General features: G+C 60.7%; 54 protein-coding genes, 2 pseudogenes and 1 riboswitch. Of the genes and pseudogenes, 15 read left to right on the top strand and 41 right to left on the bottom strand.

Annotated features, from left to right (window positions below; translation table 11 throughout):
- Window positions 1-322: 322 nt before the first annotated feature.
- From HB376_RS35920 to HB376_RS35885, 8 genes are all read right to left on the bottom strand, one after another.
- On the bottom strand, window positions 323-529 hold the full coding sequence (locus HB376_RS35920; protein WP_255631760.1) for an SAM-dependent methyltransferase: 207 nt from the start codon (window positions 527-529) through the stop codon (window positions 323-325).
- A 34-nt stretch (window positions 530-563) separates the two neighbouring features.
- Complete coding sequence (locus HB376_RS35915) at window positions 564-2,495, bottom strand: TonB-dependent receptor (RefSeq protein WP_213768453.1); 1,932 nt, start codon at window positions 2,493-2,495, stop codon at window positions 564-566.
- A 401-nt stretch (window positions 2,496-2,896) separates the two neighbouring features.
- Window positions 2,897-3,049: riboswitch (adenosylcobalamin (AdoCbl) riboswitch) on the bottom strand.
- A 273-nt stretch (window positions 3,050-3,322) separates the two neighbouring features.
- A complete protein-coding gene (locus HB376_RS35910; RefSeq protein ID WP_213768452.1) occupies window positions 3,323-4,378 on the bottom strand; it encodes an ABC transporter ATP-binding protein in 1,056 nt (351 codons plus the stop codon).
- On the bottom strand, window positions 4,378-5,250 hold the full coding sequence (locus HB376_RS35905) for an ABC transporter permease (protein WP_213768451.1): 873 nt from the start codon (window positions 5,248-5,250) through the stop codon (window positions 4,378-4,380). Before HB376_RS35905 ends, HB376_RS35910 begins: the two co-directional genes overlap by 1 nt.
- Entirely contained in the window at window positions 5,247-6,119 is an 873-nt protein-coding gene (locus HB376_RS35900) for an ABC transporter permease (protein ID WP_213768450.1), read from the bottom strand. The genes HB376_RS35905 and HB376_RS35900 overlap by 4 nt, the downstream gene beginning before the upstream one ends.
- A 19-nt stretch (window positions 6,120-6,138) precedes the next feature.
- Window positions 6,139-7,206, bottom strand: a complete 1,068-nt coding sequence (locus tag HB376_RS35895) for an extracellular solute-binding protein (protein WP_213768449.1) — start codon at window positions 7,204-7,206, stop codon at window positions 6,139-6,141.
- A 197-nt stretch (window positions 7,207-7,403) separates the two neighbouring features.
- Window positions 7,404-8,123 (bottom strand): GntR family transcriptional regulator, encoded by a 720-nt coding sequence (locus tag HB376_RS35890; protein ID WP_213768448.1) that lies wholly within the window; start codon window positions 8,121-8,123, stop codon window positions 7,404-7,406.
- A 111-nt stretch (window positions 8,124-8,234) separates the two neighbouring features.
- Complete coding sequence (locus HB376_RS35885) at window positions 8,235-9,251, bottom strand: porin (protein WP_213768447.1); 1,017 nt, start codon at window positions 9,249-9,251, stop codon at window positions 8,235-8,237.
- Window positions 9,252-9,655: 404 nt separating this feature from the next.
- Here HB376_RS35885 and HB376_RS35880 point away from each other — a divergent pair, with 404 nt between their 5' ends.
- Window positions 9,656-10,870 carry a crosslink repair DNA glycosylase YcaQ family protein gene (locus HB376_RS35880; protein WP_213768446.1) on the top strand — a complete coding sequence of 405 codons (1,215 nt, stop codon included), beginning with the start codon at window positions 9,656-9,658 and terminating at the stop codon, window positions 10,868-10,870.
- 56 nt (window positions 10,871-10,926) lie between these two features.
- Here HB376_RS35880 and HB376_RS35875 read toward each other — a convergent pair whose 3' ends face one another.
- The 13 genes from HB376_RS35875 to phnG all read right to left on the bottom strand — a co-directional run bounded on the left by HB376_RS35875 (window position 10,927) and on the right by phnG (window position 23,811).
- Window positions 10,927-11,814, bottom strand: coding sequence for a LysR family transcriptional regulator (locus HB376_RS35875; RefSeq protein WP_213768445.1), 888 nt, complete (start codon window positions 11,812-11,814; stop codon window positions 10,927-10,929).
- A 172-nt stretch (window positions 11,815-11,986) separates the two neighbouring features.
- The gene (locus HB376_RS35870) at window positions 11,987-12,784 is read right to left on the bottom strand and encodes a CoA ester lyase (protein WP_213768444.1); all 798 of its coding nucleotides are present in this window, start codon (window positions 12,782-12,784) and stop codon (window positions 11,987-11,989) included.
- Complete coding sequence (locus tag HB376_RS35865) at window positions 12,781-14,157, bottom strand: MmgE/PrpD family protein (protein ID WP_213768457.1); 1,377 nt, start codon at window positions 14,155-14,157, stop codon at window positions 12,781-12,783. Before HB376_RS35865 ends, HB376_RS35870 begins: the two co-directional genes overlap by 4 nt.
- A 21-nt stretch (window positions 14,158-14,178) precedes the next feature.
- Window positions 14,179-15,357, bottom strand: a complete 1,179-nt coding sequence (locus tag HB376_RS35860) for a CaiB/BaiF CoA-transferase family protein (RefSeq protein ID WP_213768443.1) — start codon at window positions 15,355-15,357, stop codon at window positions 14,179-14,181.
- A 3-nt stretch (window positions 15,358-15,360) separates the two neighbouring features.
- Window positions 15,361-16,524 carry an acyl-CoA dehydrogenase family protein gene (locus HB376_RS35855; protein WP_213768442.1) on the bottom strand — a complete coding sequence of 388 codons (1,164 nt, stop codon included), beginning with the start codon at window positions 16,522-16,524 and terminating at the stop codon, window positions 15,361-15,363.
- Between the two features lie 16 nt (window positions 16,525-16,540).
- The gene (locus tag HB376_RS35850) at window positions 16,541-17,392 is read right to left on the bottom strand and encodes a MaoC family dehydratase N-terminal domain-containing protein (RefSeq protein WP_213768441.1); all 852 of its coding nucleotides are present in this window, start codon (window positions 17,390-17,392) and stop codon (window positions 16,541-16,543) included.
- Between the two features lie 481 nt (window positions 17,393-17,873).
- Window positions 17,874-19,007 (bottom strand): alpha-D-ribose 1-methylphosphonate 5-triphosphate diphosphatase, encoded by a 1,134-nt coding sequence (locus tag HB376_RS35845; protein ID WP_213768440.1) that lies wholly within the window; start codon window positions 19,005-19,007, stop codon window positions 17,874-17,876.
- Entirely contained in the window at window positions 19,001-19,795 is a 795-nt protein-coding gene (gene phnL / locus HB376_RS35840; RefSeq protein ID WP_213768439.1) for a phosphonate C-P lyase system protein PhnL, read from the bottom strand. The genes HB376_RS35845 and phnL overlap by 7 nt, the downstream gene beginning before the upstream one ends.
- A 9-nt stretch (window positions 19,796-19,804) precedes the next feature.
- Window positions 19,805-20,593 carry a phosphonate C-P lyase system protein PhnK gene (gene phnK / locus HB376_RS35835; protein WP_213768438.1) on the bottom strand — a complete coding sequence of 263 codons (789 nt, stop codon included), beginning with the start codon at window positions 20,591-20,593 and terminating at the stop codon, window positions 19,805-19,807.
- A complete protein-coding gene (locus tag HB376_RS35830) occupies window positions 20,590-21,465 on the bottom strand; it encodes an alpha-D-ribose 1-methylphosphonate 5-phosphate C-P-lyase PhnJ (RefSeq protein WP_255631759.1) in 876 nt (291 codons plus the stop codon). Before HB376_RS35830 ends, phnK begins: the two co-directional genes overlap by 4 nt.
- Window positions 21,462-22,619, bottom strand: coding sequence for a carbon-phosphorus lyase complex subunit PhnI (locus HB376_RS35825; RefSeq protein ID WP_213768437.1), 1,158 nt, complete (start codon window positions 22,617-22,619; stop codon window positions 21,462-21,464). The genes HB376_RS35830 and HB376_RS35825 overlap by 4 nt, the downstream gene beginning before the upstream one ends.
- Window positions 22,619-23,302: a phosphonate C-P lyase system protein PhnH gene (gene phnH, locus HB376_RS35820; protein ID WP_213768436.1), complete on the bottom strand. Its 684-nt coding sequence runs from the start codon at window positions 23,300-23,302 to the stop codon at window positions 22,619-22,621. The genes HB376_RS35825 and phnH overlap by 1 nt, the downstream gene beginning before the upstream one ends.
- Window positions 23,302-23,811: a phosphonate C-P lyase system protein PhnG gene (phnG, locus tag HB376_RS35815; RefSeq protein WP_213768435.1), complete on the bottom strand. Its 510-nt coding sequence runs from the start codon at window positions 23,809-23,811 to the stop codon at window positions 23,302-23,304. Before phnG ends, phnH begins: the two co-directional genes overlap by 1 nt.
- Before the next feature lie 221 nt (window positions 23,812-24,032).
- Here phnG and phnF point away from each other — a divergent pair, with 221 nt between their 5' ends.
- The 3 genes from phnF to phnN are packed head-to-tail and all read left to right on the top strand — an operon-like array spanning window position 24,033 to window position 26,100.
- Window positions 24,033-24,791 carry a phosphonate metabolism transcriptional regulator PhnF gene (phnF, locus tag HB376_RS35810; RefSeq protein WP_213768434.1) on the top strand — a complete coding sequence of 253 codons (759 nt, stop codon included), beginning with the start codon at window positions 24,033-24,035 and terminating at the stop codon, window positions 24,789-24,791.
- Complete coding sequence (locus tag HB376_RS35805) at window positions 24,788-25,549, top strand: DUF1045 domain-containing protein (protein ID WP_213768433.1); 762 nt, start codon at window positions 24,788-24,790, stop codon at window positions 25,547-25,549. The genes phnF and HB376_RS35805 overlap by 4 nt, the downstream gene beginning before the upstream one ends.
- Window positions 25,546-26,100, top strand: a complete 555-nt coding sequence (gene phnN / locus HB376_RS35800) for a phosphonate metabolism protein/1,5-bisphosphokinase (PRPP-forming) PhnN (RefSeq protein WP_213768432.1) — start codon at window positions 25,546-25,548, stop codon at window positions 26,098-26,100. Before HB376_RS35805 ends, phnN begins: the two co-directional genes overlap by 4 nt.
- A gap of 46 nt (window positions 26,101-26,146) precedes the next feature.
- On the opposite strand, the gene phnE is transcribed toward phnN, so the two are convergent.
- From phnE to phnC, 3 genes are all read right to left on the bottom strand, one after another.
- Complete coding sequence (phnE, locus tag HB376_RS35795) at window positions 26,147-26,911, bottom strand: phosphonate ABC transporter, permease protein PhnE (RefSeq protein WP_255631763.1); 765 nt, start codon at window positions 26,909-26,911, stop codon at window positions 26,147-26,149.
- Window positions 26,912-26,976: 65 nt separating this feature from the next.
- Window positions 26,977-27,948, bottom strand: a complete 972-nt coding sequence (phnD, locus tag HB376_RS35790) for a phosphonate ABC transporter substrate-binding protein (RefSeq protein ID WP_213768431.1) — start codon at window positions 27,946-27,948, stop codon at window positions 26,977-26,979.
- Between the two features lie 75 nt (window positions 27,949-28,023).
- The gene (gene phnC / locus HB376_RS35785) at window positions 28,024-28,917 is read right to left on the bottom strand and encodes a phosphonate ABC transporter ATP-binding protein (RefSeq protein WP_213768430.1); all 894 of its coding nucleotides are present in this window, start codon (window positions 28,915-28,917) and stop codon (window positions 28,024-28,026) included.
- 835 nt (window positions 28,918-29,752) lie between these two features.
- Here phnC and HB376_RS35780 point away from each other — a divergent pair.
- Window positions 29,753-32,098, top strand: a complete 2,346-nt coding sequence (locus HB376_RS35780; protein ID WP_213768429.1) for a bifunctional diguanylate cyclase/phosphodiesterase — start codon at window positions 29,753-29,755, stop codon at window positions 32,096-32,098.
- Window positions 32,098-32,526, top strand: coding sequence for a hypothetical protein (locus tag HB376_RS35775; protein ID WP_213768428.1), 429 nt, complete (start codon window positions 32,098-32,100; stop codon window positions 32,524-32,526). Before HB376_RS35780 ends, HB376_RS35775 begins: the two co-directional genes overlap by 1 nt.
- 118 nt (window positions 32,527-32,644) lie before the next feature.
- Here HB376_RS35775 and HB376_RS35770 read toward each other — a convergent pair.
- The 6 genes and pseudogenes from HB376_RS35770 to HB376_RS35745 all read right to left on the bottom strand — a co-directional run.
- A pseudogene (locus tag HB376_RS35770) lies at window positions 32,645-32,764 on the bottom strand (LrgB family protein); the annotation flags it as partial.
- Between the two features lie 51 nt (window positions 32,765-32,815).
- Window positions 32,816-33,286: a hypothetical protein gene (locus tag HB376_RS35765; RefSeq protein WP_213768426.1), complete on the bottom strand. Its 471-nt coding sequence runs from the start codon at window positions 33,284-33,286 to the stop codon at window positions 32,816-32,818.
- A 162-nt stretch (window positions 33,287-33,448) separates the two neighbouring features.
- Window positions 33,449-34,264: a cytochrome c gene (locus HB376_RS35760; RefSeq protein ID WP_213768425.1), complete on the bottom strand. Its 816-nt coding sequence runs from the start codon at window positions 34,262-34,264 to the stop codon at window positions 33,449-33,451.
- Window positions 34,265-34,299: 35 nt separating this feature from the next.
- Window positions 34,300-34,416 (bottom strand): annotated as a pseudogene (locus HB376_RS35755) (DUF2165 family protein); the annotation flags it as partial.
- Between the two features lie 9 nt (window positions 34,417-34,425).
- Window positions 34,426-35,115, bottom strand: a complete 690-nt coding sequence (locus tag HB376_RS35750) for a response regulator transcription factor (RefSeq protein ID WP_213768424.1) — start codon at window positions 35,113-35,115, stop codon at window positions 34,426-34,428.
- 299 nt (window positions 35,116-35,414) lie between these two features.
- Window positions 35,415-36,767 (bottom strand): ATP-binding protein, encoded by a 1,353-nt coding sequence (locus HB376_RS35745; RefSeq protein WP_255631758.1) that lies wholly within the window; start codon window positions 36,765-36,767, stop codon window positions 35,415-35,417.
- 150 nt (window positions 36,768-36,917) lie between these two features.
- Here HB376_RS35745 and HB376_RS35740 point away from each other — a divergent pair, with 150 nt between their 5' ends.
- A complete protein-coding gene (locus tag HB376_RS35740; protein ID WP_213768423.1) occupies window positions 36,918-37,085 on the top strand; it encodes a hypothetical protein in 168 nt (55 codons plus the stop codon).
- Between the two features lie 15 nt (window positions 37,086-37,100).
- Window positions 37,101-37,400: a hypothetical protein gene (locus tag HB376_RS35735; RefSeq protein WP_213768422.1), complete on the top strand. Its 300-nt coding sequence runs from the start codon at window positions 37,101-37,103 to the stop codon at window positions 37,398-37,400.
- On the opposite strand, the gene HB376_RS35730 is transcribed toward HB376_RS35735, so the two are convergent.
- Window positions 37,383-38,048: a MarC family protein gene (locus HB376_RS35730; RefSeq protein ID WP_213768421.1), complete on the bottom strand. Its 666-nt coding sequence runs from the start codon at window positions 38,046-38,048 to the stop codon at window positions 37,383-37,385. The two genes, HB376_RS35735 and HB376_RS35730, sit on opposite strands and share 18 nt — an antisense overlap.
- Before the next feature lie 178 nt (window positions 38,049-38,226).
- Here HB376_RS35730 and HB376_RS35725 point away from each other — a divergent pair, with 178 nt between their 5' ends.
- Entirely contained in the window at window positions 38,227-39,261 is a 1,035-nt protein-coding gene (locus HB376_RS35725; protein WP_213768420.1) for an alpha/beta hydrolase, read from the top strand.
- A 20-nt stretch (window positions 39,262-39,281) separates the two neighbouring features.
- Here HB376_RS35725 and HB376_RS35720 read toward each other — a convergent pair whose 3' ends face one another.
- Window positions 39,282-39,575: a hypothetical protein gene (locus tag HB376_RS35720; RefSeq protein ID WP_213768419.1), complete on the bottom strand. Its 294-nt coding sequence runs from the start codon at window positions 39,573-39,575 to the stop codon at window positions 39,282-39,284.
- 310 nt (window positions 39,576-39,885) lie between these two features.
- Between HB376_RS35720 and HB376_RS35715 the strand changes: the two genes are divergently transcribed.
- On the top strand, window positions 39,886-40,626 hold the full coding sequence (locus HB376_RS35715) for a hypothetical protein (protein WP_213768418.1): 741 nt from the start codon (window positions 39,886-39,888) through the stop codon (window positions 40,624-40,626).
- Between the two features lie 61 nt (window positions 40,627-40,687).
- Here the strand turns inward: HB376_RS35715 and HB376_RS35710 are convergent, their stop codons facing one another.
- Together HB376_RS35710 and HB376_RS35705 are read right to left on the bottom strand one after the other, a co-directional pair.
- The gene (locus HB376_RS35710; protein ID WP_213768417.1) at window positions 40,688-42,109 is read right to left on the bottom strand and encodes a cytosine permease; all 1,422 of its coding nucleotides are present in this window, start codon (window positions 42,107-42,109) and stop codon (window positions 40,688-40,690) included.
- Between the two features lie 425 nt (window positions 42,110-42,534).
- Window positions 42,535-44,094 carry a methyl-accepting chemotaxis protein gene (locus tag HB376_RS35705; protein ID WP_213768416.1) on the bottom strand — a complete coding sequence of 520 codons (1,560 nt, stop codon included), beginning with the start codon at window positions 44,092-44,094 and terminating at the stop codon, window positions 42,535-42,537.
- Window positions 44,095-45,141: 1,047 nt separating this feature from the next.
- Between HB376_RS35705 and HB376_RS35700 the strand changes: the two genes are divergently transcribed.
- Together HB376_RS35700 and bluB are read left to right on the top strand one after the other, a co-directional pair.
- Window positions 45,142-45,378, top strand: a complete 237-nt coding sequence (locus tag HB376_RS35700) for a hypothetical protein (protein WP_213768415.1) — start codon at window positions 45,142-45,144, stop codon at window positions 45,376-45,378.
- A gap of 125 nt (window positions 45,379-45,503) precedes the next feature.
- Window positions 45,504-46,178, top strand: a complete 675-nt coding sequence (gene bluB / locus HB376_RS35695; RefSeq protein ID WP_213768414.1) for a 5,6-dimethylbenzimidazole synthase — start codon at window positions 45,504-45,506, stop codon at window positions 46,176-46,178.
- Window positions 46,179-46,247: 69 nt separating this feature from the next.
- On the opposite strand, the gene HB376_RS41655 is transcribed toward bluB, so the two are convergent.
- A complete protein-coding gene (locus HB376_RS41655; RefSeq protein WP_213768413.1) occupies window positions 46,248-47,798 on the bottom strand; it encodes a methyl-accepting chemotaxis protein in 1,551 nt (516 codons plus the stop codon).
- Between the two features lie 464 nt (window positions 47,799-48,262).
- Between HB376_RS41655 and garL the strand changes: the two genes are divergently transcribed.
- Window positions 48,263-49,048: a 2-dehydro-3-deoxyglucarate aldolase gene (gene garL / locus HB376_RS35685; protein ID WP_213768412.1), complete on the top strand. Its 786-nt coding sequence runs from the start codon at window positions 48,263-48,265 to the stop codon at window positions 49,046-49,048.
- A gap of 44 nt (window positions 49,049-49,092) precedes the next feature.
- A complete protein-coding gene (locus HB376_RS35680; RefSeq protein WP_255631757.1) occupies window positions 49,093-49,989 on the top strand; it encodes a 2-hydroxy-3-oxopropionate reductase in 897 nt (298 codons plus the stop codon).
- Window positions 49,990-50,059: 70 nt separating this feature from the next.
- Here HB376_RS35680 and HB376_RS35675 read toward each other — a convergent pair whose 3' ends face one another.
- The 5 genes from HB376_RS35675 to HB376_RS35655 form a co-directional block, all read right to left on the bottom strand.
- A complete protein-coding gene (locus HB376_RS35675) occupies window positions 50,060-50,866 on the bottom strand; it encodes a transporter substrate-binding domain-containing protein (protein WP_213768410.1) in 807 nt (268 codons plus the stop codon).
- Window positions 50,867-50,918: 52 nt separating this feature from the next.
- On the bottom strand, window positions 50,919-51,647 hold the full coding sequence (locus tag HB376_RS35670; protein WP_213768409.1) for an amino acid ABC transporter ATP-binding protein: 729 nt from the start codon (window positions 51,645-51,647) through the stop codon (window positions 50,919-50,921).
- Window positions 51,631-52,284, bottom strand: a complete 654-nt coding sequence (locus tag HB376_RS35665; protein WP_213768408.1) for an amino acid ABC transporter permease — start codon at window positions 52,282-52,284, stop codon at window positions 51,631-51,633. Before HB376_RS35665 ends, HB376_RS35670 begins: the two co-directional genes overlap by 17 nt.
- On the bottom strand, window positions 52,281-53,030 hold the full coding sequence (locus HB376_RS35660; RefSeq protein ID WP_213768407.1) for an amino acid ABC transporter permease: 750 nt from the start codon (window positions 53,028-53,030) through the stop codon (window positions 52,281-52,283). The genes HB376_RS35665 and HB376_RS35660 overlap by 4 nt, the downstream gene beginning before the upstream one ends.
- A gap of 111 nt (window positions 53,031-53,141) precedes the next feature.
- Window positions 53,142-53,963: an NAD(P)-dependent oxidoreductase gene (locus tag HB376_RS35655; protein WP_213768406.1), complete on the bottom strand. Its 822-nt coding sequence runs from the start codon at window positions 53,961-53,963 to the stop codon at window positions 53,142-53,144.
- Window positions 53,964-54,135: 172 nt separating this feature from the next.
- Between HB376_RS35655 and HB376_RS35650 the strand changes: the two genes are divergently transcribed.
- A complete protein-coding gene (locus HB376_RS35650; RefSeq protein WP_213768405.1) occupies window positions 54,136-54,882 on the top strand; it encodes an FCD domain-containing protein in 747 nt (248 codons plus the stop codon).
- A 9-nt stretch (window positions 54,883-54,891) separates the two neighbouring features.
- Here the strand turns inward: HB376_RS35650 and HB376_RS35645 are convergent, their stop codons facing one another.
- Window positions 54,892-55,914 (bottom strand): substrate-binding domain-containing protein, encoded by a 1,023-nt coding sequence (locus HB376_RS35645; protein WP_213768404.1) that lies wholly within the window; start codon window positions 55,912-55,914, stop codon window positions 54,892-54,894.
- Window positions 55,915-56,070: the final 156 nt, after the last annotated feature.

The following is a 56,070-nucleotide window of genomic DNA, read 5'->3' as shown; positions in this document are numbered from 1 at the left end:
TACATCTGAATCTGGCCTCGACATTCTGTCAGATGTAGCAGCAATATCCTAATGTCGTGTTTGAGCAAGATAGGAATGTCGTGTTTTGGTGCTGGTGCGATGCTGGGAGCTTCCGATCCAACGATGGGAGCTCGCCATGCAGCCAACCGACCTGGTGACGTTGAATATGCGCGAACTCGACCGACTCAGCTAGATCAAGCTCGCCAATCTCTCGCATAAAGACGCAACATGCTCACCAAGCTCCGGTATGGGTTTGGTTGCCACCCGTGTGAAACCGAGCGCCTCATAGTAGGCACATAGCTTCGTATCCCGTTGGTCGCAATCAAGTCTGAGATAATTCAGCGAAGCGATAGTCATTGCCTTTGATGAAACGCCTGCAAATTTCCTTTCGCAACGCGATCAGCTTTTCCTTGACGATGCCCTTCTCCATCACGAAGAAGACATCGACTTCGTTGAGCGCGTTGACCGCCTGTATCGTCACATAGTCGGGGTTGCCGGCGCCAATGCCAATGATCAGAATTCGCTTCACAGATGTGACTCGCCAGGGTTCATGCGACAAGTAGTTAGAAAGTGTAGGCGAGCTTGCCGAATGCCGTCCGGCCCAACGTGTTGTAACCGTATGCGGTGACGTACTGCCGGTTAAAGAGGTTGGACAGATTGGCGGACACAGTGAGATGCGAATTGACCTTGTACGCGGCACGCAGCCCAACGGTTGTGTACGACGGCAGATACGTCGCGTTGAACTGGTCGTCGTAGGTCGATCCTCCATAAAGCAAGGAGATGCCCGTGCTCAGCGCGTGCAGGTGAAACTCGTCCCATGTGTGATCGATGTTCAGGCTGACGGTCTGACGCGGACGGCGGTTGAGCCACGTCTGGTCGGTCACATCCTGCGGATTCAAAATGCCGATCGCGAGACTGACCGGTGTCGATTTGCCAAGCGTGCCCTTATACGACAGGTCGATGCCCTGAATATGCGCGCGGCCTACATTCACGGGGAGAAATGTCACCGAGTCGTAAGTGATGAGGTCATGCACGCGGGTGTCATAAACAGCGGCCGTGAAGGTGCCGAACGACGTGGCCGCATCAAGCGCTGCCTCGACCGTATCGCTGCGCTCAGGCTGGAGGTTCGGGTTCGCGTAACCCGGGTAGTACAGGTCGTTAAAAGTCGGCAGGCGGAATGCGTTGCCATACGAAATGCGTGCCGTATAAACCGGGGTAATTGCGTAAGCGACGGCAACATTACCGGTATTGATCGACCGGCCCTGGATGATCTCGTGGCGTCCCGCCAGGAACACCGTCAACGCGCCGAGCGTGACTGATTGATGGAGCGAGACGGCTGAATCGTTGCGCGTCGGCACGCCCGTGGGGATGTCGACCGGCAGGAAGGCTTGCTCGCGGGTGAAGTCGTAGGCGAGCTTGGTTTCACCGGACAGCGGCAGACTGAAGAGCGTTTGACCACGCTCCTGATGGGTCAGCGAGGTCGACGTGTTTAAGCGCGTCGAGTCGATCTCATCGGTCGGGATGGCCGGGTTGTTCGCATAGAGGAACTGTCGATCCGTGGAATAGCCCAACGACTGATCAAACTGCGTGAACGGCGTGATGTCCAGATGAAACGCAACGCCGGTCGTCAGTTGATGATCAAGCTGCCGGTTATCGCCGCCGGCATTGTCGTAGAACAGATCGGACCGGTGATAAAGCGCGAATGTGGAGATCGACCAGTTGTCATGCGCATAGCCTAAACGCGCATCCACGTCCTGAGCATGGTACGGGTTGCGGCCATCCTCGTGCCCGTAAGCCCCGGGCTGGGTCGCATCGATTCCAGCGGTATTGTAGTCATGCAGGCCCAGCGCGTAGGTCAGTCCGGCCAGTGCCGCGAGCGGACCCGTGGACGAAATACTGCCTAAAGTGCGGATCTGTGTATCGAACGTTTTGTTCGAACCACCGCCTGTTGAAATCGTAGTCTGGTTAGGTTGATTGGCCGCGCGGTTCGTGAAGAGTTGCACGACGCCGCCCACCGCGTCCGCACCGAATGAAGCGGCCGCCGGTCCTGAGATCACTTCGACACGGTCAAAGGCGGAGGTCGGAAGGTCGGCCCACTCGGCCTGACCTGTAGTCGCAGAACCAACGCGGATACCATCTATGAACACCGCAACCTGACTTCCCGATGATCCACGAATGCTGACGGCAGCAGAAGATCCTGGGCCGCCGTTTTGTGAAATAGTGACGCCTGGCAACGTGGCGAGGGCTTGCGTGATGCTCGGGTCACTCAGCGACAAACGGTCGAGATCCGCGCGGGTCAGGACCTGCGTCGACGCATAGCGTTGATCGAACGATTGCGGCAGGTGCTGCGTGTCGCCGGTGACGAGAATATTCGGCAGCGTGGCTGCATCCGGAAGCTGCTCCGGTTGCGGAAACGACGAGTCGTCCGCGGCCTGTGCGACCTGCCATGCCGAAACCGTCAGCGCAGAGGTGAGGATGAAATGACGGAACTTCATACGGGGAAAACCTTTTTATTGGAAGATTGGACGACGTGCTGCGAGCGCAAACGCAGCATGTCGATTTCGGATGGCGGCAATGACGAAACGCGGGCCTCTCTGGAGACGTCACCGCCCTGCCGTCCATGCGATAGACGAGATCAACCCACGATGACACGCAGCGGCCAAGGCACTTTTAAGTGGCGGTGAGTTCTCTCGCGCGGCAGATGCGCCCATGTCTCGGGTGCTGGTCCTGGCGAACGGCTGATGCCCACCTCGCCTGCGCAATCGTCACGCCTCAAGCGGGCAGCCGAATTCACCTATGCCGGTCTATGTGGGTCTAAGCGGGCCAATCGAGGGGATGCCCCTCTGGCTGTAAGCCAGGATCGCGGGCAGTATCGGTCATCGGTCATCGGTCATGTGGATTGTCTCCCGGGGAGTGCGCGCCCCAAAGTCAGAAAAGAGGTATACGACGCCGAGGTCTGACTTCCGGTTTGTGTTGAAACCGGTCACAGTGGCGCGACCGTGCTGGATTTACACCAGCTTCCACGAGTCGTATGCGCGCATTTTACTTCCGAATCCCCGTCGACACTATCAAGTCGGGGTTATTGAATAACCGGCGGTGCGGGTGCCCTTGGCAGCACGAGATTCATGCATGCTGGTTATCGCCAGCGACCTTTCGGAATATTTGCGTATTGAGTGCAATCACGTTGAAGACGGTCGGGGGTGGCGCTCTGAGCACGCCACCTCCGATCCGACATGTGCCTGATCTCCCGGACTAGACCCAGGACGAACGGAATTACTATCCCCTGCCCCGCGCCAGAGGGTATGCGGATCTTGAAAGCTCCTTAGTGGACCAGGATCGTGCTGTCGGGCGACCAACTCAACGTCACTTGCGAGCCGACCGGGATCAGGTCCTCGCCCGAGTTTTGCACATGGACCTTGAGCCGCTGCCCGCACCAGTCGAGCATATAGGTTGTATTCACACCGGCAAAGACGTGATGGGCAACCTGTGCCGTCAGCCGGTTATGCGCGCTCGGCGCGGCCGCGCCCGTTGCACGTTGGAGCGCGATTTTCTCGGGACGTACTGCACACTTTGTCTGACCAGATACAGTGGAGCGCGATCCGAAACGAATCAAACTGCCATCGTTAATGCGCATGCCCCCGGTCTCCAGTCGACCGTTGAGAATGTTGGCATCGCCGAGAAAAGTGGCGGCGAACTCGCTGGCCGGTTGATCGTAGAGTTCGCGTGCGGTCCCTTCCTGGATCAATCGCCCATCGCGCAGGATACCTACACGATCACTCAACGTAAGCGCTTCTTCCTGGTCGTGCGTGACGAATACGGTCGTGATCGCGACATCGCGCTGGATGCGGCGCAATTCGACCTGCATGTCCACTCGCAAAGATTTGTCCAGCGCGCTCAGCGGTTCGTCGAGCAGCAACACGCGAGGACGCGTCACAATGGCGCGCGCCAGTGCGACGCGCTGGCGCTGCCCGCCCGACAATTGATTGATCCCGCGTGCGTGCAGGCTGCCGAGTTGCACGAGATCCAGCACCTCCCCCACCCGGCGCTTGATCTCCTTCTTGTCCACATGCCTCACGGACAACCCGAATGCGACGTTGTCGGCCACATTCATATTTGGGAACAACGCATAGTTCTGGAACACCATGCCGATCTCCCGCCGCTCCACGGGCAAGCGTTCGACCGGCTGATCGTCGATGCGAATCTGCCCGCTGTCCGGGAACACGAAGCCGGCAATCATGCGCAGGAGCGTTGTCTTGCCGCTGCCTGACGGTCCGAGCAGCCCATAGAGCCCGCCCTCCGCGAAACGGATGGATACGTCGTCCAGCGCGCGTGATTCGCCGTACTGCTTGGATACTCCGATTACATTGACTTCGGCCATTATTGCTCTCCACCAAATCGATACAGCCGTGACACGATCAACATCGTGCCCATCGACACGACAATGATGATGGTTGAAATTGCGTTGATCTCGGGCGTAAAGCCCTTGCGGATCGCGCTATATATTTCGACCGGCAGCGTGGTCTCGCCCGGGTCGGACAGAAAGTACGACACCACGAACTGATCGAACGACACGGCGAATGCAAACAAGGCCCCCGCCACCACGCCAGGTGCAATCGCGGGCAAGGTCACGCGCCACGTGATCTGCCAGCCGCTCGCGCCAAGCGAACGGGCGGCCAGTTCCAGTTCAGGTGAGAACGTGCGCAAGCGCGCGCCGACCACGATGATCACGTAGGGCAACGCGAGCGCCACGTGACCGAGCAGGATGGCGTGCAAGCCCCGCCCGATACCGATCGCGAAGAAGAAAATCAGCATCGCGGTACCCGTGATCAGCCAGGGGATCGCCATCGGCGGGAACAGCATGGCTTGCAGGAAGCGCTTGCCCGCGAAGTCGTATCGAAAGAATGCCAACGACGCCATCACGCCGAGAATGGTGGACAACAACGTGGTCCACAGCGCGATCTCGATGCTCCGGAACGCCGCCGCCTTCAGCACGCCGTCCTCGGCGAGCGCCTGATACCAGTGCGTGGTGAAATGAAACGGCAACTCATAAAGCGGCGACGCGTTAGCCGACATCAACGCCATGACCAGGATCGGCAAATATAGAAAGCCAATCATGACCACGACGTACCCGTAGCCGATCACGCCAAGCGATGCACCCACGGTCCACGTCCTGCGACGCGGTGTATGCGGCGCGTTGGAGGCAGCCGGCGTGTCCAGCTTGATTGACCCGATGGTGTTGTCCTGCTTCATTTGTCCTTCCTCCGCGAGAGCCGCATGCCGGCGAACAGGATTGCCAGCACGAGGGCCAGCAGCGTGAACGACAATGCAGCGCCCAGCGGCCAGTTGAATACGGCAACGAACTGGTCCTCGATGACCGTGCCGATGAACGTGCCCTTGCGCCCGCCGAGCAACCGCGGTTCCATGAACGCCCCCACTACGGGCACGAAGGTCAACACGGCGCCCGCCAGCATGCCGGGCATCGCGAGCGGCAGGATCAGCCTACGCAGGATAGTCATGCGTCCCGCGCCCATTGAACGAGCCGCTTCGATCAGGGAGTCGTCAATAGCCTGCAGGCTCAAATAGGCAGTCAGCACCGAATACGGCAAGTAGGAATGCACCAGTCCGATCACGATTGCCGGATAAGAGAACATCAGGTCGGTGCTGACTGTCCACGGCCAGAGATGATTAAGCACCCAGTCCACCAGTCCGCCACTGCGCAGTACCATGTTCCAGGAGAATATCCGCACCAGCCCGTTGCTCCAGAACGGCAGGATGATCAGCAGGAACAGCGCTTCACGCGTGCGTCCGCGTATTACCTTCGCGAGCATGAAGGCGCACGGAAAACCGAGCACCGTGCAGATCAGCGTGACCTGGGCGCTGAGTCCAAGCGAACGCACCATCAGCTTCCGATACAGCGGTTCATCGAAGAACGTCAGGTAGTTCTGGAACGTCAGCGACCAGTTGCCGCCGCTCGTCGGCACGTCGGACATGAAGCTGTAGAACAGCATGACCGACAAAGGCAGGAACACCGCTAGCAGGAGCCATACGTAGGCGGGTCCGGCCAGCGTCATGGCGCGAACCAGCGGTCGGCCTTGCGGCGAACTGAGGGCAAATTTCATGGCACTTCCTTGAACGTCGTCAGTCGGCCTGGGCCTTGATTTCCTGCCATAACTGCAGGTAAGCCTTGCGCTTGTCGTCGGTGATCGGCTCCTGGAACTGGATCCGCGACTGCACCGCCGGATTCGCCAGCACCGCACGGTTGAACGCGTCGGCCGGCAACGCTGCAACTGCCTTGACGTTGGCCGAGACCGGCGCGCCGACACGGGAATCCCACTGCGTGTAGAAACCAGGATCGATCATGTAGTTGATGAAGGCTTTCGCGCCGGCGACGTTATGCGCGCCCTTGGGAATCGACAGGGAATCCAGCCAGCCGATCGCCCCTTCCTTCGGGATCACGAAGGTGACCGGCAGGTTGAACTTGTTGCGCGCGCGTGCGGCTGATCCGCTCCAATACGTGGAGATGTAAAACACCCCCGACGCCACATACTGGTTCCAGTCGTTCTCTGAACTCCAGAACGTTTTCAGTTGCCCGGTCAGCGCCTTGAGCTTGTCCTTGACGGCATCGAGATTCTTGATGTCGTTGATATTCTGGCCCGTTGCGAGCGCTGCGAACTGGACCGCTTCGATTGCGTCGTCACGCATGCCGACATGGCCTTTGTACGCCGGGTCCCACAGCGCCTGGATGGTGTCCGGAACCGGATGGACCTTTGTGTCGTTGACAGCAAACGACGTCACGCCCCACACCCACGGAATGCCGTAGCTCTGGCCGCCAATCTCGAGCAAATGCGAATGGCGCATCTTGGGGTTCAGGTCGGCGACGTTCGACATCCCCGTTACATCGATAGGCTGAAGCAGGTTTTGTTCGCGTGCTTGCTGGTTGAACGCGCTGTTGACCATCACCACGTCGTACGCGCCCGGGTTGGTGCGCAGCTTGGTGAGCATTTCCTGCTCGGAGTTGAAGAAGTCGTTGACCACGTGATACCCGGTCTTCGCTTCGAACTCCTTGAGCGCCCAGGGTTCATCCGTGCCATACCCCTTCCAGTTCAGCACGTGGACATCTTCGGCATGAGCCGCGAACGAAGCCAGGGCGGCCGTTGCCATCACGCACGTCAACGCCCGTTTAAATATTTTATCGATCAATGCCATTTCATGGACTCCCGGCAATCAAGTTGAACTCAAGCAGCACAGGCTGCGGCAGTAACTAGTTAATACAACTTAGTGAATCATCAAGCGCGGTGATCTTTCCCAGGTGGGCGCCTCTTAGCGCATCAGCAACGGCCGCATGGAAGCGACACAATGGGCGGTCAATCCATCTGTCCTTGCTCGCCCGCCCCAAGGCACGTTCAAAACTCCAGGTGCAATCCAAAATAGGCGGGATCGAGCAGACTGACGACGTATTCGACCGGGTTGCCGTTCTTGTCACGCGTGAGACGACGGGTGCGCAGGAACGACTTGCCCGGCGGGTGCTTCAGGATGTCGGCGTCGGCTTGTTCGAGCCCGATCACCTCCGCCCATTCTTCGCCGTGATCCGCAGCCATGCCGTATTCGATCAAGGTCTGGTTCAAGGAGCCGCCGATCAACCCCTGCAACGGCAGGTCCGCCAGCCGGTCGGAGAACGGAATCCGGCTGAGTTCGAGCGAGATCGGTCGCTCCGAGTCCGCCAACACCCGCAACCGGTCCACTGCGATAAATGCAGGCTGTTGCAGCGCGAGTTGAACGGCGAGCTTTTCATCCTGGATCACCCGGATTTGCAGCAACCGGGTTTGAGCACCGCCGTCCGCCGTTTCGAGCGCCTTTGACCAGCCCAGCGCACTATCCAGCGTCTGACCGTTGTAAGTGACAAACGAACCCACGCCGACCTTGCGGGTAATCAGGCCCGTATTCATCAGTTCCTCAAGACCCTTGCGAACCGTGTTTCGGCTGACCGAGAACCGCTGCACCAACTCACTCTCGCTTTCCAGCAGGACGCCGTACGGCAAGCGCCCGGTCAAGATCTCGTCCTGGATCGTCGCGGCGACCATTTCCGCTTTTGAGGCGCCCACATTGTTCGAACGTTTTTTCATTGCAGCGCCCCCGATCGTGGTGACCTTTCTGTCCTGAGCGCCGAAAGAAAGGAAATAAGTTTATGCGGACATGTATGAACATGTTTTCATGCGTCTTGCCAAACATGAAATCTAGAACTTATGGAACATACCAATCGAGATGCCGTGCGGATTGGCGCCGGGATTAGCCAGCGGTAAACCTGAATTCGCTGATCCAGCCAACGTATACGACGCCTGATTGTGATTGGTCAGATAAGAAATCGTGCCGTATACGCTGGTACTTTTAGATAGATCATATTGAGCCAGTGCGGCAATCTGGTTCGCATTATTGGCGGCAGCGGTTTTATCATGCAACGCGGTATAGCCTAACGAAACAAATACGGACGGCGTGAATTGATATTTACCGGAAACACCATAAACGTCGACATTCAGATTAATGTCCGTCCATCTGCTGGCCGCATAACCGGCGTAAATCGTCGCCTTCTGGATGGTGTACGAAGCGCCGGCCTCAACAGCGGTATCGGTCGAGGAGTTGGTGGCGTTCTTCACGGCTTGCCATGCCACGGTAGCCGCGATCGGGCCGCTGTTGTACTGGAGGTCGGCCTGATAACTCGAACCCGCCGAGCGCAATCCGCCGGCATCGCCAAAACCAGCATATACGCCCGCCTGCAAGCCTCCTATGACCGGTGACTGATACGACACGGTATTACTTGTGCGCACGACGTAGGTCATCAAGTTACTGAATCCGGACGCCTGGGTCGCGGCGCCAAATGCATCCAGATAACCCTGGTCGTAAAAGACGGGCGAGTTTTGGCGGCCCAGTCTCACTTCACCCCAGTTACCCGATAAACCCACCCACGCCTGCCGGTTGAACATCTGTCCCGTGGAAGCGAACGTGCCGTCATTCGGATTAAAACCGTTCTCGAGCTGGAAGTTGACCTTATTGCCGTCACCAATATCCTCGGAGCCTTTTAATCCAAAACGACTGGCCCATTCGGAACTTGATCCGACGGCGGCGGTGTAGTGATTGCCAGTATTCACATACTGAAAGAATTCATCCACGATACCGTAAAGTGTCACGCCAGAATCCGCATGAGCGTAACTACACGACAACAACGCTGCACATGCAGCGTATCGACCCAGCTTCATATACCCCCCGGTAATAAAAATAGTGGACGTGCAACGGCAGTGAACAAGCTGACCTACCTATTCGTTCCAAAAAGTACATGTATGAACAGGATCAAAATGTAGGTTGCCATTTTTTCGTAGTCAAGCGATTTGCACGTAGGGGAAAATGCTTAGATGACGGCGAGGGCACGGGTGCGTATGCGGGACCAAAGGCGCCGTGCGGCGCTGAATGACTTCCTTTCACGTTCGAACCTTCGGCGTCCCTGGCGCTCGCGCGGTCCTTTCGAGATTGAAAGGTGAGCCCGGACTTCGGGATGTTTCCTGATCCTGACAACGGCAGTTCGTCATCCCGCCCCCGCCACACGATCAAGCAGGTCCTCTGGTAACGTATCCGGCCAAAGTGCCTCCGCTCATGAGCCCACCGCATGAAGACAATCCCCCTGTCGGCCGCCCGTACCCTGCATCTGATAGCCCAAGGCCTGCTTGCGCCGCCGCGCCGCAAGGCGACAAAAACAGACGTGCTTGACGCAATCCGCCGCATGGCACAGTTACAGATCGATACCATCCACGTGGTCGCTCGCAGTCCTTATCTTGTGTTATTCAGCCGCCTTGGCGACTATCAGCCGCAATGGCTCGACGAGCATCTGGCCGAGGGTTCCCTGTTCGAATACTGGTCGCACGAGGCCTGCCTTGTGCCGATAGAAGACTATGGTCTGTTGCGTCATCGAATGCTTGATCCTGTCGGGATGGGCTGGAAATACGCGGCAGACTGGCATGCAAAACATCGCGATGACATCGAGCGCCTGCTCGAGCGCATTCGGGCGACCGGCCCGATTCGCTCGGCGGACTTTGCTCGCGAAGGCGGCAATGGCAGCGGCTGGTGGGATTGGAAACCCGAGAAACGTCACCTGGAAGTGCTGTTCGCGACCGGCGAACTGATGGTCGCGGAACGGCGCAATTTCCATCGGATTTATGATGTGACCGAGCGCGTGCTGCCGGATTGGAATGACGCGCGCGATCTACCGCCCGCCGAAGCGGTTCCGCAGGAACTGCTCAAGCGCGCTTGCCGGGCGCTGGGTATTACTCGTGCCGACTGGGTAGCGGACTATTACCGCATGCCGCGCCGTCCATACACCTCAGCGCTTCATGAACTGGCCGATGCCGGTGAGTTGATACCCGTGCGAGTCGACGACTGGAAGGCAGATGCCTTCGTGCACCGCGACCTCGCGGACAAGCTGGACGATGTGGTCGCCGGCCGCCTGGCTTCCACGGTGACCACGGTACTGTCGCCGTTCGATCCCGTCGTATGGGACCGCAAGCGCGCGAGCACGTTGTTTGGGTTCGACTACGCGATCGAATGTTATACGCCAGCCGCAAAGCGCAAGTACGGTTACTTCGCACTCCCTATCTTGCATCGTGGGCGTCTGATTGGACGGGTCGACGCGAAGGCGCATCGTACACAAGGTATTTTCGAGCTCAAGTCGCTGCATATCGAACCGGGCGTGCGCGTGGGCACAGGCTTGACGGCCGACCTGCGCCGCGCGCTGCAGCGTTGTGCGGACTGGCATAAGACACCGCAGCTAGCGGCCGGCCCGGGCGTTCCCGCAACGCTCGCTGCTGCGTTGACCGGCGTGTCGTGAACGTCGGATCAACGTGTTCCCGGGTATCCATTGTATGAAAAGCGGCCCTCGCCGTCTCACACAGCGCTTGTCAGCCGGTCCACCAGCGCCCGTGCAAGCGGCGGCAGGTCTTTCATGCTGCGTACGCAGATCTTGAGCTTGCGTTCGGCCCACGGGTCGTTGAGGCGGATCATGCGAATATTCAAGGTCTTGCCGTGGCGTTTCGCCACCGATTCGGGAACGATGCCAATGCCAACACCCAGTTCGATCATCCGGCATGCAGCTTCAAAATTGCCTACCTGAATGCGCAGTTTCAGGCGCGCGCCCAGTGCGTTCGCGGCAGTGACAATGAACGCATGGATTGCGCTGGTCGTTGGCAGTCCGACGAAGTTGTCGTTCAGCGTACGGGTGAAGTCGACCGATTCCTCAGCCGCCAGCGGATGTTCCAGCGACGTCACCAGCACCAGCCGGTCATCGCGATACGGCAACATCTCCAGGTGATCGGCGCGCACATTGCCCGCCACGATACCTATGTCCGTCGCACTCTCCGCCACGCCCTTGACGATCTCGCCGCTCAGCACTTCGCGCAAGTCGATATTGATATCCGGATGATCGCGCAGGAAAGCGCTCAGTACTGAAGGCAGGAATTCGCTGATCGCGGTGGTGTTGGCCCAGATGCGTACATGCCCCTTGATGCCCTCGCCATACTCCTGCATGTCACCGGCCAGATGCTCCACGCGCTCTTGCACCAGGCGCGCGTGATGCACGAATGCCTCGCCCGCCGGTGTCAGCGTCATGCCCTGGCTGGTCCGGTACAGCAGCTTGAAACCCAGTTGCTCTTCAAGGTTCTTGATACGGTTGCTCGCCGCGGGAGGCGAGATATGGCAGCGCTCGGCGGCTCGTGCGAGGTTCCTGGTGTCGGCCAGATTGACAATGAGCGTCAGATCGACGAAATCGAAATGCATGTCGGTGGCGGCTTGAGGTGGCAGATAGCGGTGGCGGAAATGAACCGAAACCGCAATCTTAACGGACCATGAAGCGCATCTTCAACAATGCCGGATTCCACCGCGCCGCGCGCTCTGTCAGAGTTGAAGCCTTGAAACTGTCAAGGCGCCGTACGCCTTTTTTAAACGTTGTTCAGCGCGCGCCCACCATTCGCCGTGCTTTCAGGATCACCGGCATATCGACCATCTTCCCGTCCACAGCCACCGCCGCACCGCCGCTTGCTTCCACCGCCTCCAGCACACGCCCGGCCCAGGCCAGCTCCGCAGCCGTCCATGCATATGCGCGATGCACAGCGTCGATCTGCTTCGGATGAATGCAGAGCTTCGCGCCGAAGCCAAAACGACGGCCCCGCCGTGCTTCAGCCTCAATGGTGACAGGATCGTCCAGCAGGGTCGAGACACCATCGACCGGCATGGCCAAGCCGGCCAGCCGCGACGCGAGCACGATCTGCGAGCGGAACATATCGAGTTCCTCGCCGTCGCCCTCCACGTTCAAGTCGATCTGAAAATCCAGTGTGCCGAACACGATGCGTCGTACCCGCGGAGCCCCGCATAGCAGCGTAAGGTTTGCGAATCCCCGGGCGGTTTCCACGATTGGCAGAATCGTCAGCGATGGATGCGCATGCGCCAGCACTGTCTCTATCTGCTCGCACGTTTCAGCCTTCGGCAACACGATACCCGCCACGCCCGGATGATTCGCGATCGCCGCTGCATCGTTGGCAAACCACTCGGTATCCGCTGCATTGATCCGTACGAAAGCGGGACGGGCTGCGTCCATGTGCCCGAGCACTGCATCAAGAACGGATGACTTTTCTTGCGGCTGGACCGCATCTTCCAGATCGAAGATCACGGCGTCGGCGCCGCTCGCGCGGGCCTTTTCGAAACGTTCGGAACGATTGCCCGGGACGAACAGATAAGAACGCTCGCTCATGCCCGCACATCCGCTTCAAAGAGCGAACCGATGCGTGTCTCCGATGCAATGCCCCACGCGGCGTCGAGCAAACGCGATGCGTCTTCGTCCGACGCCGCGCCCGAAAAGGCGGCAAGCCGCCGAAACTTCATGGTGATCTCTTCGCGTGAGAGCGTGTTGCCGGGGTCGCCCTTCGGTTCATCGACCCGCCCCGTCAGTTCGCGGCCATCGCGCGTGTGGACCGTCACCTTGCCGATCCAGCGGGCGGGATAGGCAAGGTCAACTTCTTCGTCGAAGACCATTTCTACCTTGTCGCGAAAAGCGGCGACCTTTGTAGCGGCGTAGCCTTCCTCGAACTCCGTCACGCCCGCATAACCGTGATAAGCGACGAGCGCCAGCACCGTACCCATGTTGAACTTCGCCTGATGAACCGTCGTGGGCACGGTCACGGCGCCAAGCACATCGATTGCCCCCTGATGCACCCACGCCGTCACGCGCTCGATGTCTTGCGGCTTGAGACCATGCTCCGCCATCACTGCGAGCAACGCATCGGCGGCGGGATGAGTATGGCGGCAAGCAGCGTGGTACTTGAACGAGGTTTCGGTCAGCGCCCAGCGTTCGCCCAGGCGGTCGGTGAGGCGAGACGGGTCGGCGTCCGTGGACATGCCTGCCGCCATGCCCTTCTCGCCCTCCAGGATGCGCGTGGCGCCCTTGAAGCCGTCGGCGGCAAGAGCGGCTCCCATCAGGCCGTTGGCGGCCGCCATGGCCGTGTGAAGCTGTTTGGAATCGGCGGCATCGCGCAAGAACTCCCACAGCCCGCTGGCCTGCGTACCGGCCGAACCAAACGCGTCGAGCATCTGCACCGGCGTTAAACCCAGCATCCGTCCCGCGGTGGCAGCCGCCGCCACGGTTCCGGCCGTCCCGGTCGTATGAAAGACCTTGTAGTGCGAGCGCCCAAGAAATTCGCCGATGCGAATCCCCACCTCGTACCCGGCCACCACCGCCACGATAAAGTCCCGGCCCGACGCGTGCGCGGCCTGCGCCAACGCCAGCGCGACGGGAAATACGACCGTCGCCGGATGAAACACGGAGCCGTTATGCACGTCGTCCTGTTCCACGAAATGTGAGGCGGCCGCATTCACCATCGCGGCGAAATACGGCGTCGCGCGCGTGCGGTCGATCAGCACTTCCGACTGGCCGTTGCCGTTCGCCGCGCCCGCCATGCTCGCGAACAATGCGATGCTTTCGACCGGCCGCGCGCCCTTGCCGCCAAGCGCCGACCCAAGCCAGTCGACATACAGGTTCACCGTGCGCTCCACGACGTGCTGCGGAATATCGTCGAACTGAAGCGATGCCGCGAAGGTCGCGAGCGTGCGGCTGGGATGATCGGTCATCATGGTGATCGCCTGAAAGGTTTAGAGGGTGCCGGCTTCGCGCAACGCCTGGATCTGCGAGGCTTCGTAGCCGAGTTCACGCAGGATGGCGTCCGTGTGTTCGCCCAGCGCCGGAACCGGGTCCATGCGCGGCATGAACCCGTTAGGCATGCCCGGCGGCAGCAACGCGGGAATCGGTCCTGCCGATGTACCGACTTCGCGCCAGCGATCGCGCGACTTGAGTTGCGGATGCGCCCAGACATCGGCCAGCGTATTCATCTGCGCGTTGGCAATGCCCGCGGCGTCGAGTCGTTGCAGGACCTCGGCCGCGGTCAGTGTGCTGAACGCAGCGATAATCAGTTCGCGCAAGATACTGCGTGACACCGAGCGCTTGGAGTTCGCGTCGAAGCGCGGATCGGTGGCCAGCGACGGCTGTTCAAGCACGCGTTCGCAAAACACTTTCCATTCACGTTCGTTCTGCAAACCCAGCATGACCGTCTTGCCGTCGCCGGCCAGGAACGGGCCGTACGGGTAGATCGTCGCGTGCGACGCGCCGGATAACGCAGGCGGACTCTGGTCACCAATTGCGTAGTACAACGGATAACCCATCCATTCGACCATGCTTTCGAGCATCGACACGTCGATGCGGCAACCTTTGCCCGTGCGTCCGCGCAAGATCAGCGCGCTCAGGATGTTCGAATACGCATACATGCCGGCGGCAATATCAGCGATCGAGCAGCCCGCTTTCGCAGGTTCTCCGGGCGATCCGGTAATCGACAGGAATCCTGATTCGCTCTGGATCAGCAGGTCATACGCCTTCTTGTCACGATACGGACCGTCGGCCCCGTAGCCCGAGATGTCGCAGACAATCAGCTTCGGGTACTTCTTGCTCAGCGTGTCGTAGCTGAGGCCGAGCCGGTCCGCCGCACCCGGCGCAAGGTTTTGCACCAGCACGTCAGCATCCGCCACCAAAGTATCGAGAATCTTCGCGGCTTCCGGTTGCTTGACATCGAGCGACAGGCTTTCCTTCGAGCGGTTCGTCCACACGAAATGCGACGCGAGCCCATCCACGCGTTCATCATAACCGCGTGCGAAATCCCCCGTTCCTGGCCGCTCGATCTTGATCACGCGTGCGCCCAGATCGGCGAGTTGACGCGTACAGAACGGCGCAGCAATTGCGTGTTCGAGCGTAATGACCTTGATGCCGTCGAGTGGTCTCATGATTCAGAATGACCGTGGCAAACCGAGGATATGTTCGGCGACATACGAAAGGATCAGGTTCGTGGAGATGGGCGCGACCTGATACAAGCGCGTCTCGCGAAACTTGCGTTCAACGTCGTATTCACAGGCGAACCCGAAACCACCGTGAAATTGCAGGCACGCGTTGGCCGCTTCCCACGACGCGTCGGCCGCCAGCAGCTTTGCCATGTTCGCTTGCGCGCCGCAGGGTTCGTGAGCATCGAAGCGACGCGCCGCTTCAAAGCGCATCAAGCTTGCCGCTTCCACGTTAACGAACGAGCGCGCGATGGGAAACTGCACGCCCTGGTTCTGGCCAATAGGCCGTCCGAACACGATGCGTTCTTTCGCATAGGCCGTCACCTTGTCGACGAACCAGTAGCCGTCGCCAATACATTCCGCCGCAATCAACGTGCGCTCCGCGTTGAGGCCGTCGAGGATGTACTTGAACCCTTGCCCTTCCTCCCCGATCAGGTTTTCAGCGGGGATCTCCAGGTTGTCGAAGAAGAGTTCGTTGGTCTCGTGGTTGACCATGTTCAGGATCGGCTGCACGGTCATGCCATGGCCGATCGCCTCGCGCAGGTCCACGATGAAGATGGACATGCCTTCGGACTTGCGTTTTACATCGGCGAGCGGCGTCGTGCGGGCAAGCAGGATCATCAGGTCGGAATGCTGCACCCGCGAGATCCATACCTTCTGGCCGTTGATGACGTAACGGTCGCCGCGGCGTTCCGCGGTGGTCTTGATCTTGGTCGTGTCCGTGCCGGTGGTCGGTTCGGTGACGCCCATCGACTGGAGGCGCAAATCGCCGCTCGCGATCTGCGGCAGGTAGCGTTCTTTCTGTTGCGCCGAGCCATGCCGCAGCAACGTGCCCATGTTGTACATCTGACCATGGCATGCGCCGGAATTGCCGCCAGCCCGATTGATCTCCTCCATGATCACCGACGCTTCCGTCAGGCCCAGTCCCGAACCGCCGTATTCCTGCGGAATCAGCGCGGCGAGCCAACCGGCTTTCGTCAATGCATCAACGAAGGTTTCCGGATAACCGCGCGCTTCATCGATCTTCCGAAAATAGTCGCCGGAAAATTGCTGGCACAGGTCGCGAACCGCTTCGCGAATGTCCTGGAACTGATCGGAGTGAGTGGTCTGCATAGGGACTTTTTCAGATTCAGGCGAGCGTCGCGGTGGCGCGCATCGTCAGGTAACCGTCGTGATCTTTCGCCCATAACTCGACGGTTCGGCCGTCATCCGATCGTTTGCCGCACACGGTAAATGGATTGGGCGCAAAGGTCGGGCGCAGCGCGCGGAAAGCGAAGCTTGCGATATTCGCATCGGGCAACTCGCGGCGCACGAGATCCACGAGCATGGTGGCGATCAACGGGCCGTGCACGATCAACCCCGGATACCCCTCTTCCTGCGTAACATAAGGATGATCGTAATGAATCCGGTGACTGTTGAAAGTCAGCGCCGAGTAACGGAACAGCAGCACGGGCTCGGTCGGTATCTCGCGGCTGAAGGTCTCGTCGGCGGGTGCTTTGGCCGGCTCTTTCTTCGGCGCGTTGATGGCGTCGGGTGCGGGCTCGTCGCGATACACAATGTCGTGCTCTTCCTCGATCTTGAGCGTACCGTCCACTTCAATCTCATGCTGCACCGTCACGAACACGAGCCGCCCGGTGTGGCCCGTCTTGTCCTCGATACTCACAATGGTCGACGTGCGCGTTGCCTCTTCGCCAACCACTAGCGGCGCGTGAAATGTCAGGCGTCCGCCCGCCCACATCCGGCGCGGCAACGGCACGGGTGGCAGGAAACCGCCGCGTTTCGGGTGGCCGTCTGGACCGGTTTCAGATAAGGGCGCAATCGGTAAAAAGTAGAGCCAGTGCCATAGCGGCGGCACGTTTTTCGTCTCGGGTTCCCGGTTCAGCGTAGCGGCCATGGCCGCCAGCGGGAAAGCGGTAATCACGTCATGAACAACTTGCGTCTTGTCCAGCCAATCGTCGAATTTTTCAGTCGCTTCGGGCACGATGGCGTCTCTCGTTGTACGTGGCAGTGGGGTAGATAGGCGGCGTCAGCAATGACTTCGACTATGAACCCGTCTACCCGTTTCGCGAAGTCGTGATTTCTGAATCGGGGGTTTTGTTTTAGTTAACGCTCAGTTCAAGGCGCCTCCGGCGCGTGCACGGAGTGATGCCCGCTCGCGCCGGTATAGAGGCTATTTGACGTGGTGCTGTACCGCTATGCTTGGCAGAAAACGCCGGGCTGGAAGGGCTGCGAGTGTGGTTTGGGCGTGCCGGTCGACAATTGCTTTTCGATGAAGCTTGGGTTCGGCGTGTCTTGGCGCCTTGTGCTTCGAGCACGCGTCGGCGTTCAGGGACAACGACGCGAATCGGGCCGCGGCGCCAAGATCGCGCCTTCATGCTGCCCGAACGAGCCGCTCCCAGATGGTCAAAGGCACGAGCGCATAGTCAGAGTCAGTAATCAACGCGTCTACCCTCTTCCGGCAATCACGCTACACGCAGGCCTTCGAGGTACGTCGCGCGCGGCACGGGCAAGCGACCTGCCATTGCGACCCGCACAAAATCGGCCCTGAGGCCAAGGCCAATCGAGCCACGATCCGACAAACCCGCCGCCTTGGCCGGCGCCGACGATATCGTGCGAATAGCCTGTGGCAGCGACCACCCGGCTTTATCGACGAGTTCAAAGGTGGCGGTGAGCAAACTCGACGGCACATAGTCCGACGACAAGATGTCGAGCAGCCCCGCACGCGCCATCTCAAGCGCGGATACGTTGCCCGAATGCGAGCCGCCCCGTACGACGTTCGGCGCACCCATGATCGTCGCAATGCCATGATCCCTCGCCGCCTGCGCCGCGGCCAGCGTCGTCGGAAATTCGGCGAGGACAATACCGTCATTCACAGCTTCCAGCACGTGCTCGATGGACGTGTCGTCGTGACTCGCGAGCGGCAGACCCAGCGTTTTGCAACGCGCGACGATCTCGCTGCGATGAACCCGCGCGTACCGATGCTGGTCCTCAGTCAGTTCACTGAGCACCGTGCTTGCGTGTTCGTCGGTCCATTTTCCATGACGCTCCTGATACCGGCGCCACTGGACCGGATCGTGCCATTGCCGCTGGCCCGGCGTATGGTCCATCACGGAGACAAGGCGCAAAAGCGGATGCGAAACCAGTCCCTCGAATACGTCGAGCACGTCCGCTGCCGCCACTTCGCATCGCAGATGCAGGAAGTGATCAACGCGCAGCATGCCGCTCTCCGCCAGCCGCTCGATCGAGCGCGCGCAGTTGGTCTGTATTTCCTTGCCGCGTACACCCACGCCACCACGCGAGCCAATCGCGAGTGAATCGAAGACCGTCGTGATGCCGGCAGTTGCCACTTGAGCATCGTGCACGAGAATGGCTGCGTCGTGATTCCACAACACGCCCGGACGCGGCGCGATATGCTTTTCGATGTTGTCGGTATGCAGCTCGACAAGTCCAGGCAACAGATAATCGCCGCCCCAGTCCTCGGCTTCAGCAACCGAGGTCATGCCGGGCGCTACCTCGGTTATGCAGCCCCCGGCTACTTGTAATACGCCTGTGAACTCTTCATCGCGAGTGACGATGCGCGCGTTTTTGATCAGCATGTCTGCAAGGTTTCCGTAGTCGTTGAAGCCGTTGCCGCCTGTGCGGCGGGCGCGTTGAGTTGGATCACGCGAGTGGCAACACGTTCACGCGTGTCCTCGTCATGAAAAATGCCGACGATTGCCGCGCCACGAACGCGCGCTTCCACGATGAGATCCGCCACCACCTGCCGGTTCTCGGCATCGAGCGATGCAGTGGGTTCGTCGAGCAGCAGCAACGGCTGTTCAGCAATCAGCCCCCGCGCGATATTGATGCGTTGTTGTTCACCGCCTGAGAACGTGGCCGGTGCAAGCGTCCACAGACGCCGCGCCACGTTGAGCCGTTCAAGCAGCGTGCCGGCACGTGCCCGCGCGTCTTCTTCGTGCACGCCACGCGAGATCAACGGTTCGCTGACAAGATCAAGCGACGACACGCGCGGGATAGCGCGCAAAAACTGGCTCACATAACCCATGGTAGTACGGCGCAGGCGAATTACATCGTGCGGCAACGCATCCGAAAGCGACAGGTATTGCGATGATCGGCTGTCGTCGCGGATGGCAACCGTGCCACGCGTGAGCAGATAGTTGCCGTACATGCAACGCAGCAACGTACTCTTGCCGGCACCTGAAGGCCCCGACAACACCACACACTCGCCTCGTTCTACATCGAGCGACACACCGCCCAGTGCAGCGATGCGCACGCCACCCTGCTGATGCAGCGTAAAGGTCTTCTCGACCCCGCGCGCGCGCAGCATCAGCGACGCGCGTTCAGCAAACGCAAGCTCATTGGAAAGATCGGCATTGGCATTCATTCTCGTACCTCAAACTGGCAGCACGGACGCAACCAACGTCTGTGTATAGGGATGTTGCGGATCATCGAGCACCTGGTCGGTCAGTCCGCTCTCCACCACTCGCCCGTCCTTCATCACCATCAGGCGATGCGCGAGCAAACGCGCCACACCAATATCATGCGTGACAATCAGGGCGGCGAGATGAAGCTTGGCGGTCAGCGTACGCAGCAGGTCCAGCAGCCGCGCCTGCACAGAAACATCCAGCCCCGCTGTGGGCTCGTCCATGAACACGAGACGTGGCTTCGTGACAAGATTGCGCGCAATTTGAAGCCGCTGCTGCATGCCGCCTGAAAATGCAGAAGGCAGCTCGTCAATACGCGCGGCATCGAGCTCGACCTGATTCATCCAGTCAGAGGCTGTTTCGCGAAGGCGTCCATAGTGGCGCGCCCCGTTCGCCATCAACGGCTCGCCGATATTCGCCCCGGCCGACACGCCATGACGCAGTCCGTCGCGCGCATTCTGATGCACAAAACCCCAATCGGTACGCGCGAGCATCCTGCGGCGCGGCATGGGCAGCGCGAACAGATCGAGCAGTTCATGCTCCACGGTTCTATAGTGCAACGCTCCATCGTTCACGGGCGTTCGCAGAGCCAGCGCGTTCAGCAATGTCGATTTCCCTGAACCGGATTCGCCGACGATGCAAAGCACTTCGCCCGGATAGATATCGATGTCCACATCGATGCAGCCGCCCCGGCCGTCATAACGCTTCGTGAGTCCACGGCCAGTGAGCAGAGGGAGTGTGGGTGTCGAAAGATTCATTCGTCCTCCTGTTCTTGAGCCGCGCGACGTTCCTGGCAGTAGTCGCTGTCCGAACACACGAACATGCGCGCGCCCGCGTCGTCCACAATCATTTCGTCGAGGAAACTCTCACGCGAACCGCACAAAGCGCACTCATGATCCCAGTGCTGAATGGTGAACGGGTGATCTTCGAAGTCGAGGCTTCGTACCTTCGTATAAGGCGGAATCGCGTAGATGCGGCGTTCGCGGCCCGCGCCGAATAGTTGCAGCGCGGGGTTCATGTGCATCTTCGGGTTATCGAACTTGGGGATAGGCGACGGTGAAGTGAGATAGCGATCGTTCACGAGCACCGGGTAATCGTAGGTCGTCGCAATGCTGCCGTGCTGCACGATGTCCTCGTAGTACTTCACGTTGATCAGCCCATAGTCCGCCAGCGCATGGAGCTTGCGGGACTCGGTGACGCGAGGTTCGAGCCGGAACAGCGGCTCGGGCATCGGCACCTGGTACACAAGGATCTGCGCTTCGGTCAGCGGCGTTTCGGGAATCCGGTGGCGGGTCTGGATAATGGACGCTTCCACCGTGCGCGTGGTGGTCGCTACACCGGCCGTGCGCGCAAAGAAGCGGCGGATATTCACGGCGTTGGTGGTTTCATCGGAGCCCTGGTCGATCACTTTCAGCGTGTCGCTGCGTCCGATGATCGCGGACGTAACCTGCAAGCCGCCCGTTCCCCAGCCATAAGGCAGCGGCATTTCTCGCGATGCAAACGGCACTTGATGACCCGGTATGGCCACCGCTTTCAAGAGCGCGCGGCGGATCATGCGCTTCGTTTGTTCATCGAGGTAGGCGAAGTTATAGCCTTCAGCCATCGCACTTTCTTCTATACGCGCGTTCATGCGGCGTTCTCCTCGCTGGGCTCGGGTTGCGCTTGATGCGCTTGATGCTCTTCTTGAGCTTCGCGTTGCGCTTCTTTCTCGATGCCTGCACGCAAACGCCGCAGTAATTCGAGTTCAGACTGGAAGTCGACGTAATGCGGCAATTTCAGATGCTGAACGAAGCCCGATGCTTCCACGTTGTCGCTGTGATAGAGCACGAATTCCGGGTCTTGCGTCGGCGACGAAACGGTCTCGCCCAGTTCTTGCGCGCGCAGTGCGCGGTCGACCAGCGCCATCGCCATGGCCTTGCGTTCCGAGTGGCCAAATGCGAGGCCGTACCCTTGTGTGAATGTGGGCGGCACATCGCCGCTGCCCGCGAACTGATTGATCATCTGGCACTCGGTGATGTCGATATCGCCTATCTCCACCGCGAATCCCAACTCTTCAAGCTCCAGTTCGACGGCAACTTCGCCATAACGAATCTCGCCGGCAAACGGATGCGAGTTCGCATAACCGCGCTGCGTGGCGTAGCCGACGGCCAGCAGGAAACCCTCATCGGCACGGGCGAGATTCTGCAAACGCACCGGGCGCGCAACGGGGAACATCAGGGGCTCACGCGAGAGATCGCCGGGTTCGGGCGCGTCCGCATGCATCTTCTCCTGCTCGATCAAACCTTCCTTGTCGAGCAGCTCGAGCACGCGCGGCATGGCTTCCTGCTTTGCTGCGGACGTGCTCGCGACGCTGGCATTCGCCGTGCGGGGGCCGCCTTCGGCGAGCAAGCTGAAATCGAGCAAACGCTGGGTGTAATCGTACGTTCCGCCGAGCATCTGTCCGCCCGGAATGTCCTTGAACGCAGCCGAAATACGCCGCTCCGCGAGCATGGCTTGCGTGTCGAGCGGCACGGTATAACCGAAGCGCGGCAGCGTCGTGCGATACGCCCGCAGCAGGAAAATGGCTTCCACCAGATCCCCCGCAGCCTGCTTGATCGCGAGCGCGGCCAGCTCTTCATCGTAGACCGAGCCCTCGGTCATCACCCGCGCGACCGCCAACCCAAGCTGCTCGCGAATCTGGTCAACGCTGAGTTCCTTGAATGCTTCATCGCCGCGCCGGTTGGCCGCGAGCAAGTCCCACGAACGCTCGATCGCGCGTTCTCCGCCTTTGACTGCGACGTACATCAGGCCACCCCCACGCGAGTTGTACGCGGCAGGCCGATCACCGATCCGCCGTGTACGAAATAACAGTCGATACCGCAAGGAAACTGACTTGCCAGCAGCGCGCGTTCATGCCAGAACGCATCAGGGATGCCGCTGATATGGACGACCTGTGTATCGCGGATACCGGGGCCGCGCCAGGTCATCGGTGTGCCGTCCGTGAGGGAGTCCACGCGGATGAACAACATGGCGGCGTTCTCCGGTGTCTCAGGATCACCGAGCGAAAATGCATCCAGCGGCGGCATCGATCCCGCATCGTGCAGGTAGGCGAAAACCGCTTGCGCGTGATCGTGCGTCAGCGGTGCGCCGGTGTGAAAACGCAGCGCGTCGCTCAGGCCGCGATGCTCATGTTGCAGCAGCACGGGCGTCGAATAGTCGGCCAGCGCCAGCAGCGCAGCGAACGCGGCCATGGGCACGTGGGTCGCGGCCGTGCTGCCATCCTGATCGAGCCCGGGCAATACAGCGTCGATCGAGACCATCTTGCCGGGCCGGGACAGCGCGTCGAGCAATGCACGGAATACACCCTGCGAATCATGGACCGTATCGTTGAAACCGGGGGTCAGGGTCACGAGGTCGATACCAACGATACCCACGGTATCCACAGCGTTCTCACCCCGAAAGTTTTTTGAAAGCTTGTCAGGTAACATCAGTCGCCCCTCACCATCGTAAAGAATTCCACCTTGGTACCCGCGGCGCGGGCCTGTTTTTGCGCCCGGTTTTCCGCGATGCGCGCAGCGAGCGGCGCCAACACGTGCTCATGCATCCGGGCTTCGAAAGCGGGCGTCTGCAGGAGCGCGTCAGCGAGCGCGGCGAGTGTCGCCCGCTCCTTGTCCCGCCCCATGTGCACGGCGATACCCACTGCCGCACGTCCCTCGCGAACCCGCAACCGAAGCGTCGCGCGTGTCACGGTCACTTCACCCAGATTGAACGCGTCTCCGCTGCCACCAACCCGTCCGCGCACCATCGCAAGGCCGATATCGGGTGCGCGCAGCCAGTCGAATTCAGGCGGCGACGCGCCATCCAGTGCCGTATCAAGCGCGTCTTTCATGCAGGCTCGCGGCGTGCGCGCCAGGATGGCCAACCACTCCCGCCGTGTCACGGGACCGGGTGGCGCGGGTGGTGCGGGATGCGCGGGCGTCTGCGCAGATGTACTCATGGTCATACCTCGTCAATAAAGGGCGCGATGGTGCCCCAAGCCGCGTCCGTGATTTCATCGTTCTGTCCAGTCTGAACGCTACTAGAATAGTCATCCGGTCGTCTAGACGTTTGTGCAACCGGATGAAAATTATTCGCTAGCGCCCTGCTTTCACATTTTCGCCATCGGCGGCGCACTACAATGCCGAAAACGATATTCAAACCGACAGGAATGACAGCGACATGACATCTAACGAAACTGGCACGCCGGGCCTGGCCGTGGAACGCGGCGCGGGCGTCGCGGTATGGCGTCAGATCGAACAGATTCTTTCGGCGGAGATCACGGCGAACAGCTTCGGCGAAGATGGCCGCCTGCCCAGCGAGGCTGAACTCGCCAGACGTTTCGACGTCAACCGGCACACGGTGCGCCGGGCAATGCTGCGGCTGGCCGCCACGGGGCTGGTGAGCGTCGAGCAGGGCCGAGGCACGTTCGTGCAACCGGGTGCGATTGACTACCAGATCGGGCGGCGCACGCGCTTCACTGAAAACCTGCGGCGTAATAACCAGGCATCGGTGGGCGTGGTCCTTTCCAGCGAAAAGGTGAAGGCTGATCCGGTCACCGCGAAAGCGCTCTCCATCCGCGCAGGGACGTTCGTGTACCAGATCGAGACACGCCACGATTCCGACGACGTGCCGCTGACCTATGCGCGCAGCTGGTTCCCTGCCATGCGCTTCGCCGACCTGCCCGGCGTGCTTGCCGGCGTACAAGGGGTCAGCGCGGCGCTGGCTGAATTCGGCGTGGTGGATTACACGCGTAAATGGAGCCGTATCGGCTGTATTCTGCCCAGCTCGGACGTCGCGCGGCGCTTGCAGATCAATCGGGCGCAACCGGTGATGTGGGTTGAAAGCGTCGACGTCGACGAAGCCGGTGTGCCCATCAAATACGGTATTACCCACTTCGCCGCCGACCGGGTGCAATTGCTGGTCGAGGACGGCGTATGAACGGCGAAGCGAACGACACCGTCTTGGATGCCTGGACACCCGACGCGCGCATCGCGCTTTACTACGCACCGCCGGCGTCTTCCACATGGTGGCGCGCGGGCTGCGAATGGCTTGGCCGCAATGCCGAAACTGGACGCTCGACCGAAACACCCGAGGAACCCGCCATTACCGCACTCGGGCAGACCGTTGCCGCGCTGACCGGCTCACCGCGACGTTATGGCTGGCACGGAACGCTTGTCGCGCCTTTTCACACCGCCGAAGGTGTGACGCCGCAGCAGGTTTTATCGGAGACTCGCGAGTGGGCCAGTCACATCACCCGGTTCGATGCCCCCCTGTCCGCCGTCGAGATGGGCCGCTTCGTCGCGTTGCGAGCCGCGCGGCCGGATGACGACGAATCCATCCGCCGGGTGGCTGCCAGCGCGTTGTACGCCCTCGCCTCGCTGCGTGCGCGTCCCTCGGCGGAAGATGCCGAACGGCGCCTGGCGTCAGGCTTGAGCGAGCGGCAGCGAACCCTGTTGCATGAATGGGGCTACCCGTACGTGCTCGATGAATTCCGCTTCCACATGACGCTCTCCGATGCACTCGATTCGGCTTCGGTGCGTGCGGCCATTGTCTCGCTGTGGCAAACCCGCGCTGAAGCGCTCGGACCGCTGCCCTTCCACGAGGCAGCGCTTTTTGTTCAACCGGATCCGGGTGCGCCGTTCACGCTATGGCAGCGCCTGCCCTTCGCGAATGCCCACTCCGAGGCCCTTGAATGAGCATGGAAACCGGTCGACTGATCTACGTAATGGGGCCATCGGGCGCCGGCAAGGACTCGTTGCTCGGCTTCGTTCGTGAACGCATTGGCGCGCAGGTGATGTTCGCGCATCGCTACATCACGCGCCCCGTTTCCGATGGTGAAAATCATGTCGCCCTGAGCCGCGAGGAATTCGCCGCGCGTCTGGCCAGCGGCGTTTTCTCGATGCATTGGGAAAGTCTCGGACTGCACTATGGCATTGGCGTCGAGATCGATGCATGGCTCACGCGCGGCTTGCCGGTCGTAGTCAACGGGTCGCGCCAACATGCACCGGCTGCGCTGGAACGTTATCCGTTCACACAGTTCGTCCAGATTCATGCAAGCCCCACGATCCTGGCCGCCCGGCTCGAGCGGCGCGGCCGCGAAGATTCGCGGCAGATGGAAGCGCGGCTTGCGCGTCGCCCCGTCTTGTCGCTTCCCGAACAGGCGCGGCTCATCACCATCGACAATTCAGGTCTGCTTTCCGAAGCAGGCCAGCAGCTACTGGCCGCAATCAGTCAGCAGCAACTTTGAACTGCTGGCCGGCGGACCATTACCATTGGACCGGCGGCCAGCACGTTCAGATCACACGTTCACGAAGCCACGCGGACGCCAGATCGATCAGCGTCACGATCACGATGACCATCAGCAGTACGGCCGCGGTCTGCGCATAGTTGAACGAGCGGATCGCTTCATACAACACCACGCCAATTCCGCCCGCGCCGACCATGCCGACCACCATCGCCGAACGTACGTTCGACTCGAACCGGTACAACGCATACGAGATCCACAATGGCAGGACCTGCGGCAGCACGCCGTAAAGGACTTCATCGAGACTGCTTGCGCCGGTTGCTCGCACGCCTTCTGCCGGCCGTGCATCGATCGCTTCCACCGCTTCGGCGAACAGCTTCGCCAGCACGCCGGTGGTATGCACCCAAAGCGCAAGCACGCCCGCGAACGGCCCGAGTCCCACCGCAACGATAAACAGCATCGCGAAGACCATCTCGTTGATTGCGCGGCATGCGTCCATCGCGCGGCGCACTGGCTGTACGATCCACATCGGCGCGATGTTGGAGGCCGACAGCAGCCCGCACGGCACGGCGCATACCAGCGCGAGCGCCGTGCCCCACACCGCTACGGCCAGTGTGACGATCATCTCGTGCACATAGGTGCGCCAGTCAGAGAAATCCGGCGGAAAAAAGTCCTTGCCGAATTGCAGCATGTTGCCGGAATCGCTGAAGAGATCGAGCGGGCGCATGTCGGCGCTATGCCAGGACAGCCCGAGCATGGCCACCACCACCAACCATCCGAACATGGACAACCAGCTTCGTTTCGGTTGCCGCAATTCGAGCTTCAGTGGCAGCGAACCACCTTGCGCGCTGTCGAGGGAATAGGCGTCGGCGTTGTGCTTCACTTCGCCGCCACGCTATCCAGTTGCGAGAGCTTCTGGTCGAGCGCCGCGATCTGCGATTTCTTGTCCGCGTCGGACATGTGCTCGTCGTTCTGGACCTGCTGCTTCTTCTGGAACAAGGCCATTTGACGTATCGGGATAAGCTGCGCATCGGTGGAATCCGCGAAGCCCGACAGGCCCGTGATCCCCGCCATGATCGCCTGCTCGCGCGGATCGCTCTGCGCGTAGTGATCGAAGAAATTGCGCAGCTTGTCTTTCGTCGCCTGCGGCAGGTCACGGCGCCATACCAGCGGGTCCGACGGAATCAGCGGCGACTTCCACAATACGCGCACCTGCTTGAGCAAATCGGGATGATTTTGCCTCAGGGTCTCCACCATGTCGGTATTGTTCGTTGCGATGTCGACACGGTTGTTCACCACAGCCAGCATGTTCGCCTCATGGCTGGAAGGAAGCACGCTCTTGAAGTCATTGCGCACCGAGATGCCGTTCTTCGCGAACAGGTAATACGACGGCACGAGCGTGCCCGAGGTCGAGTTCGGATCGCCGAAACCGAGGTTGATGTCGTGCGTGTTCTTCAGCACCTGATCGACAGTCTTCCACTTGCTGTTCACGTTCGTGATCAGCAGCGAGTAGTAGCCCGCTTCGCCGCTTTTGTACTTCACCTTCGCGAACACTTCACCATTGCCGCGGTCCACGGCTTCGATAGCGGAGGCGTTACCGAAGTAGCCGATCTGCACCTTGTTAAACCGCATCGCTTCGATAATGCCGGCATAGTCAGTCGCGAAGAACGGCTTGACGTCGAGGCCTGTCTGCTTGTTGAGGTCGTCGATCAGCGGCTGCCAGCGCTGCCTGAGCGCGGACGAGTTGTCGGTCGAGATAATGCCGAAGTTGAGCGTTTCGGCGCGCACCACCTGCGTGACAAAACAGGCAGCGAGGGCCACACCGGCCAGAAGAAGACGGGCTGATTTCATCGAATAGGTCCAGGGTTAAAGGTGTTCAAAGCGGGTGTTCAAAGCGGGGCTCAAAAGCACAATGAGGGCACGCGTTCAGGAACTGGCAGCCGACGCAAACGCGGCGGAGCGTGCCGACGCGCCTTCGGGGCGCGACGCGGCACGGTCAACGGCACGTTCGACCTGCTTCGCCACGTCGCGCTGCGCGCTCTCCGTGTCGGTCAGCAGTTCTTCCGCTGCGGCACCATACAGGTCGCGCAGAAGGGATGGCGTGAGGCTGGCGGACGGGCCGTCGTAGACCACGCGGCCGTCGCGCAGCGCGACGGTACGCGCGCAATATTTCATCGCTACGTCGATCTGATGCAAGGACACCACCACGGTCAAGCCGTGATCCTCGTTCAGCGACTGAAGCAGTTCCATGACACGCCGCGACGACTCGGGGTCCAGCGATGCAATGGGTTCGTCGGCGAGAACAATACGAGCCCGCTGCACCAGCGCGCGCGCCAGCGCCGCGCGCTGTTGCTGACCGCCGGACAAGGTGCTGGCGCGCTCGTTGATGTGGTCGCCAATACCCATTGCGCTGAGCGACGCCATCGCAAGCTCATGCTCCACCCGCGGAAACCGGCCAATAAGACGCCGCCACAACGAGACTCGCGACAACGCGCCGAGCAGCACATTGGTGCGCACGGTGAGACGCCCCACGAGATTGAACTGCTGAAAGACAAACGCGACATCCCGGCGAATTCGACGAACCTCGCGCGCGACCTTGCCGTTTTGCTGGATGGGCCGGCCGAGCAGCGTGACATGCGAGGGCGCGGGGTCGGATGCTGTAAAGCCGGCAATGTGCCGCAAAAGCGTGGACTTCCCTGAACCCGATGCACCGATCAGCGCGATCATTTCTCCCTCGCCAACTTTCAGGTCGATGGAGTCGAGTGCCTTGCGGCCGTTATTGAACGTCTTGCAGAGACGTTCAATGTGAATTGCATCCATGGTGTCCTCACAATCGCGTGTCAAAGCTTTTCAGCGTCGAGACGGATTCTAGGAACGCAACATGACGTTGCGGTGACGCTTGCAAGACGTCTAGATGAATACACGAATTGGAACCATGCAAAGCGGTCGCAACGCTGCGGCGAATTGCATGATCGTGCGGATACTGACGATTCTGAACACACCCGCCGGGACCGACGAGAATTAAGGGTACGAACTTCTCTCATGATGGCGCGCATGCATGTGAAGAAATGCAGGTTCGGGTTGGCTGCATCGCGCCTGAGCCCGTTGGCAACTCGCTGAAATGAGTCGCAATTCCCGTTCGCGGCTGACTGGTGGGTGACTGGTCGGTGACCGGCGGTTGAATTACAACGGGTTTATTGAAGGCGCCGCGAGCTCTGCGGACAATGGCATGTTGTGCGACGCACAACTCAACAACGAATCAACGCGATCCCCGTGCACCGATTGAAGACACTAATTGAAGACACTTAAGCTGCTGTTGCGCTGCCTCTTTATACGATTTCGAACTGTCTCCAATACCGGATAGTTGCGGTAAATCGTTTGCGAGCCGTAACTGCATTGTGCGCAAATCGTCCTTTCTCCCTCCCGCACAACGCCGGCACTCAAAAGCGCCATAGCTGCGCATGGCCTTATTCCCCAAAACAATATGGTCGATTAAACATTCTCTTGAGCCCAATCGCGCCTAGTAAGACAATCCATTTCATCCGACGATAATCGGATCATGTGATTTCAGTACCTGCGGTAGTTCAAACAACTCGGCCCGACACAGCCGACAGCCATCATCAATTAATGAGGCTGCTAAAACTTACGCGAGAACATGCTCACCTCCCTGCTTCCGCCAACGATCACACCTGCGCTTCGACTCTGTTTCCACCGCCGCTCGATGGATCAGCAACGGCCGCTATCAACGGTCACCATGGCCTTTACCGTGGTGGCGCTCCTGATTTTCATCATCGCCCGGTCCCACGTAACGGGGGTCGACTTACCGCTCTGGCCGCGCCTGACCTGTGCGTTCGTCATGTTGTTGCTCGTCGCGGCAATCCCCAAGGCCCCGTCTACTTTTATATTTGGCCTGATCGGCGTGCTTTATATCGTCGTTCTCCAGATCGGGGTGGTGATCAACGTCCAAGGCGTCGAAAAACCGCTCTTCTGGATGTTACCGGCCGGCATGGTCATCCCGATCTGCGCGGCGCCGCTGTGGCTGACGCCGCGGCATTTCATCCTGGGAACGATTGCGTTCTACCTGGCCGGGCTGCCCTTTGTGATGGCCGTGCCCTTCACGCACGACGACTACGTCTTATGCGCGATGTGGGTGGCTATCGGCATCCCGACAGCCACCACGTTTCATTTCGGCTTCTATTGGTTCCGGCTCAACCACTTCCTGCTCGAAGAGAAACTGCGGGCGCTCGCCGCAACCGATCCCTTGACCCAGCTCCTGAACCGGCGCGCCTTTCTCGAGCAGGCGGAACAGATACTGAGCGAGACGACAGGTCACGATGAAGTCGTCAGCGCGATCTTCCTGGACATCGATCGCTTCAAGTCGCTGAACGACCAGTACGGCCACGCGCGAGGCGACGAAGCGCTGATGGACGTCACCAAGGTCCTGAACGACGCAGTGCCCGCGGACGCGGTGGTCGGACGGCTGGGAGGCGAGGAGTTCGCGGTCCTTATCAAGGCGCCCGGCCCCGACCAGGCGACCGGGCTTGCCGACACGCTGCGCACCCTCGTTGCATCGATACTTCGACCCGACGGTTTTCTCACCGCCAGCTTTGGCGTAGCGCATCGCCGGCCGAACGAGAATGTCGTCGAACTGCTCGACCGTGCCGACGAAGCGCTGTTGCGCGCGAAACACGCGGGCCATAACCGGGTGTTCGTCGAGCAGGCAAGGCGGGTCGAGCGCGTGCGCGCCACCGCTCTCGATGAAGACAATGACACCCGGGTCGATGAAGAACCGGTCGTTGTCACCCGCTGGGGCGCGTTCGATCTATTCACCCACTACCAGCCGGTTTACAGTTTGTCGCATCAGAAGCAGGTCGGTTTCGAAGCCCTGCTGCGCGGCTTTGACCAGCATGGCACGCCACTGCAGCCCGACAAGCTGTTCGCCCCGCAGTCGAATCCCGGCATCAGCGACCTGGATTCACTGACCCACCACCTCCATCTCGCGAACGCCCGCAAGCGCCTGCCGCTCGACTGCTGGCTCTTCCTGAACGTCGCGCCGTCCACCTTCATCCAGCCGGGTTATGAGCAGACGCTCGCGGCCATCGTCTTCGAGGCGGGACTCGATCCTCGCGGGGTGGTGCTGGAAATTCTGGAGTCCGAAGGGGTGGACGTTGAGGAGCTTGCGCTGGCCGCGTGGCGGTATCGCGGCTGCGGTTTCCTGATTGCAGTCGATGACTTCGGCACGGGCCACTCCAATCTCGACCGCCTGCTGCGCATCCAGCCCGACTTCGTCAAGCTCGATGGCGCGTTGATCCGCGCGAAGAGCCGCGCCTCGGATCAGCCTCTCCTCCCCACCATTGTTTCGCTGTTGCATCGGGCGGATATGCTGGTGGTGGTGGAAGGGATCGAGACGACCGAGGAGCTTATCCTGGCGGTGGAATCGAACGTCGATTTCGCGCAAGGGTTCTTGCTGGGCAGGCCGAGCGCCACGCTGCCCTCGGCGGCAGCGGTCACGCGGCGCATCGATCATGCATTCGATGTCATTGCCGAAGGCCGTGCCGTGCGCACCGCGCGCTTCGAAGCGCAGTTGGCGCCGTATCTCGCCATGCTCAACACCGCGGCGGCGGCGTTGACGAACGGCGCGAGTATCGACGACGCCATCGCGCCCATGGCGAAGCTGGAATTGTGCAAACGCTGCTTTGTTCTCGACGATACCGGGCGCATGTTGGGCCAGGATATTGCCGGCCGCGCGGGGTCGAGCACGGACTTCCGGCTCGGGCCGTTATTCGCCTCGCAGTTGGGGCGATGGGATCATCGGCCGTATTACTGGAAGGCGGTCGCGAACATGGGAACGGCCGTGTTCTGCCAACCGTATTTATCGCTGACCAGCGGGCGCGCGTCGGTCGGCGTGACCATGGCGTTCATGCGCGACGAGCGGGTGATGGTGGTCGGTAGTGAACTGGACTGGACGTCGCCGCATCTGGCGTGGCCCACGGTGGAGTGATGGCAAACAGTGACACATGGCTATTCCAGATCAGGATAACCGTCTCACCCGAGGCAGCCGCGATCTTGCGCGGAGATCCGCAGTGCATGCACCCTGCGCTACGCGATGTACTGCGCCGGCATGACGCCTCGTTGACATGCCAGTTCGACGCGTTTTCTGACTACGTCAATGAAGCAGAAAGACTCGGGCCGGAAAAGTATCCGCTTTATCAATGGACCAGGGAAACGATCGAGAACCCTGAGAAAAAAGCCAGGTATCTGCGGTCTTTCACGGTTTATGTAGACGGTGACGAGGTCTACCCCAGAGAAATCGCTGATCTGCTGCAAACTGAATTGTCAGCGCTGGCGGGTGCCGCCGGAATCGAGCGGGTAGTCAAGTTTGACAGTAACCCGGCGAACAACCCGCAACCGCCTAAGCGCGAGGCATAACGCACCCCTGGTGGTTGCCTCGGATGCCGATGCGCAGTCGATGTGGCCGCCGGGCAAAGACAATGCGCAGGCTCGGCGAACATATATGCCGGCATGCACTGCGACGTCACGGCGACATCTATTCCAAGAGCACGCGAAGGCCGATCGGCAGAACGAATGCACTCGGGATTCCGTTCATGGCCATATTGAGTCCTGCGAATGCTCCGGCTTCCTCGCTGATCTGAAACGCATGCGCTGTGTCAGTACGCAGATCTGGCGCAGCGCGTCTTCGCGCATGGGCAGCCATTGATCACAGGCCGGTCCTCGGTTCATAAGGTTTGCCGGGATGGTTCTGAATCTCAGCGAACTGCTGCTTGAGCAGCGAACTGACGGCCGTCTTTTGGCTGTTGTTCAATCCGTCATAGAAGGTGATCCACGCATTGGCTGACTGCTCGCGTGCCTGGGCATCTTCCTTTTCCACCTTCAAGTTCGCTGCATGAATAGCGCGCAGATCAAAAATCTGCGTTTGCTGGACCGCCTGAAGTTGTTGCTGAAGTTGATCTTCATTCATCCGTGCGCTGACATGGCTTTGACGCATGGTGTCCATTGCAACGTCATAAGCGGTCTGTTGCGTCGTACTGAGATTCAGTTGTGGCGCCAAGGTTTTCATTTCTTCAATAAATTGATTTCCGGCTGGCGCGGCAAGCGTGCCGGCCTGCGCCGATCCAAATGTCACTGCGAGCGCCGCAGCAGCGGCAATCAGAATGCGCGTTGTTTTCACCAACATGATGCTTCTCCTAAATGTTTGGTCGTTGAGCTGGACCGGCAATGGTTGCTGCCAAATCCATGAGGCAGATGGTGACGACCAACAATTAGAAGAGAATGAGCGGCGCCATCGGGGCGTCAGTTAGCGCATCGGACGCCTTCGCGTACGCCGTCCGCTCTACTTGCGCCTATGCGCCATGTAGCCTAGATAATCGATGATCGCATCGAGGTCAGGATCGCTCAGGGTGGCCTTGTCGAAGCCTGGCATCTTCATGCCGGACCATGCCCGGATTGATTTTGGATCGCGGATATAAGCCCTTAGCGCCCACGGCTGGAAGTACTCGGTCGGATTACGCGGCAGATTCAGGTCCGGGCCGACCGATGCGTCGCCCGCGCCGTTCATGCGATGGCAAACCATGCACTGCGTGGCGAAGAGTGTCTGTCCGCGGCGAACAGGCGAGTTCGCCGGCACGCTGTTATCAACGGCGAATTGCGGCCACTTCGCCGCGCGCGACGCCACCGCCCGAATGGCATTGATCTGGTACGGCCACTGTTCGCTCATCACCCCCGATGCGCCCGGGTTGATCCACACGAGATAGAACGGACCGATGTCCGTTCCCTTCGACGTCCGCGGCCATGGCCTGTCATGCGGTTCGATCGCGAGCCACGGCGTCGCGCCGTGGCCACTGTCGTCGTGCATGAGCGCTGCAGGCAGGTTGGTGACGAAGCCATCGGTTGCGGTGATCTGCAGCTCGCCATCGGCGGGCAATGCTCGCACTCCGGGTAGCGAGCGCAATGGCACCGCACGGTAGGTCATCGTGCGATGGTAGGTGACGTCGTCCGGGACCTGGATCGTCGCTGCACCCGGCATCGCGAGCAAGGTTTCGGTCGTGAGCGTGGCCGGCTTGCCCGTGTCGATCAGCAGGGCTGCAGCCATGGCGGGGAAAGAGATGAAGAACAGCAACATGGCCTGCACTAATGCGAGTCTACTCATCGATATCGTCATTGCGAAGACTCACGAGAATCAACACTCGTGTCCATGAGGAACACATGCTGCACGAACGCGAGATTGGTGCCGTAGCCGGTGAGGTTGCCGAAGCTCACGAGCGACGCGAGCAGCAGTTTCGAAATGCGGACGATTCCCATTGGCCTCGCTCAGTCGCCGGAGGGTTTGCGCTCGGGCGGCGCGCCGAGCATGACCGTCCAGCCGAGTCCGCGCACGTTGCGGATCACGCCCTGGCCGAATTTCTTGCGTACTGAATGGATCAGCACATCGACGGCATTGCTCTCCACTTCCTTGCCCCAGCCGTACAGCTTGTCCTCGATCTGCGCACGCGAGAAGATCGTTCCCGGATGTTCGAGCAGCGCGTGCATCAGCGCGAATTCACGCGCGGACAACGCGCCGGCCTTATCGCCGAACTTGAGCGTGCGCTGGTCGAGATTCAGGCTCAGGATGTCATCGCCGAGGCGGGACACGGCGTAGCCCGCCTTGCGCCGCAGCACCGCGCGCATCCGGGCCAGCAGCTCGCCGACTTCGAAGGGCTTGAGCAGATAATCGTCCGCGCCAATATCCAGGCCCTCGATGCGCGTATCGAGATCGTCACGCGCAGTCAGGATCAGCACCGGTACCGGATTGCCACCGGCACGCGCGGCGCGCAGCATGTCGATGCCCGACATGCCCGGCAAGCCGATGTCGAGCAGGACGACGGTGTAGTCGACGGCGCTCATGGCCTCGCGTCCGGCGACGCCGTCACGCACCCAGTCCACGGCGTAGTCCGCGTCCTTCAGTGCACGCATCAGGCTTTGCCCGATCTGGAGATCGTCTTCGACCAGCAGGACTCTCATAACCCCTCCCCTTTGTCGACCAGAGTTGGCGCTTCAGCGCCTTACTCTGGTCCCATGCCGTCTCGGCGCGTCGACCAGAGTTGGCGTGTCGAGCGGAGTTGGCGCTTTAGCGCTTACTCCGGTCCCATAGCGCCTTACTCTGGTCCCATGCCGTCTCGGCGTGTCGAGCGGAGTTGGCGCTTTAGCGCTTACTCCGGTCCCATAGCGCCTTACTCTGGTCCCATGCCGTCTCGGCGTGTCGACCACAGCGCCACAACATCCACCCAGCCCACGCCCCACAACCGCTTTTACCAATATCCTCACACGCTCGCCAGCGGAAAACTGACCGCCGCGACAATGCCCGAGCGGCCATCGCACCGGTTCTGAATAATCGCCTGGCCGCCATATTTTGCCGTGATCGCTTTCACGATCGACAGGCCGAGGCCAGTGCCTTCCACATCCGCGTGCATGTCTGATTTCGCGCGAAAGAACCGGTCGAAGACGCGCGGCAGCGACTCCTCCGCGATGCCCGGACCGGTATCCGTGACCTCGATCCATAGGGCGCTCGCCTCGCGGTGCATGCGCAGGTCGATCGTGCCGCCATCCGGCGTATACCGCACCGCGTTGCTCACGAGATTCTTGACGGCAATGGCGACATCCGCGGGCGAAGCGGCGACCTTGTCGGCGAGCATGGCTTCCGCCCCAATGTCGATACGCCGCGCCGCCGCGATCGGCAGCACGCCCGAGACGGCATCGACGACGATCGGTGAAACATCTGCAGGCTCGACCGCGACGTCGAGCGGCGCGTCCGCGCGCGCGAGCCGCAGCAACTGCCCGATCAGCATGCCGCTGCGCGCAATCCCGCTGCGTAATTCCTGAAACCGCTCCTGGTTGCCCGCCACAATATGCGGCTGCAGGTTGTCCGCCTGCAACTGGAGCGCGGTGAGTGGCGTGCGCAGTTCGTGGGCGGCGTCGGCAATGAACTTGCGCTCGGATTCGATCAGCTGCGCAAGCCGCACGATCATGCGGTTGATCGAATCGACGAACGGCAGCACTTCGCGCGGCACGCCCGTGACGGGCAGGGGTTTCAGATGCGCGGCATCGACGGATTGCGCCGCCAGCCCGAGCGGCGTCAGCCGCCGCAGCGTGCGATGCACGATCACGACTACAGCGAAGAGCACAAGTGGCAACAGGACCAGCGTGGGCCAGAGCGTGGTGAGCGCCGTTTCGCGCACGAGCTCGTCGCGCACCGACGAACGCTGCGCTACCTGGATCACGCGCTCGTCCTGGCGCAGCGTGTAGATGCGCCAACGTTCGCCATTCACGCTCTCCGAAGAAAATCCCGCCGGCGCATTTGCGGGCAGCGCCAGTGACGGATCGGTGGAACGCAGCGGGACATCGGCGCCGGGCCTGGCGATGGTGATCACGATATCGCGCGCCGGTTGCGAGCCGCGCGCGGGCGCGCTCGGGATCGCATCGGCCAGATCTCCTCGCATTCGCATGGCGACCTGCTCCAGGCGCAGGTCGAGCAGCGCGCTCATGCCGGTGCGGCAGAGCTGATAAGTACTGAGACCCTGCGCAATCGCAACGACGCTGACCAGCGCGGCCAGCGCAATGATGAGATTGTTGCGAAGCGAAGGTCTCATGGAATGGCGCGCGAAAACGGATGACATCGATGGGTTCATCAGTCGAATACCGGTTCTGACTCAAAGACCAGGCGCGGCGCGGAATTCTGTGCGCGCTCATTTTCTGCTCATTCTTGCCTGTGAACATGCAGTCACGCGAACCACCGGTTCGCTCCACGACCCAACGGGAGATGACTCATGTTCCAGCTCTTCAGTAACCATTCCAGCGCCAGCAACAGCGATCAGGCTGCGTTGCGCAAGGACGAGCGCGTATTGGAGGAAAGCGACGCGCCGTCCGGTGAACGCTCTGCCACGTATGAAGAAATGCTGCCCTGGCTTCTGCTCGGCGCTGTGGTCGGCTTCTGATCCACACGAGCCACCTTGCCCGCCCTATTCGCCCTATTCGGCCCGCTCATTCTCCCCTCATTCTGCATCACCAGAATCCTGTTCATCGACATGACACGCATGACGCGCATGACACGCACGGCGCGTCTCCAGTACAAGGTAAAGGAAACCAACATGATCACCGCGCTGCAAGCCCTGTTCGACATCTCGCTCGCCGTTGCCGGCGCCGCGCTCACCGTCGCGGTCTTCACGACCCTGGTTCGGCTCGCCGCGGTGGTGCGCCAGCGCGCGGCGGTCCTGTTGCAGCGTCCGCAAGGTTCAGTGCGGATGCAGTGAGTTAAGCAGTTCTGACAGCCCAAGCCACAGGATCTGCACGCCAATGCAGAAGATCGCAAATGCGAAGAGCCGCATGGCGACCTGCGTGCCGGACGGCCCGAGCAGTTGCTGGACGTTCGCCACGAAGCGCACGCACAAGTAAATGGCGATGCACAGCAGCGCGAGCGCCACGCCCACGCCAATGAAATGAACCGACTGCAGGCCGCTGCGCGGCGTACCGGTACCCAGCGCAATAGCCACCGAGATCGCCCCGGGACCGACCGTCACCGGCAGCGTCAGCGGATAGAACACCTTCGATTTCAGCGAAACACGCCGATGAGACGCCGGGGCCGGTTGCGCTTCTTCGCCGGGGTCATCGTCGGAGGATTGGAGCAGGTTCCAGCCCGCCATGGCGATGATCAATCCGCCCGCCACGCGCAGCACCGGAATCGAGATCCCGAGAAACGACAGCAGGTAAGCACCCACCGAAAGCGACGCAAGCAGGATCACGAAGCTGTTCACCGCGATGCGCCGCGCCAGAATGGCGCGCTCGGCCTGCGTCGCGTGCGGCGTGAGACCCAGGATGATGAACGCCGCCGCAGGCGGGTTGATGATCGGGAACAACGCCGCGACAATCAGCAGAACCGTCTTGGTCAATTCGTGGATCACGTGTCCATCCGTTTCTAGGTGGGCAGCAACGCCGGGGCAGCCAGATCGGGCGAACGACCGGGCGAACAAGCGAGCGAACGTCTTGCATGCAAGATTACCGAATACTGCGGCGGTTCGACTACGCTTGTTGGCAGGATTTGCGCGCTTTGCTGGATTCACACACTATCAGGAGCGTTAAATGAGGCATCTGCAGGCATTCATCGTTGCGATTGCGTGCGCGTTGGCGCTGCTCCCGGCATCCGCCCTCGCCCGCGATATCCACGATATCCAGCTCCCCGCCGAAAGCCCCTGCCCCGATGTGGCGCACCGGCCGGACCGCGATCCCGCCTTGCACCAGCAGATCGCACACACGCCGAGCGGCGACATTGCGTATTACCGCTTCGGGCATGGGAGCCCGGTTGTGCTGCAGACGGGCTATCGCGCGACAGTCGCCGAATGGGATGCAGCGTTTCTTGCCGCGCTTGGCGAAAAACACGACGTGATCGTCTTCGATAACCGCGGCGTCGGCCGCTCGCAACCGGGCGCTGTGTCATTCACCGTGGAGGACATGGCGGGAGACGCCGCCGCGCTGATCGACGCGCTGCATCTGAGCGATGTAACGGTCATCGGCTGGTCGATGGGCGGCGCCATCGTGCAGCAGCTCGCGATCGACAGGCCGGCCGGCCTGCGCCGGATCGTATTGATGAACGCGCCCGCGCCGGGGCGGCTCGGCGTGCCGGTACCGCCCAGCATAGCCGCCGTACTTTCCGGTGCGCCTGGCGCCACCTTCGCGAGCGTCATGCGCGTGCTGTTTCCGCCCGCCGCGCTCGACGCCGCGCAGCAGTGCTTCCGGGCGAACATGTTCAGTCCCGCCGATTACGGTTCGCCCGATATCACTGCCACGGTGACCCAGGGCCAGGCCGCGCTGCTGCGCGACTGGGCCGGCGACGACGCCACCGCCGTCGCACTCAAGGCCGTGCAGGCCGGCACACTGATCGTGACCGGCGCTGACGACGTGGTCCTGCCCAGGCAGAACTCGGACGCGCTCGCAGGGTTGGTCTCAGGGGCGCGGCTGTGGGTGGTGGCATCGGCGGGACACGCGATGATGTACCAATATCCCGATGCGCTCGCCGCATTGATAGAAGGTTTCATCCGGCAAACGGGCCGCAGCCACGGCCATATGCCCGGCGCCGACGCCGGCTCCGCACAGATGAAAACGCGCACGACGCCCTGAGCCGTCGACCCGCGCGGGCATCAACGCGCCCAGTAGGCGTATCCGCAATTCCAGCAACCGTAGTGCCGCGCATAGCCGTATCCATATGGATGGCCGTAGTAGTAGCCGGTCACGACTGGAGGCGGGGCGTAGTAAGCGGGTGGCGGCGCGGCGTACACGGGCGCTGTTGCGTACACAGGTGCTGGGGCGATCACGGGCATGACCGGATACACCGGCGCCGCAAAACCGACGCCTACGAACACATGCGCCTGTGCGCAGCTAACCAAGCCGCAGCCGAGTGCGGCGGCGACTATCAAGTGACGAATGGTTTTCATTTTTGCTCTCCTGTCATGCGATGCAGGCGGTTCGCTGTATCGGATGAATGCAGTGTGAGCCGCAAGAATGAGCAGACAATGAGGACGGCGATGCCAGCCCGATATGGCATGATCCGACGGTTCAATTTCTTCGAACGCCACGCTCGGCATGCGTTTTTCACACGCGCTTGGTTACCCGGGTGCGCCGGGATGCTGCCCGGATCGAAGAACCTGGATTGCCTCTGCTTTACACAATCGACACCCACGTTCACGCCAATCACGTGAGCGCTGCATGAATGCTGAATCGCCGGAATCGCCGCACAGGTAGCAGATGAATTACCCTCCCCAACCGCATCGAGTGCGAGAACGCCTCACTTCCTATTTCTGGAGTGGCGACGCCATCCGCAGTCGATGCGTGAGCGACATCGTGCTAACAGGCACGCTCGACGTACCCGTTCCCCCCGCACGTCTGCTTGCAGATTGGGAAAGGGAGATATCGTCGCGCATGGTCCTGGAGCCCGGGGATGTCGAGGCTATGCCTTTGGCGCGAGCGCGGGCTCGCTGGCCGGACTACAAGCATTGCGTGCAGGCGATATCCGATTGGACGGGCGCGCTTGGACTGCCTGGCGTGCTTGCTTCCAGTGACGTAGCGCTCATGGCCTGCCGTGGCGCGAGGTACCACTACGACGCCGAGCAATATGGCGGCGCGGCCTTTTGCAATCTCTTCATGAGCGAGGACAGGGGTCTCGACCTGCATTTTCCCTCTACGGATCATCGAATCCCCCTGACCCGGGGTACGGCCGTGATATTCGATACCGGCCAGCCTCACGGCGTCATTCAACGCGGCAGCAGCGGCTTTAATGTGGCCGACTTCTCGCCTGATCAGGATTACACCCAAATATTCCTGACCTGGGAGCTTCCCATCGAAAATGCCCATGTTGGGGACGCACTTGGGGTTGCCTTCGACATCGATCCTTCGACCTCGCTGCAACTGGACGAAGAGCAAGTCTGGCTGAACGGTGCACGGGCCATCGTGTGCCCGGATTCCGGCCGGTGGTGTCCGGTCGATTAATCGTCAGACCAGCGCATGCAGCGAGCGCCATGGGGTCAACGCCAGCCCTGGCTGCGCCCGGTTACTTCCCTGTAGACGTCGGCTGGACAGGCAGAATCAAATGCGCGGGCGCGGCGTGTGCCTTGTGGCGAGCGGCAAAGTAATACAGCAGCGCCGGTACCGCGAGCCCGACGATCCACGAAATGTCCGCGCCGTCGAGCTTGTCCACCAATGGGCCGGTATAGAACGCGCTCGAAATGAAGGGCAATTGCACGAGCACCCCGATTGCATATACGCCGATGCCCGTCACGTTCCAGCGACCATAGCGGCCATCTGGATCATAAAGCGCGGGGACGTCGTAACGATCCTTGGTAATGAAGTAATAGTCGACCAGGTTGATCGCGCTCCACGGCGTAAAGAACGCGAGCAGGAACAGAATGAACGACGAGAACTCCTTCAGGAATGCGTGACGGCCGGCGAGCGCGAGCCCCATCGCAAGTCCGACCATCGCGACAATGTAGACCGCGCGGTTACGTGTCGACAACCGCTGCTCACCCCGAAAGCCGCTGACCACCGTCGCAATCGACATCACGCTGCCGTACGCATTCAGCGTCGTGATCGTGATCTTGCCAAACGCGATGGCGAAGTAAAGCAGCGCGGCAATCGCCCCGCTTCCGCCCAGGCTCACGACAAACGACACCTCGTGATGCGAGAACTGCTTGCCGGCGAGCGCGGCGGCGAACACGCCGAACACCATCGCCACCTGCGCGCCGATCACCGAGCCAAGTCCGATGGCCCAAAACGTCTTGCGCGGCGACGTGGAGGAAGGCAAATAGCGAGAATAGTCGGCAACGTACGGGCCAAATGCGATCTGCCACGACGCGGATAGCGACATCGAAAGCAGGAAGCTGCTCAACGTGAAGTGACGGTTCGCAAGCAGGGAGCCGATATCGTGACCCGTCAGCAGGCGCGCGAACATGTACATGAAAGCGAGCACGCCGATCACGCTGGCGACGCGGCCGATCGCGTGAATCACGCGGTATCCGAACACCGTAAAGCCGACAATCACCACCGTGAATACGACAATGCCGACCGCGTCGTCCACGTGCAGCAGTTGCGCGACGGCCTGCCCCGCGAGCACCGAACCGCTCGCTGAGAAGCCGACATACATCAGGCACACCAGCGCGATGGGAATCACCGCACCGTACACCCCGAACTGCACGCGGCTCGATATCATTTGCGGCAGTCCGAGTTGCGGCCCCTGCGCTCCATGCAACGCCATCACACCGCCGCCCATCAGTTGGCCGACCATCAGACCGATCAAGGACCAGAACACGTCGCCGCCGAGCACAACCGCAAGCGCGCCAGTGACGATCGCGGTGATCTGCAGGTTGGCGGCAAGCCACAGCGTGAACTGGCTGGCAAGGCCGCCATGACGTTCGGCTTCGGGGATGTAGTCGATGGTGCGGCGTTCGGCAATGGCGCCGGTCTTTGATACGGACATGGATACCCTCGAGTCAGTGGCGTCGCGTGAACCGCGCGTCGCCCGCGTCTTTCAATACGTCGTCGCGCAATACGCCTGCGCGACAGCTCGAATCGCACATGGCGCTGGGCGGCAACTCACGATTCAACGAGACTCTATGGGAACCAATATGTATAGACAAGCTTGGTATTATGGTTGTTTACCCCTAACTGCGCTTTACAAAAACTCGTATTAACCAGGTTAAATATTCTTTTAATCAATAACTTATATTTAATCTGACTTGATGAATGAGCGATTCATGTCGATCAGTATTTTTTCTATATGTATAGACAAGATGTAAGGTAGCCAATTTTATTTTGATTGGCCATTGCACCTTCATCGCGCGGGAGCGGGACAGCGGGACACTACCCGATGCCTGGCTAGAGCATGGATGAAAAGCAGCGTTTTCACGCCGTGGCTTTCAATCGAAACAGCGCCACTGCGTCATTCAACTGCCGGCTCTGCTCTTCCAGTGACACCGCCGCCGCAGACGCCTCTTCCACCAGCGCCGAATTCTGCTGCGTCATCTCTTCCATTTGCGCCACCGTCAGATTGACCTGTTCGATACCCGTGGTCTGCTCGCCCGATGCCAGGCTGATCTCCGCCATGATCGCGCTGACGCGCCTGACCGCTTCCACGACCTCCACCATGGTCGCGCCCGCATGAGCCACGAGCTGGCTGCCGTCCTTCACGCTCGATGTTGACGTACCAATCAATTCCTTGATCTCCTTCGCCGCCGATGCCGAGCGTTGCGCCAAGCTTCGCACCTCGCTTGCAACGACCGCGAAACCCCGGCCCTGCTCGCCTGCCCGCGCCGCTTCCACGGCCGCATTCAGCGCGAGGATGTTGGTCTGGAACGCAATCCCTTCAATCACGCCGACAATGCCCACGATCTTGTCGGAGCTGCCTGAGATCGCGTCCATGGTGGCGACCACACGGTTCACCACGTCGCCGCCGCGCAACGCGATGTCGGATGCGCCCGCAGCGAGTTCGCTGGCGTTGCGCGCGTTATCGGCGTTCTGCCTGACGGTGGCGGTCAACTGCTCCATGCTCGATGCAGCTTCCTGAAGCGACGCAGCCTGCTGCTCCGTACGCGCCGACAGATCGAGATTGCCGCCCGAGATGGCATGGGCGTCACGTACGATTGTCTCCGCGCTCGAACGCACCTTGCGCACCGTCTGCGCAAGCCCTTCCTGCATGCCCTTCAACGCATTGAGCATGTAGCCCATCTCGTTGTTGCGCTGGACCGTCACGGTGCTGGTCAGGTCGCCGGCCGAGATCCGGCCGAAATAATCGACGGCCATATCGATCGGCCGCACGATTGCCCGGGTCAATATCCTTTGCGCGAAGAAGCCGATGACGAGCGCGACGACCGCGGCCGCGCCGAGCGTCCAGAGCATGGCTTCGAAACGTGCGTCGGTGGTGTCGAAGCGTGCTTTCTGGCGTTCGACCTGGAAGTTTTCCAGCGCGGTCAGCGCACTTTGATAATCGGAGAAAAGCGTGGGTGGCGCTTCCCGCTGGGTGGTCAGGAAATCCACCAGATTGTCCTGATCGAGTTCGGTTAGCGCCTTCTGGAATACCTGAGCCAACAGTTGGTCCCGCCGTGTTTGCATCGCGTCGATGAGCGCCTTCTCCGCCGGCACCGGGTCGTGAAGCTTCCGAAAAGCTTCCAGTTCCTTGTTGCTCTCGTCAAGAAGCGCGTGCTGGCGGGCAATTTCGCGCTGGGCGGGCTTGCCGGCGCTGATCAGCTGTTCGACTTCGCCAAACCCGGCGCGCAGCAACAGCAAGCGCTCCGAGCTGGTTTTAAGGTGCAGCACTGACGCGGTATCGTCGCGATACATCTCCCGGAGCGCCGAATTGCTGCCGTACAGACCCAGGATGCCCACCGCGATTACCGCAATGAGCAGGATTGTGTAGATGGCGATCGTCGCGACCAGGCCGCCGCGAATAGTCATGTGTTTGCGCATAAGGGCTAGTCCCCACTGCGTCGCTGTAGTACGCGGCGCAACAGGTCTGTATCCTCCGGATATCTGGGGCGAACCGTGAAGGGAACCACTGGAATCAAGCGTCGATTGATCAGATAACGGCAGCGGGTGATGTGAAGATTTGCCGGGAGGCGACGCGGATGTGGTGTATAGCGACATTATTAGGGGGCGTTCGTTCGCACCGGTGGACGGGTTTTGGGTTTTGGGGTTAGCGGGTCCGGGTCAGTGCTGGGGTGGTCGGTTTTGGGGTTGGTGGTCGGGGGTCTATGCCGGGGTGGTGCTTTCGGTGTTAGTGGTCGAGGGTCAATGCCGGGTTGGTGCTTTCAGTGTTAGCGGTCGAGGGTCTATGCCGGGGTGGTGCTTTCGGTGTTAGTGGTCTGCGAGAGTCGGATTTTCTCTTTATCACTGTTAGCCACTGTGCGTGGCGGCACGTCATTTCTTTGTCCAAAGCGACAAAGAAACGAAGCAAAGAAAACGCTTTCAACCACGCTACCCTAAGTGTCCACAGCGTGCAGTTTCTATTCATAGGTGCCCCAAAAGCACGGTGCTCGCCAGAGCGGAGGATGTTTGAACCCCTCCTTCTCGCGAATCCTGACATGAACACGCTTCGCCCCGTACGTTCTCGGGCAAGCACGAATTGCCAAGGGACCAGCACGGCCTCACGCGTTCTGCATGCTTCGTTCTTGGTAGGTTAGCGGCTTGGTCTACGCATTTGTCTTCGTGGACCAGAGCTTGATGCCTAGCAGCTCGATGCGTGTTTAGTCCTTCAGTTTTTGGTGAGGTGATTGCGTGCTTACACGGTTATTTTCGTCGGTTACGGCCGTACATATTTTGGGGCTTTATTACTTGGAAGGTTGGCGGTGTGGTTCGAGGTGCGTACAAATTTGGAGGTAGGTCGTCCGCGGATAGCGCGGGGTGCCCCTTGGGCAGGTTCAATCACTGGTGGCGAAGCGTGTGGGTATCGGTGTTCGGAGAAGGAGGGTTTCACACATCCTTCGCTCTGGCGAGCACCGTGCTTTTGGGGCACCTATGAATGAAACCTGCACGCTGTGGACACTTAGGGTAGCGTGGTTTGAAAGCGTTTTCTTTGCTTCGTTTCTTTGTCGCTTTGGACAAAGAAATGACGTGCCGCCACGCACAGTGGCTAATAGTGATAAAGAGAAAATCCGACTCAAGCAGACCACCACGGCCGAAAGCACCAACCCGGCATCGACCCCGACCACTAACCCCAGAACCGACCACCCCGGCATCAACCCCGACCGCTAACCCCAGAACCGACCACCCCAGCACTGACCCGGAACCGCTAACCCCAAAACCCAAAACCCGTCCACCGGTGCGAACGAAAACCAATCCTGCTACAACCCCTAAGACACTTTTTAAAGCATGAATGTATGACTGATTCGACCTTCAAGCGTTTTTCGGAACCGGAAATTGCCGCAGTCTACCGCGCGATCCACGAACGCCGCGACATGCGCCATTTCACCAACGCCCCCGTCGCCACCGATCAAATGGCGCGGCTAATCGACGCCGCCCACCACGCGCCGAGCGTCGGTTTCATGCAGCCCTGGCGCTTCGTCAGGATCACGGACCAGAACCTGCGCGTCGCACTGCACGACATCGTGGAAACCGAGCGGCGCGCCACCGCCGAGGCGCTCAACGAGCGTAGCGACGAATTCATGCGGCTCAAGGTCCAGGGCATCCTCGACTGCGGCGAGGTCGTGGTCGTCGGCTTGATGGAGAATCGCGAGCGTCACATTTTCGGCCGCCGGACGCTGCCGGAAATGGACCTGGCATCGGTTGCATGCGCTATCCAGAACATCTGGCTGGCCGCGCGCGCTGAAGGGCTCGGGATGGGCTGGGTGTCACTGTTCGATATCGGCGCAGTTCAGCGGCTGCTGCATATGCCCACGGACGCGAAGCCGGTCGCCATTCTGTGCATCGGGCATGTCGAGCATTTCTACGACGAACCGATGCTGCAGGCAGAAGGCTGGGCCAAGCGCGTACCTACATCGAATTGTGTCGAAGAGAATCGTTGGCCCGAGACGCTTCCTAATTTGGACGCATGAGCCGGGTGCATAAGCCGAATGTATAAGCCGAATATATGAACCGCACGCGTGATGCGGTTTCGCATCCCGCTAAACCTCCGCCAGTTTGAAAAGCGCGACGGCCGCGTTCATCTGCGCCGCCTGCGTTTCCAGCGACGCCGCCGCTGCGGCGGCCTGCTCGACCAGCGCCGCGTTTTGCTGCGTTACCTGATCCATCTGCGCGATGGCCACGTTGACCTGCTCAATGCCGGTGGTCTGCTCCTCGGACGCCACCGTGATCTCCCGCATGATGTCCGTGACTCTGCCCACCGCGACAATGATGTCGCTCATCGCACTGCCCGCGTTCCTGACCAGCACCGAGCCGTTTCCAACACGCTCCACCGACGTGGTGATCAGTTCGCGAATCTCCTTCGCCGCCCCCGCCGAACGTTGCGCCAACGCGCGTACTTCACTTGCCACCACGGCGAATCCGCGCCCTTGTTCGCCCGCGCGTGCCGCTTCGACCGCTGCGTTCAGCGCAAGGATATTGGTCTGGAACGCAATCCCTTCGATCACCCCGATGATCTCCGAAATTTGCTTCGAACTACTATTAATCCCGTCCATGGTCGACACCACGTCGGCTACGACCTGACCGCCGTGACCTGCTGTTGTCGATGCGGTTTGCGCAAGGTCGCTTGCTTGTCGAGCGTTATCGGCGTTCTGGCGCACCGTGCTTGTCAATTGGCCGATACTCGCTGAAGTTTCCTGCAGCGAAGCGGCTTGTTCTTCGGTCCGCTGCGACAGGTCGATGTTCCCCGACGCTATCTCGCGTGTCCCCACGGCCATTTGTTCCGTGCCGTCGCGTACGCCGCCGACTATCGTGCTCAAGCCTTGTTGCATCGTCGATAACCCTTCTATCAAGCGGCCGATTTCATCGTGCCGACGCGCAGTAAGCCGGGTCGCCAGGTTGCCTCCGGCAATCTCCGTGCAAGCCTCCACGGCTGCCCGCAACGGCACGATCACAATCCGCTGCAATGCCACACGCGAGAAGAACGCGAGCACGAGCCCGGCCGCCAGCAACGTCGAGGCGATCCACGTGACGGTGTTGGTGCGTCGCTGCGAGGCTTCAAAACGTGCCTTGCCGTGCTCGAATTCCATGGCGACGAGCGGTTGGAGCGCGGCATCGTAGGCGTTGAATGCGTCCTTGATCTGGTTCTCGTTGAACTCGCGGATATCGCTCGCGCGCTTGGATTCCAGCGCATCCACCGCCGGCAACAATGTCTGCTGGACGAGTTGCTCGCGTGCGGTGTTCGCGCTCTGCATGAGCGTTTGCTCTTCACGGCCGCTTGCAAGTACCGCGAACGCTTTCCAAGCGGCGTTCGCACCGTCGATGGCACCCTGGGCATCACGCAGCAACGCGGCCGACTCAACGCTGCCCGCGCGTGGGTCATAGTCCTGCAACGCCGTGCGCGCGATCAGCAAGCGGATCGTGTCCTTGGCGAGCAGGTCCAGACCGCCGGTGTCCTGCATGTAGAGCGCGCGCATGGATGCGTCCGCCGTTCGTGCCGCGTAGATGCTGTAGCCGCCAATCGCGGCCAACATGATGGCGAATGCTCCCACCAGGATACTGAGCCATGCCTTGATGCTTACCGCTGTTTTCATCGAATCTCCATACGATGCGCCGCTTCGCGCGAGGACATCGGCCCGTGCCGACCTCCTCCTTACGGCGTATGGACGGATAAGTTTAGACGCGCAAGCAGATGGAACAGATTGCGGCGGGATGGCGCAAAGCCTTTTTTTATAAGGCTCTGGCGGGAGTCATGCAGTGCCGGACGGCAATTCGACAAATACCGGTTATATGCGTGGCCATACCTTGGGACCTCGTAAGCCGCAAGACTTGTCATTCCGGCAAGGGCGTGCAGCCCCCAGTCGCGCATGGGTCTATAGAAGAACGGCGCTTATCGTAGGGGAATACGGTAGGGGAATACGCCTTGTCGGCCTTTTCAACCCGCCAATGCACTTGCGGTTCCGAAAAGCCGCGATGTAATATGACGTCTGATAACGTATGAGATTGCCGGGATACTTCGGCGTCCAACTCAAGGCGTCAAGCCAGAGGAAGCCTAGCCATGACACCGTCTTCGCCTTACCAGCCCTTGCCCAACACATTTCGCCAGTCGGTCCTGAAGAACGAAACCCAGATCGGATGCTGGGCCTCGCTCGGCAGCCCGATCACGACCGAACTGCTCGGCTTGCTGGGCTTCGACTGGATCCTGCTCGACGCCGAGCACGCGCCCAACGACGTCCTTACCCTGATCCCCCAGCTCATGGCGCTCAAGGACAGCCGTAGCGCCCCCGTGGTGAGGCCGCCGGCCAATGACAGCGTGGTGATCAAGCGGCTGCTTGATAGCGGCTTCTTCAACTTCCTGATCCCCTTCGTCGACAGCGCCGCCGATGCCGCTCGTGCCGTCGCCGCCACGCGTTATCCGCCGCAAGGAATTCGCGGGGTGTCGGTGGGTCATCGCGGTAATCGCTACGGAACCGTAAGTGACTACTTAAGCACCGCGAACGACAACATCTGCGTCGTGGTGCAGATCGAAAGCCGGACGGCGGTTGATGCAATCGATGAGATTCTTGCCGTCGAAGGCGTTGACGCCGTGTTCCTCGGCCCGTCGGATCTGGCGGCATCGTATGGGCAACTTGGCAATCCGAATCACCCGGACGTGCAGCAGGCCATCGCACACGTCTTCGAGCGTGCCCGCGCTGCAGGCAAAGCGAGCGGCACACTGGCTCCCGTGCAGGCCGACGCGGAACGGTATCTGTCGATGGGCTGCCAGGTGATCGCCGTTTGCGCCGACATGGGCCTTCTCAGGAATGCGGCGCAAGCTGTGCAAAAACATTTCATGCAGAAGTAGCGGAACGGAAACAGGAAGCACCCCGACAACTTGTGGAGATAGACATGCAAAAAGCAGGCTTCATCGGTCTTGGCATCATGGGCAAACCCATGGCCGAGAACCTCATCAAGAATGGCGTGGCACTGGCGGCGTTTACTCGCAGCGGCGTACCGGACACGCTAACCCAGGCCGGCGCAATTGCGTGCGACAGCCCGGCCGCGGTCGCAGCGCAATCGGACGTGATCTTCGTCATGGTGCCGGATACGCCGGACGTGGAGCGTGTGCTGTTCGGCGAGAACGGCGTGGTCGCCGCGCTGCGCCAAGGCCAGGTCGTAGTGGACATGAGCTCGATCTCGCCCATCGCGACCCGCGAGTTCGCAGCGAAAGTGCGCGAACGCGGCGCGGACTATCTGGACGCGCCCGTCTCGGGTGGCGAAGTCGGCGCGAAAGCCGCATCGCTCACGATCATGGTCGGCGGCTCGCAAGCCACCTTCGACAGCGTGAAACCGCTCTTCGACATGATGGGGAAAAACATCTCGCTGATCGGCGAAGTCGGCGCGGGACAGGTCTGCAAGCTGGCGAACCAGGTGATCGTCGCGGCGACAATCGAAGCGGTCGGCGAAGCGTTGTTGCTGGCGTCCAAAGCCGGTGTCGATGCGGAGAAAGTGCGTACCGCGTTGATGGGCGGTTTCGCGTCGTCGCGGATTCTGGAAGTGCACGGCGAACGCATGACCAAACGCACGTTCAATCCGGGCTTTCGCATTGAATTGCATCAGAAGGATTTGAACCTCGCGCTCTCGACGGCGCAATCGCTTGGTGTGTCGCTGCCCAACACCGCGACGTGCCAGGCGCTGTTCAACGCCTGCGCGGCGCATGGCGGCAAGGCATGGGATCACTCCGGGATGGTTCGCGCGCTGGAGTATCTGGCCAACCACGAGATCGGTCAGGCGCCAGTGGCCTGATCCGCTGCCGGGCAAATAAGAAAGGGCATCGCGATCAACATCGCGATGCCCTTTTTCACGTCATACAGGCTTAACCCTTGGTCACGCTCGCGGGCAAATCGCGGCCGTGATACTTCTTGTAGATCGTGTTGAGCGTGCCATTCTTCTGGTTCGTGCTCACCCAGTTATTGACCCACTCCTTGAGCTTCGGCTCGTCCTTGTTCATCGCAATTCCCAAATCGAAATCCTTCTGCGCGAACTTCAATTCCACATTGCGGTTAGGCGCGCGCTTGATTATCTCGGCCAGGTTCGACGGCGTGCTGGAGAAGAGGTCGACCTGCCCCGTCACCATCGATGTGATCAGCGTCGCGTCGTCTTCATAACGCTGAATCTGTGCACCCTTCGCCATTTGCGTCGTGATGGTGTCGTTGACGGTGGCGCGCGTGAGGCCGATTGTCTTGCCATTCAGGTCATCGTAATTCTTGACGTTCTCATTTTTCGTCCCGCCTACGATGATCGTGATGACCGCATAGGGAATCGAGAAGTCGACCACCTTCGCGCGTTCAGGCGTGATCGAGAGATCGGCTATCACGAGATCCGCGCGCTTGGCCTGCAAGGTCGGCACACGTGCGGCATTCGTGATCTGCACGAGTTCAAGTTTCACGCCAAGGTCCTTGGCAAGCGCCACGGCCGTGTCCACATCGGACCCTGCTGGCTGAAGGTTGGCATCGGCGTAACTGAACAGCGGCGTGCCCATCGCGATCGCCACGCGGATCTTTCCCGCCTTCTTGATGTCGTCGAGCTGGTCGGCCATCGCGCTGTGCGCTACGCCCGCGAGCAACAATGCGGCCACGCAGCCGCGCATGATGAAACGGTTGGTCTTCAAAGCAGTCTCCATTTTTATGATCGGTTCAAAAGATATTTTGCGAGCCTGGCCTATAGGTTAAAAGCTACAGGCCGTTGTTCAGGAACGTGCGTAACTCGGGCGTCTGCGGCGCGTCGAGCATGTCGCCGCTGCCGACCTCCCACACCTTCCCCTGATGCATGTAAATGATCCGGTCCGCCATGCGCTTGGCAAACGCCATTTCGTGCGTGACCAGCAGCATCGTCATGCCGTCCTTCGCCAGATCCTCCATCACGCGCAGCACTTCGCCGGTCAGTTGCGGATCGAGCGCGGACGTCACTTCGTCGAACAGCATGACCTTCGGCGACATCGCGAGCGACCGCGCTATCGCCACGCGCTGCTGCTGTCCGCCCGAAAGCTGCTCCGGGTACGCATCGGCTTTTTGCGCGAGGCCGACCTGATCGAGGACCTTCATTGCCACTCGGCGGGCTTCATCGCGTCCGAGTTTTTTCACGTGGCGCAGCGCCAGCATGATGTTTTCTTCCACGGTGAGGTGCGCGAACAGGTTGTAGCTTTGAAACACGATGCCGACTTCACGGCGCAACTGGTGCAGGTCCACCTTCGGGTCATCGACACGAATGCCGCATACCTCGATCGTGCCCCGGTCGATGGTTTCCAGACGATCGATACACCGAAGCGCCGTGCTTTTCCCTGAACCGCTCGCGCCGATCACGGCGATCATTTCGCCCTTGGCCACTTCCAGTGACACGCCCTTGAGCACCTGATTCGAGCCGAAGCTCTTATAGACGTCCCCGAGCTTAACGATTGCCGACATTGAGCTTTTTCTCCATCGATTGGCTCCAGCGCGAGAGCGGATAACACAGCACGAAATAGAAGACCCCGACCAGCCCGAACACGAGGAACGGCTGAAAAATCGAGTTGTTGATGATCTGGCCGGCGCGGGTCAATTCGACGAAACCAATCACCGAAGCGAGCGATGTCATCTTGATGACCTGCACCACGAAACCAACCGTTGGCGGCAGCGCGAGACGCAGCGCCTGCGGAATGATCACGAGGCGCAAGGTCTGCCAGCGCGTCAATGACAGGCACTCAGCGGCTTCCCATTGGGGTTTCGGCATGGCGTCGATACACCCGCGCCAGATGTCGCCGAGATACGCGCTCGTGTAGACCATCAGCGCGAGGCCGGCCGCGACCAGCGCCGGTACCTGGAAGCCATATACGGACAAACCGAAGTAGACGATGAACAGCAGGATCAGCAGCGGAATGCCCTGAATGGCTTCTATATAGACCATCGCCGGACGGCTGAGCCAGCGGCGCGGCGAGATGCGCGCGAGCATCACGCCGAAGCCGCCGATGCTGCCCAGCACGAAGGCGAGCGCCGAGAGCACGAGCGTCCACCAAATCGAGTGCACGAGGTAAAACAGATGTGCCGTAGTGAAACCGCCGGTCATGCCGCACCTCCGGGAATCACGGTATCAATGCGCCCCTGGTCCGGCACCGGCTTGCCGGCCCGCTCCGCGGCCTGGCGCATGACCCGCCGCCGCTTGAACGCGACCTCGCCCACGGCCCACGCAATCAGCTTGATCAGCAGCGACAACGCGAGATACAGCAGCGCCACGACAATGTACGTTTCGAGCGAGCGGAAGGTGTCGGATTGCACGGTGTTCGCCGTTGCCGTGAGCTCTTCCGCCGAGATCTGCGACGCAATGGCCGAGGCCTGCATCATCAGCAGGAACTGGCTGGTCAGCGCGGGATAAACCTTTTCGATAGATGGCTGAAGCATCACGTGCCAGCCGATCCGCCAGCGCGACAAGCCCAGGCATTCGGCCGCCTCGATCTGCCCGCGCGGCACCGACTCAAGACCCGCACGAATGATCTCGGCCGCGTAAGCGCCGATGTTGATCACCATCGCGAGCGCGGCGGCGGCGAACGTCGGCATGCGCACGCCGAAGCTGGCAAGCCCGAAGTAAAGCAGGAAGATCTGCACGAGAAAAGGCGTGTTGCGCACAGCCTCGATATAGATCGAGCAGAGCCGCGATAAAAGCCGGTTCTTGCCGCGCTTCGCAAATGCGACCAGCGTACCCAGGATCACACCGAAAAACACCGCCACGGTCGTCATCTTCAACGTCAGCCAGGCGCCTTTCAGGAAGACGGGCCAGTACGGAAGCAGCGGGCTGAAATCGAGAGAGAAAGTCATCGCAGCAATGTCTAGGTTAGGTCGTGCACGGCGCCGGTTTTTCGTCGCCACATCGGGCGCGTGGCGCGGTCCGTCGCCGGGCCAGCGGGCTTATCAAACTCTGTGCAAACGCTATTCGAACGGCCCGGTCGTGGTGAACGCCCCGCCCTGCAACACGGCGACGGCACTGCCGGGTTCAGGCGCCGGCTGCCCGTCGATCTTCGCCCGGAAGGGCTCCGACGAATCACGCGGCACGAATCCCAGCTTCGATGCAAACCGGTTGTCCCACCATGTGACCGCGTTGTCTGACATCCCGTAGACCACGGTATGGCCGACATTCGGCGTAAATAGACTGCGTTGCAGGAGTTCGAGCAGGTCGTCGTAGCTGAGCCAGCTTGCCATCATCCGGCGATCCTTCGGCTCCGGAAACGCCGAGCCAATACGGATGCTCACCGTCTCGATTCCGTAGCGGTCGAAATAGAACTGCGCCACGTCTTCACCGAACGATTTGGACAGGCCGTAGTAGCCGTCGGGACGTCGCAGCGCATGCGCGTCGATCTTCTCGTCCTGCCGATAAAACCCGGTCACGTGATTGGAACTGGCGAAGATGACACGCTTGAGACCGTGCCGGCGGGCGCCTTCGTAGAGGTTGTAAACCCCCTTGATATTGGCTTCCAGCACTTCTTCGAAGGGCCGTTCCACCGATACCCCGCCGAGATGGATGACCGCATCGCAGCCGGCAACCAGCGCGTCGACCGCCTGCTTGTCCGAGAGATCGCAAGGAATGACTTCTTCATGCGGCGCCGCGTCCGGGCGCAACGCGGCCGGCAGATCCGACACCCTGATCTTGTCCGCGAAGGCGGACACGCGTGAACGAATGGCTTGGCCTACGCCGCCGGCGGCACCGGTCAGCAACAGGCGTTTAAACGGGACTGCGTGTTCTTGATTGGCCATGTAAGCCTGTCTCCAATAAGCGCGGATACCGGGAGCTTGCACGCTCCTTTCGGTTGGATCGGCCGCTTGATCCAGTTTTTATTGTACGTTGTCATATGACTATAGCGTGCATATAATCATTCGCAAATCCGTTTGTCAACTTTGGTGAAACATTATCCCAACCGAGGTAGCCGTGCAGAGACCGACTCGCGCTGTCTTCGAAACCCCGGCCCACCCGCAGGTACGGCGTAGCCTGACGACCGAACTCGTCGATGCTCTGCGCCAGCAGATCGAAACCGCGGAGCTCAAGGTGGGCGCCCGGCTCGCAACCGAAGCGGAAATGGTGCAGCGCTTCAACGTGAGCCGCACGGTCGTGCGCGAGGCGTTGTCGAAGCTACAGGCAGCGGGACTCGTGGAGACACGGCATGGCATTGGCACCTTCGTCTGCGAGGCGCCGGGCAGAGGCTTTTTTCAACTTGATCCCGCCGACGTGGCCGGTTCCATCGACGCCCTCGCCGTACTCGAGCTCCGCATCAGTCTGGAGACGGAGAGCGCGGGACTGGCCGCGGCGCGATGCGACAAAACGCGGATCGCCGCCATGCGGCGCGCGCTGAGCGACTTCGAGCGCAACCTGGGCGAGGCGACCGAGACCATATCGCCCGATATCCGCTTTCATCTCGAGATCGCGCATGCCACCGGCAACCGCTATTTCGTGGAGATCATGACGCATCTCGGCATCCACATGATCCCGCGCGCCCGCCTCACCGCCACGCAGATTCCGCCCGCCCAGTACGCGGACTATCTGACGCGCGTGAATCGCGAGCATGAACAGATATGCGATGCCATCGAGCGTGGTGACGCCGACTCGGCGCGTACCGCCATGCGGCTCCATCTGATCAACAGCCGCGAGCGCCTGCGGCGCGCGCAGACAAGCGTTTGAGCGCTCGCATTACACGCGCATTCTTTTCGGTGGTGCGGCAACCGACGCGCGGTTGGTGACGGTCACGGGAAACTCGCGATAGATCGTGTACGCAGTCCCGTAACACGCGTTGAGCAACCACCGAACGGCGTTCTGCGTGAGATCGGCGGTCGGGATGTGGACCGATGTCAGGCCCGGCGCGGAGAACGCGGCCGAATAATCATCGTCGTAACCGATTACCGATACATCGTCCGGCACCGAGACGCCCGCTTGCTGTAGACACGACAAGGCGCCAATTGCCATGGTGTCGTTGGCGCAGAACAGCCCGGTAAACCTTTTCTTCGACGCCAGCAGTTGCCGCGCGGAGTCATATCCGCCGTCTGGCGAAAAGTCCGATTCGATCAACTGGACCTCAGCACGGTCAATGCCGTTGCGAGCGAGTTCATCGAAGAATCCTGCGATCCGCGCGTGATTATCGGAAGCCTGGAAAGGCCCTGAAATCACGGCTATTTTCTTGTGTTTATGCGCAAGCAGCGTCTGCGCCGCCAGCACCCCGCCCTTATGATGATCCGCGCAAAACGACGCCTCCGGCATCTGTGCGAAGTCGCGATTGAGGAACACCATTTTCGGGTGCATGCGGTGCAGCTTGACGAGATCGTCGTCATGCAGGTCGTGGCTGGTCACCACGATGCCATCGCAATCGCGGGCGATCAGGAACTGCACCGCTTCAATCGCCTGGTCGCGTGGCGAGTCGTCGCCGCAGCCCGTTGCCACTACCACATGGCGATGCACCTGGCGCAACTCTGTATCGGTTTGCTTGAGGATGGTGCCATAGTAGGGGCCGAAGAACGACGGCACGAAGATGCCGATCATGCCGAGGGATTGCGTCGAGAGCGCCCGTCCGAGCGATGATGGCCGGAAGTTCAGCTCGGCGATTGCTGCCTGCACGCGTGCGAGTGCATCGGCGGAGACGGGTCCGCGGCCGGAGATGGCGCGGGATGCGGTGGACATGCCCACGCCGGCCAAGGTTGCGACGTCCTTCAGGGTTGCCACTTTTGTTTTTACTCCTTGGATGAGGGCTTTAGGTGGTGATTTTGGTGTTAGGGGGCGGGGGCAATGCCCGGGGGGCGGTTTTGGGGTTTGTGGTCGAGGGTCAATGCCCGGGGTGGTCGGTTCTGGGGTTAACGGTCGGGGTCTATGCCGGGTTGC

The sequence above is a fragment of the Caballeronia sp. dw_19 genome (genome assembly GCF_018449515.1).
Lineage (GTDB): Bacteria > Pseudomonadota > Gammaproteobacteria > Burkholderiales > Burkholderiaceae > Caballeronia.
The sequence above is the reverse complement of the archived record's forward strand: the minus strand, read 5'-3'. Positions and strand labels throughout refer to the sequence as shown.

Coding starts and splice junctions, on each gene's coding strand:
- HB376_RS35915 (WP_213768453.1), bottom strand. CDS start 2,495: ATGAAGTTCCGTCATTTCATCCTCACCTCTGCGCTGACGGTTTCGGCA.
- HB376_RS35910 (WP_213768452.1), bottom strand. CDS start 4,378: ATGGCCGAAGTCAATGTAATCGGAGTATCCAAGCAGTACGGCGAATCA.
- HB376_RS35905 (WP_213768451.1), bottom strand. CDS start 5,250: ATGAAGCAGGACAACACCATCGGGTCAATCAAGCTGGACACGCCGGCT.
- HB376_RS35900 (WP_213768450.1), bottom strand. CDS start 6,119: ATGAAATTTGCCCTCAGTTCGCCGCAAGGCCGACCGCTGGTTCGCGCC.
- HB376_RS35895 (WP_213768449.1), bottom strand. CDS start 7,206: ATGGCATTGATCGATAAAATATTTAAACGGGCGTTGACGTGCGTGATG.
- HB376_RS35890 (WP_213768448.1), bottom strand. CDS start 8,123: ATGAAAAAACGTTCGAACAATGTGGGCGCCTCAAAAGCGGAAATGGTC.
- HB376_RS35885 (WP_213768447.1), bottom strand. CDS start 9,251: ATGAAGCTGGGTCGATACGCTGCATGTGCAGCGTTGTTGTCGTGTAGT.
- HB376_RS35880 (WP_213768446.1), top strand. CDS start 9,656: ATGAAGACAATCCCCCTGTCGGCCGCCCGTACCCTGCATCTGATAGCC.
- HB376_RS35875 (WP_213768445.1), bottom strand. CDS start 11,814: ATGCATTTCGATTTCGTCGATCTGACGCTCATTGTCAATCTGGCCGAC.
- HB376_RS35870 (WP_213768444.1), bottom strand. CDS start 12,784: ATGAGCGAGCGTTCTTATCTGTTCGTCCCGGGCAATCGTTCCGAACGT.
- HB376_RS35865 (WP_213768457.1), bottom strand. CDS start 14,157: ATGACCGATCATCCCAGCCGCACGCTCGCGACCTTCGCGGCATCGCTT.
- HB376_RS35860 (WP_213768443.1), bottom strand. CDS start 15,357: ATGAGACCACTCGACGGCATCAAGGTCATTACGCTCGAACACGCAATT.
- HB376_RS35855 (WP_213768442.1), bottom strand. CDS start 16,524: ATGCAGACCACTCACTCCGATCAGTTCCAGGACATTCGCGAAGCGGTT.
- HB376_RS35845 (WP_213768440.1), bottom strand. CDS start 19,007: ATGCTGATCAAAAACGCGCGCATCGTCACTCGCGATGAAGAGTTCACA.
- phnL (WP_213768439.1), bottom strand. CDS start 19,795: ATGAATGCCAATGCCGATCTTTCCAATGAGCTTGCGTTTGCTGAACGC.
- phnK (WP_213768438.1), bottom strand. CDS start 20,593: ATGAATCTTTCGACACCCACACTCCCTCTGCTCACTGGCCGTGGACTC.
- HB376_RS35830 (WP_255631759.1), bottom strand. CDS start 21,465: ATGAACGCGCGTATAGAAGAAAGTGCGATGGCTGAAGGCTATAACTTC.
- HB376_RS35825 (WP_213768437.1), bottom strand. CDS start 22,619: ATGTACGTCGCAGTCAAAGGCGGAGAACGCGCGATCGAGCGTTCGTGG.
- phnH (WP_213768436.1), bottom strand. CDS start 23,302: ATGTTACCTGACAAGCTTTCAAAAAACTTTCGGGGTGAGAACGCTGTG.
- phnG (WP_213768435.1), bottom strand. CDS start 23,811: ATGAGTACATCTGCGCAGACGCCCGCGCATCCCGCACCACCCGCGCCA.
- phnF (WP_213768434.1), top strand. CDS start 24,033: ATGACATCTAACGAAACTGGCACGCCGGGCCTGGCCGTGGAACGCGGC.
- HB376_RS35805 (WP_213768433.1), top strand. CDS start 24,788: ATGAACGGCGAAGCGAACGACACCGTCTTGGATGCCTGGACACCCGAC.
- phnN (WP_213768432.1), top strand. CDS start 25,546: ATGAGCATGGAAACCGGTCGACTGATCTACGTAATGGGGCCATCGGGC.
- phnD (WP_213768431.1), bottom strand. CDS start 27,948: ATGAAATCAGCCCGTCTTCTTCTGGCCGGTGTGGCCCTCGCTGCCTGT.
- phnC (WP_213768430.1), bottom strand. CDS start 28,917: ATGGATGCAATTCACATTGAACGTCTCTGCAAGACGTTCAATAACGGC.
- HB376_RS35780 (WP_213768429.1), top strand. CDS start 29,753: ATGCTCACCTCCCTGCTTCCGCCAACGATCACACCTGCGCTTCGACTC.
- HB376_RS35775 (WP_213768428.1), top strand. CDS start 32,098: ATGGCAAACAGTGACACATGGCTATTCCAGATCAGGATAACCGTCTCA.
- HB376_RS35760 (WP_213768425.1), bottom strand. CDS start 34,264: ATGAGTAGACTCGCATTAGTGCAGGCCATGTTGCTGTTCTTCATCTCT.
- HB376_RS35750 (WP_213768424.1), bottom strand. CDS start 35,115: ATGAGAGTCCTGCTGGTCGAAGACGATCTCCAGATCGGGCAAAGCCTG.
- HB376_RS35745 (WP_255631758.1), bottom strand. CDS start 36,767: ATGTCATCCGTTTTCGCGCGCCATTCCATGAGACCTTCGCTTCGCAAC.
- HB376_RS35740 (WP_213768423.1), top strand. CDS start 36,918: ATGTTCCAGCTCTTCAGTAACCATTCCAGCGCCAGCAACAGCGATCAG.
- HB376_RS35725 (WP_213768420.1), top strand. CDS start 38,227: ATGAGGCATCTGCAGGCATTCATCGTTGCGATTGCGTGCGCGTTGGCG.
- HB376_RS35720 (WP_213768419.1), bottom strand. CDS start 39,575: ATGAAAACCATTCGTCACTTGATAGTCGCCGCCGCACTCGGCTGCGGC.
- HB376_RS35715 (WP_213768418.1), top strand. CDS start 39,886: ATGAATTACCCTCCCCAACCGCATCGAGTGCGAGAACGCCTCACTTCC.
- HB376_RS35710 (WP_213768417.1), bottom strand. CDS start 42,109: ATGTCCGTATCAAAGACCGGCGCCATTGCCGAACGCCGCACCATCGAC.
- HB376_RS35705 (WP_213768416.1), bottom strand. CDS start 44,094: ATGCGCAAACACATGACTATTCGCGGCGGCCTGGTCGCGACGATCGCC.
- HB376_RS35700 (WP_213768415.1), top strand. CDS start 45,142: ATGAATGAAACCTGCACGCTGTGGACACTTAGGGTAGCGTGGTTTGAA.
- bluB (WP_213768414.1), top strand. CDS start 45,504: ATGACTGATTCGACCTTCAAGCGTTTTTCGGAACCGGAAATTGCCGCA.
- HB376_RS41655 (WP_213768413.1), bottom strand. CDS start 47,798: ATGAAAACAGCGGTAAGCATCAAGGCATGGCTCAGTATCCTGGTGGGA.
- garL (WP_213768412.1), top strand. CDS start 48,263: ATGACACCGTCTTCGCCTTACCAGCCCTTGCCCAACACATTTCGCCAG.
- HB376_RS35680 (WP_255631757.1), top strand. CDS start 49,093: ATGCAAAAAGCAGGCTTCATCGGTCTTGGCATCATGGGCAAACCCATG.
- HB376_RS35675 (WP_213768410.1), bottom strand. CDS start 50,866: ATGGAGACTGCTTTGAAGACCAACCGTTTCATCATGCGCGGCTGCGTG.
- HB376_RS35670 (WP_213768409.1), bottom strand. CDS start 51,647: ATGTCGGCAATCGTTAAGCTCGGGGACGTCTATAAGAGCTTCGGCTCG.
- HB376_RS35665 (WP_213768408.1), bottom strand. CDS start 52,284: ATGACCGGCGGTTTCACTACGGCACATCTGTTTTACCTCGTGCACTCG.
- HB376_RS35660 (WP_213768407.1), bottom strand. CDS start 53,030: ATGACTTTCTCTCTCGATTTCAGCCCGCTGCTTCCGTACTGGCCCGTC.
- HB376_RS35655 (WP_213768406.1), bottom strand. CDS start 53,963: ATGGCCAATCAAGAACACGCAGTCCCGTTTAAACGCCTGTTGCTGACC.